Here is a 55,865-nt window from a genome sequence, read left to right as displayed (position 1 = left end):
CGCCCAGCTCGGCGTCAGCCGCACCACCATCCGTACGGCGCTGCAGACGCTCGGACGGCTCGGCGTCGTCAGCAGGGCACCGGCCAGGGGTACCCAGATCCGCCCCCACGTCGGGCGCGAGAGCATCCTGCTGCACCGCCTGGTCGGCTTCCGCGGCCTGCTTGAGGCCAACCACGACGAGGTGCGCGTCGAACAGCGCTTCGAGGTGCGCGAACACCCGACCCCCGCGGGCATGGCGGCCCTAGGAATCGGCGAGGACACCCCGATGGTGGCGCACGACAAGGTCATCTTCGCCGACGGGCGCCCGGCGGTGCACCTGTCGCAGGAGGTGCCGCTCGGCTTCGTCGCCGAGGAGGTACGGCGCAGGCTGGTCGCGGGGCGCCGCTTCGACCCCCCGGACACCATCTTCGAGTTCAGCCGGTCGTGGCCGGGCCGGGAGATCGACCACTCCCTCGTCGAACTGGTTCCCGCCGTGGTACCGCAGGCCGCCGGGTTCCGCCTCGACATGGCGCCGGGCACGCCGTACATCGTGATGCGGGAGGTCCACTACGCGGCGAGCAACGAGGCCGTCGCCTACTCGGAGGAGACCGTCGACGACTCCCTCATCCGGTTCAGGATGGTCCGTACCCGCTGATCCGGTATGAAAGGGTGATCCGCAGACCACCCCGGGGAGGAAGCCATGAGCGTCCGCCGTGTCGTGCCGGACATCCGTACGGAGTCCATGGAGCAGAGCCGTGACTTCTACGGCCTGCTCGGCCTCGTCGAGGTCATGGACCTGGGGTGGGTCGTGACGATGGCCTCACCGGCCAACCCGACGGCGCAGGTCATCCTGATGGAACAGGAGGCGACCGCCACGGTGCACCCCGACGTCAGCGTCGAGGTGGACGACGTGGACGCGGTCCACGAGGCGCTGGTCGCGCGGGGCGCGAAGATCGTGCACTCCCTGCGGGACGAACCGTGGGGGGTGCGCCGGTTCTTCGTGCTCGACCCGAGCGGCAAGGTCGTCAACGTCGTCAGCCACCGGTGACCGGCTGGGCCAGCAGCAGGCCCGCGCATCGGGCGACGAGGTCCTCGGCGTGGGCGGGAATGGAACCGCCCGCCTGGTGGTGACGGCGCACCGTGGCGTAGGGAAGATCGACGGTCGCCAGCACCAGCCGCTCGATCTCCGGCGGCGTGCCCGGCCCGAGGCGCCTGGCCAGGGCGACGAGGGCCTCCTCGATCCGGCGGTTGCCGGTCCTCAGTCGTTCGCGGGCGTCCTGCGGCCAGTCGGACTCGCCGAAGTCCGCAGGGCCGTACAACAGGACGCGGGCCTGGAGCGGGTTGGCCCGGCTCCACGCGACGACGTGACCGGCCGCCGCCATGACGGCCCGCTCCGGCGGCTCCTCGTGCGTCGCGGCCAGGAAACCCTCCTGGAAACGGTCGACGGTGCGCAGCCACAGCGCGGCGAGCAGAGCCGCCCTGCTGGGGAAGCGGTGGTAGACCGAACCGCTCGGCGCGCCCGCCTCACGGGCGACCGCCGCCATGGTGACGCTCCCCGGCCCCGACTGCGCGGCCAGCCGCACCGCGGCGTCGAGGAGCCGGTCGACATCGTGCTGTGACGGTCTTCCCACGGCCCAAGAATACGGGTGGGGAAACATGGCGCCCACGGTGCGTCGCGGTGCGTGGCGGAAGAGTCACTGGCCCCTTACCGGAAGCCCAAGAATCGGCTCGCTATCTGTACTTTCCGTATTACATTAGTCACTCTCTGCATAGACGTCGTGCACGGCACGCCCTAGGAAAGGAAAGCCGATGTCGACCGGACCACGCTCCGTCTCCTTCTGGAGCGGCCCCCGGGGACGGCACTGACGTGATGCGCCGGCTCATTCACCGATTCGACCGCCGGGTCGGCTTCCGCGGATCGGTGTTGCTGTTCCTGGCGCTGTGGAGCGGCAGTCAGGCGATCCGACTCGCCTGGCCCGACCCCCTGGTCACCAGAACCCCCACCTACGTCTACCTCGCCAGCGTCGCCCCACTCGGGATGCTGGCCGTTCCCTGGGCCGCCTGCGCGATCATGTGCGGCATCCAGGCCTTCACCGTGACCGACTGGGTGGCCTTCGCCCTCGCCGCAGGCGTCCTGGTCGCCTGGGCCGTGATCCACCTGGTGGGCGGCCTCAGGGGGGCGATCCCCCAGGCGTACTGGGCCTGCGTCGTGCAGGTGGCGGTCGCGAGTCTCATCCTGCGCCTGTCGCGCTGGCCCGAGCCAATAGAACGGGGGCACTGAATGGACCCTGGCGTCATCGTCGGCGCTGCGGGCGCGCTGGCCGGCCTGCTTTCCACCGTCTACACCGCCCGACAGGCCAGAAGAGCCGCGGAGGACCAGGAGGCCGCCGCCGAACGCGCGGCGCTCCGCCAGGTCGAACAGGGTGCCTACCAACGGGCGAGCGCCTTCGACGTGGACACCCAGATGCGCATGCAGGCCGAGATCGCACGCCAGGCGGAGCAGATCCGCACCCTGCAACGGCAGGTCGCCAGGCTGACCCGGCAGCTCACCCATGTGGGCCTGGTCCCCGACATCGACGACGAGGAAGAACACGCGTGACCCGGCCCACCATCACGTACGGCCCGCACGGCGTCACGAGCCTGTTCGGGGCGGCGCCTCGGAGCAAGGCCGTGACCTGGAACGAAACCGTGAGCTCGTGCGGGGTGCCACCCCAGAACAAGGCCACGATCCGGAACGACACCGTGAGTCCGAACACCGACAGAGGAGATGCCCATGAGCATGCTCAGCCGCCGTGACTGGGGGGCCAGGCCTCCCAAGGACGCCTACACCACGCTCACCCACACCAAGGGTGTCAAGATCCACTACACCGGCGACCACGTCGATCCCGCCCTGGCCAGGGAGCACGCCAGGTGCGTGGCCACGGTCAAGGCGATCCAGGACCACCACATGGACGGCAACGGCTGGATCGACATCGGCTACTCGCTGGTGGTCTGCCCGCACCGCACGATCTTCCAGGGCCGGGGCGCCGGGCACCTCCCCGCCGCCAACGGCGCCGGACTCAACTCCGACCACTACGCCGTCCTGGGACTCATCGGCACCTCCGGCCTGACCCAGCCGCCCGGCGACATGCTGCTGGGCATCCTCGACGCGATCGACTACCTCCGCGAACACGGCGGCGCGGGCAACGAGATCAAGGGCCACCGCGACGGCTACTCGACCGACTGCCCCGGCGAAGCCCTCTACAACTGGCTCAAAGCCGGCGCCCCCCGCCCCGAGACCGACGAGTCCCGCTGACCGACGTGCTCCCCGCACGTGCGGGGAGCACGTCCCAGCACCCTCGCGCGGGCAGGGATCCCATGGCCTGTATCGCCAGGCGGGGTGGGCGCCGATGAGCAGGTCGGTCAACCGTCGTTCTTCGTCGGTCGTGGTCGTCCCGACTCGGAGGGCGGACAGGGACACACGTTGTTCGATCCGTGAAGTCGGGACTCCTCACCCGGGCCGGAATTCCCGGGAACTTTCGTCCGGGCCGGAATTTCCCGAGGTCCTTCATGCGGGCCGTGAGTCCCGGGGTTTCGGAGCGACCGCGGGCCTTCACATAAGCCTGCACAAGGCCGTGTAAGGCCCGGAGCTCGGAGAGGCCGGGCATTTTGCGTAGGGCGGGCGCCCGGGTAGAGCGGGTGCCCGGCCCGAGCCGGGGAGCCGGTGACCGGGCACCCCGGAGGAGAACCTGCCTCCCTCCCGGGGCGGAAGGCCGGTGCGCCAGACGACTCCCTCCTTGCCCGACACGCCCTGCGTGCGTGGGAGCCCGTCTGCGAGGGGCGTGTGGCCCAGGCCCCTCCACCCGAGCCGCACGCTCATGAGGTACGGCGGGGCGACGGGTGGGATGACGTTCCGCCGCCCGCCGTACCGGCCTCAAGAGGGATGACCGAAGCTCAGGGGGCGAGGGTGAGGGTCGTGGGGATGCCCTGGCGGGTCATTTTGGTGTAGGGGCACAGGGCGGTCGCCTGGATGAGGAGGGGGTTGGCCCTGTCGGGGGTGACTCCGGGCCAGGTGACGACGAGGTCGGCGCGGAGCTGGTAGCCGCCGTCCGCCGGGTCGCGGCCGAAGGCGACGGTCGCCTCGACCGTGATCGCCGCGGGGTCGAGGTGGTGCCGGCGGGCCAGCAGGCTGAGGGCGCCGTGGAAGCAGGCGGCGTAGCCCGCGGCGAAGAGCTGTTCGGGGTTCGGCCCCGTGGCGTCGCCGCCCAGTTCCTCGGGCATCCGCAGCTCCAGGTCAAGGGCGCCGTCCGCGGAGCGGGCCCGGCCGGTGGCCCGGCCGTGGGCGGAGCTGCCGCCGCTCACCTCGACACTCGTGACGTAGAGCGGTTTGAACGCCGAGCCGTCGTAGTCGTGGTCCGTGGACAGGATCGGGTCGTTCACCGGTACGCCTCCCGTGGCGGCGGACGATGCCACGGCCGCAGTTTGTCGGGGTTCAGCACGATCCACACGGCGGTGACCCGGGCCCCGGCGACGCTCATGCCGACCACCGCCACGGCCTGACCAGCCTGGCGCAGCACCAGGCCCGTCCGGCCGTTCACCGACCCGGCGGTCACCTCGGTGCCGGACTGGCCGGTCAGCAAGGCGACGACGAAGCAGGCGACCGCGTCCGCCCCGTGAACGGGATGTACGGCGGCGCGCAGGTTGCCGCCTCCGTCGCTCACGGCTGTCACGTCCACGGCCAGGATCTCCCGCAGTGCCGTCACGTCCCCCAGGTCCCAAAGTTGGGCGAACCGCCGTACGACACGGTCGTGCTCGGCGAGAGCCTGCGGACGCGCGGAACCGACGGGGAGGGTCCGCCGACTCCCGGGATCCATGGAGAGGGCGGGCGGACGTGCGGGGTTGACGGGTTCCGGCCGGTGCTCCGGGTCGGCGGCGGACTCGGACCGGCGTGCCGGAACGACGATGTCGGATTGTGGCGCGTGGCCAGAAACAGGAATGGGGGCAGGGCCGGGAACAGGGATGTGAACGGGAGCAGGAATGGGGGCAGGGCCGGGAACAGGCATACGGCCAGGAGCAGAGGTGGAGGCGTGACAGGGAGCAGGCATCTGGCCGGAAACAGGAATGGGGGCAGGGCCGGGAACAGGCCCATAGCCAAGGGCAGGAGCAGGGGCGCCGGGAAGGGCCACGTGCTCAGGAAGGACGGGAGCCGGAGCCGGGGTGGCGAGGAGTTCGAGGCAGATGCCTCCAGCCACCTTCGTCAGCCAGGCGCGGGGCACCGTGATGGCGCCGCGTTCCGCGTCGTCGAGGGTGTACCAGCGGCGGTAGGTCTCCTGGACGATCCGGTCGGCCATGGGTTCCGAGCCCAGCATCCACAGGGCGATCTCGATCAGGTGCCGGCGTTCGTTGAGCATCTCCGCCAGCGTCCCGGCACTCACCTCAGCCATGTCCCACCGCCCCGGCCGTGCGAGGCCGCGAGCGTTCGAACGCGTCGAGTTTGGCCGGGTTGACGACCCACATGACGTGGTGGATGCCCTGTGGGGAGGCGTCGATGGTGAGGAAGGTGGTGCCGTGGTTGCGGGGGACGATCACCCCGGCCCGGCCGTTCGCCTCGACCCAGGTGATGTCGGCGCCCGGCCAGAACCGTGGCGCGTAGGTGGCGACGAACTTCGCCACCCGGGTGCCGCCCGTGATGGGGAAGCGCGCCGAACCTCTCATGCCGTCCCCGTCGGAGGAGCTGATGACGTCCGCCGCGAAGAGATCTTCGAGGGCGGCGACGTTCCCCGTCTCGGCGGCGGCGAGGAAGACCTTCAGCAGGCGCCGGTGCTCCGTCTTGTCGATGGGTTCGCGGCGCTCGGTGGTCAGGCGTTTGCGGGCGCGGCTCACGAGCTGGCGGACGTTGACCTGGCTGAGCTGGAGGATCTCCGCGATCTGCGGATAGGGGTAGACGAAGGCCTCACGGAGCACGTAGGCGGCCCGTTCCGTCGGGGTGAGCCGTTCCAGCAACAGCAGGAAGGCGAATTCGAGTGCCTCCCCGCGTTCGGCGCCCAGGGTGGGGTCGAGGCTGGTGTCGACGGGTTCGGGGAGCCACGGCCCTATGTAGGCCTCGCGGCGCGAACGGGCGGACTGGATGACGTTGATGGACAGGCGGGTGGTGATCAACGCCAGGAAGGCCGAGGGGTTCTCGACGGTCGCGCGGTCGGTGTTCTGCCAGCGCATCCAGACCTCCTGGAGGATGTCCTCGGCCTCCGTCACGCTGCCGAGCATCCGGTAGGCGATGCCGAACAGGCGCGGACGCAGCTCGACGAACGCGGAGGCGACCTGTTCCAGGGATTCCGTACGCATGTTCACCCGTGCCTTCGACGCGTCGGCGATAGCTTGTCCACATTGATTCCCCGGCCGACCGGTGATCCGTCACATGACCGGCCGGAACGGCCTACGCCCCACCATCGCACAGCGACCCCGGCTCCTCCCGGAAGTCGATCTTCCGGTGGGTGCCGTCGCACAGCGGTTTGTTGCCGGAGTGTCCGCAGCGGCACAGCGTCATCCTGTTGCGGGTCTCCAGCGGCTGCCCGTCGGAGCGGGTGACCGGCACCCCGCCGGTGACCCACAGCGCGCTGGCCAGGCCGTTCTCCTCCTCAAGGACCGAGACGGCCTGCGGGAGATCGGGTTCGATCGTCTCGCCGCCACGGCTCAGGGCGTAGCTGTAGGAGCCGGAGGGACAGTGGTCGATGCGGCCCATGATGTCGGAGCGCACGTCGCTGTCGTCGGTGTCGGCGAGCATCTCGGCGATCGGCCTGGTCCGCCCGACGCAGAAGGCCGCGTGGACGCACAGCTCCCCCACCCGCTGAGCCGAGATGCCCACCCCGTCGTGCACGTGCTGCGTCTCCCTGTACGGCGGAGCGGCGGCGGCCTCCGTGCCGTCGAACCCGACCACCGCGTGGGTCCCGTCGCAGAACGGCTTCGACGAGGAATGCCCGCAGCGGCACAGCGCGTAGGTGTCCTCGGTCTCCAGGTGCTCGTGGGTCTGCCAGGTCAGCGCGCCGTTCCCGGCGGAGACGATCTTCCGCTTGCGTCTGAGGGGCACGCCGCCGTACACCACGTAGGGGCCGTCGCGCAGGACGACGATCCGCCGCCGGTCACCCACGCTCCACCGGCGCAGTTCGGGCTCCACGTACTCGAAGGTGGGACCGGCGTCGGGCATCTCCATCAGGGCCTGGGCCTGCGCCCTGAGCGCGTACATGGTGCCGGTGGCGACCGAGAGCATCTTCGGGCTGCCGTTGAACGCCTGTTCCAGCAGGTGCAGAAGGGCGCAGTAGGTGTGGTTGAACTCCTCCTGCGCGACGCGGGCGGCGCTGCCGGGCGGCGCGGGCCTGGGGTCGCGCCGCATCGGACGCACCCCGGCCAGGTCGACGGAGACGGCCTCACCGGTCGGTCCGGACCGCGGGGTGTCGCCACGTCGGTAGCGGCGGCCCGCCTTCAGCTCCTGGAACCGGTAGTAGTGCGCGACCTCGTCCCGTTCCGGGTGGAAGACGTTCCGGTCGCCGTCCCAGACCTCGCCGTGGTCCATGCCCTCGCCCTGTTCGACGATCTCCGCCAGCGCCGCCAGCGCGGACTTCAGACCGTCGACGACGACCAGCCGTCCGGCGGTGTGCCGGAAGTGGCCCGCGTGCACCTGGCGTGCGGGGTCTCCGCGGAAGACCTCCTGTTCGCCGAGCCGGTCGCACAGCAGCCGCAGCCCCTGTTCGACGGCGGCGTAGAACTGCCCGATCGTCTCGTAACCGTCGCTCTCCGCCACGGCGCCGGCGGGCGCGGGCCGTTCGATCCGCAGGAACATCTCCAGTGCCTCCGGCCCGAAGGGGACCAGGGACAGTTCGATGTCGCTGTGGGGCAGTCGCCGGGGATGCGGCGGCAGCATCTCCGGGGTGTCAAGGCGCGGCCTGCCGCCGACGGCGTTGAGCAGGTTCGCCGCCAGCGTCAGGTGCAGCATCTCCTCGGCGAAGACGCTGCCCACCACCTCGACGGCCTCCCGGTTGCGCTCCGGGTCCAGCGAGTACAGCGCGCACAGGTACGGCGGCAGCGTCGCGTGTTCCAGCTCGATCGCCCACTGCAGGTGTTCCCTGAGGCTGTCGAGTGTCTCGATGCCCCTGTCGACGCCCTGGCCGTCGCGGACCGGGTGTTCAGGCACCGTGACCGCCGGGCCGGGAGTCGTCCTCCAGCACCTCGACCGCTTCGAGCAGGCCCCGCAGACCGATCTCCTCGCGCTCGGCGTCGGTGGGGTCGAACAGCCAGTCGGTGACCGGCAGTCCGGCCACCTCCTCGGGGTGGCTCGCCTCGACCTGGGTCAGTTCGATCTCGACCTCGGCCTGGAGTTCGTACAGGAACTCGTTCTCGGCGTTCGGGGTGCTCATCTTTCCTCCGCGTGTGGTTCGAGCGCTCCGCCGTACGGCGTGCGGGCGGGGTGGGGCGGGGTCAGGCCGGGCGTGGGGCGCGGCGATCCCCGCGCTGGGCGAGTTCTTCCTCGTCGACGAGGGTGAGCATCGGCTTGCCCGGCTCGCACAGCATCGTGACGGTGAACCGCAGCGGGACGTCGTCGCGGTTGTTGCCGTCCTGGTAGTGAATGACGTCGCCGCCCGGCTCCCAGAAGACCTCCCCGGCGCGGACGACGCGCTCGGGCTCACCTTCCACCTCGAACAGCATCTCGCCCTCCAGGACGTAGCCGAACGCCGGTCCCGAGTGGCGGTGTGGCGGAGTGCCCGGGTCACCGGGCGGGAACTCGATCACCACGGTCATCGCGTGCGCGCCCTGCGGGATGAACGGCGGTTCTGCTTCCTGCAGCACGGTCAACGCCGTTCGCCATGCGTTCGATCTTGGTTTCCGTGTGCTGTCGGACATGGTTCACCTGCCCTGGGCCTGTGCCGTACGGCCCGGCCAGTCGCGGTAGCGGATCCGGCCGAGGGTGGCGCCCTCGCCCGGCACCAGGGTCCGCTCCTCCAGCTCGCTGCCGAAGTAGCGCGCGTGCGGGTCGGTGACCACCTCGCGGGGGTCGCCCCATTCGGCCAGTACGCCGCGGAAGAACTCGTCCATCTGGAACTGTTCTGGACCGGCGATCTCGATCCTGCCGTTGATCGGCGAGCCGACCGCGACCTTGCCGACCTCCTGCGCGACCTCGTCGCCCGCCATGGGCTGGAAGCGCACGGGCGCCACCCGTACCTTGTCGCCGTCCGTGGCCTCGTCGGCGATGTGCCGGACGAACTCGAAGAACTGGGTCGCGTGGACGAGGGAGAACGGGATCGACGACTTCTCGATCAGCTGTTCCTGGGCGATCTTCGCCCGGAAGTAGCCGTTCTCGGGCAGCCGTTCCGTGCCGACCACCGAGACCGCGACGTGGTGACCGACGCCCGCCGCCGCCTCCGCGGCCAGCAGGTTGCCCGTGGAGGTCGTGAAGAACTCCATCACCGCGGTGGCCTCGAACGAGGGGGAGTTCGACACGTCGACCACGACCTGGGTGTCGGCCAACACCTCCGCAAGCCCTTCACCGGTGAGGGTGTTGACCCCGGTGCTCGGCGCCGCCGCCACCGCCTGGTGACCGTGTTCGTTCAGTTTCGCCACAAGCTTCGACCCGATCAGGCCGGTTCCACCGACTACGACGATCTTCATGGCAGACCCTTTCCGCTTGTCCTCTGTCCGCCGGAGCACTCGTGTGCCAACCGGTCGCCAGCTAAGACAGGGCAGCCCCCGAGCCTGTGACAGCCGTCGTGAAAATCTTTTCGACGGCTACGCCGCCTCCTGCCGGGACGCCCTCCTCGCGGTGATGATCGTCACCGCGACCAGCAGGACGCAGACGGCCGTGATCGCCCCGACCACGGCGGCCACCCCGATCGCGGGAGCCGCGAGGGGCAGCGCCAGGACGACGACGACACCGCCCAGGGCCGGGACGGGACGGACGACGGGCTCCGCCGCGACGAGGGCGTGCATGGCCCAGAGCATGGCGAGATACACCCCGGTCGGGATGGCGACGGCGTAGCCGAGGGCCGACGGCGACGCCGCCACCACGTGCCCGCTCTGTTCGACCGCCACTTCGAGCCCGGCGCCGAGAGCCGCCAGGGCCGCGAAGATGGCGTAGTGGCCGTATCCCCACAGATACGACCGATGACGGCGGTCACTGAGACCCTCCCCCGCCTCGATGAGGAAGTAGAGCCACCACAGGGCGAACAGCAGGACGAGGGCGCACACGGCGATGACCACGAAGGACGGCCTGATCTCCGCCGCTTCGAGCGCCCCCGCGACTCCCCTGCTCGCGGCCAGCACGCTCTCCCCGAGCAGGATGATCGTGAACAGGCCGTAGCGTTCGGCGATGTGGTGCGGGTGCCAGTTGGTGGCCCTGACCCGTTCCGCCCACCTCGGCACCGCGAGTTCCAGGACGACCAGGCAGACGAAGGCCGGCAGCCAGGCCGACTCCGGCAGGACACCCGTGTCCGCGAGGACGAGCCGGAGCACCCATCCGACCTGCAGGACGGTGATGCCGGCGGCGTAGCGCAGCGCGGTGCGACGACCGGCCGGATCTTCGAGACCGGCCCGCACCCACTGGGCGACGAGTCCGATCCTCATGATGATGTAGCCCAGCGTGACGATCCCGTAGTCGGAGTGGTCGGCCGCCGCGGGCACCCCGGCGGCGAGGGTCAGCACCCCGCCCATCTGGACCATGGTCAGCAGCCGGTAGAGAACGTCGTCGGTGTCGTAGGACGAGGCGAACCACGTGAAGTTCATCCACGCCCACCAGATCGCGAAGAACACCTGCAGGAACGGCACCAGCCCGGTGAGGCCGTGACCGGCGGCGACGGCGTGCGCGAGCTGGGCGGTGACGGCCGCGACCGCGACCACGAAGGTGAGGTCGAACAGCAGCTCCAGCTGGCTGGAAACGCGGTGCGGCTCGTCGATGGCACGAGCGGTCATCCGGACCCGGATCCGGACGGACGTGCTGGCTGGTGGCACGGTCTTGCTCCTGTCGTTCGCACCTGACTGGTTCGCCATAGTTTGACCTGCCTGAAAGACAGGGCGGCGTCCCGGTCTGTGACACCTCACCGTCTCTGGCTACGGTGACGGCCCATGAGAATCTGCATCGTAGGCGCCAGCGGCTTTCTCGGCGGCGAACTCGTACGGCGGGCCGCCACCGGCCATGTCGTCGCCGCGACCTATCTGAACCGCCCGGGAACGACGGCCGGGGCCGACTGGCTACCGCTCGACGTCCGTGACCGTACGGCCATGGCCGACCTGATCAGGGCCTTCGCCCCCGACGTCGTCGTCAACGCGGCCTACAACCAGGCCGACTGGACGACCACGGCGCTCGGCGCCGCCCACGTGGCCGCCGCCACCCGTGAGAACGGCGGGCGCCTGGTGCACGTGTCCAGTGACGCCGTGTTCTCCGGCAGGGCGATCACCTACACCGAGGACAACGTCCCCGACCCGATCACCCCGTACGGAGCGGCGAAGGCGGCCGCCGAGGTGGCCGTGCAGGTGATCGACCCCTCAGCCCTGATCGCCAGGACGTCCCTGATCGTCGGGGACGGCGGCTCCTCCCACGAGGCCATGGTCCACTCCCTGGCCGCGGGCCGTGCGCCCGGAGCGCTGTTCACCGACGAGGTGCGCTGCCCCGTGCACGTCTCCGACCTGGCCTCGGCCCTGCTGGAGCTCGCCGCCTCCGGCCGCTCGGGGGTCCACCATGTGGCCGGAGCCGACGCGGTGAGCCGCTACGACCTCGGCCTCCTGATCGCGGAACGCGACGGCCTGAACCCGGCCCGCCTGCCCTCGGGCCGCAGCGCCTCGGGCCGTCCCCTGGACGTCCGCCTGGACTGTTCCCAGACCCGGCGACACCTGCGGACCAGGTTGCGCGGCGCACGGGAGTTCCTGCGGAAGGGTGCCTGACCTGGCACACCGTGCCCTCTGACGTCGGCCGAGCTGTGAGAAGTGTAGTTATGATAACTGTACTTCTCACAGCTGGAGGCATGGTGCAGAAGCCCGCTGACATGTTCGATCGCGACCGTGAGTGGTCGATGCTGGTCAGGTTCGCGACGGACAAGCAGCCAGGTGCCACGCTCGGCGTCGTGTCAGGCCGCCGCCGTCAGGGCAAGAGCTTCCTACTGGAGTCCCTCTGTCAGGAAATGGGCGGTTTCTACTTCTCCGCCCAGGAGGCGACCGACTCCGAGTCTTTGTCCCTCATCGGAGACGCGCTGACCCGCTATCTCGACTCGGCGATCCCCTTCACTCCGAAAAACTGGCCCGCCGTGATCGAGGTCCTGCTACGGATCGGCCGGGACCGCCCTGTTCCTGTGGTGATCGACGAGTTTCCCTATCTCGCTCAGGCCAACCCCGCACTGCCCTCGATCATTCAGGCGGCCTACACACCACGCGGCAGTGAACGTGTGAACTCGCGAACCAGGCTGCTGCTGTGCGGCTCCGCCATGTCGTTCATGGGGAGGTTGCTTTCCGGCAACGCCCCACTGCGTGGCCGAGCCTCACTCGACCTGCCGGTGAACACCCTTGACTATCGGCTCGCAGCCCGGTTCTGGGAGTTGAACGACCCCCGGCTCGCCCTGCTGGTTCACGCTGTTGTGGGCGGCACTCCCGCCTACCGAACTGAGATGATCCGTTACGACGCCCCTCGGGATCTGGGCGACTTCGATGACTGGGTGGTGCGGGCCATTCTGTCTCCGGGAAGCCCGATGTTCCTGGAGGCGAGATATCTCCTGGCGGAAGAACCCGTCCTGCGAGATGGGGCTCTCTACCATTCAGTGCTCAGCGCCATCGCTGAGGGAAACAACTCCCGTGGTGGCATCGCGGGATACGTCGGCCGCAAGAGCAACGAACTGTCTCATCCTCTGACGGTCCTGGAGGATGCCGGGCTCATAGCCAGGGAAGCCGACGCCTTCCGTAGCAACAGGACCGACTTCCGGATCAAGGAGCCGTTGCTCACCTTCTACCACGCGATGATGCGTCCCTTCTGGCCACAGCTCATGCGCGCGACCGCGACCGACCGGATCTGGCAGCGTTCCAAGCGAAGGTTCGCTGCAAACGTCATCGGGCCGCACTTCGAACAGGTGTGCCGAGACTGGACGCTCCACTTCGCGCAGGAACGTTTCGGCGGCTGGCCTGTTCAGGTGACCGCCGGGACCGTCAACGACCCGGCGAACCGGACCACCCATGAGGTCGACGTCGCGGTTATCGGACACGCCGACGGCGGCAAACCGCCTTTGCTGGCGATCGGCGAGGTCAAGTGGAACGAGACGATGGGGAACAGTCATCTCGTACGGCTGCGGCGCATCCGTGATCTCATCAGTCAGGGTGATCGATACGACACCTCTCACACCCGCCTGGTGTGTTATTCGGGGTCGGGCTTCACCGGCGAGCTCCTCCAGGCAGCCCAACAGGAGTCCGCCGACCTCATCTCCCTCAATCATTTGTATGTCTGAGAACATTCGGAACCCCATCTGTGGGGTTCCATCGCCTTTCCTCTGGCCCCCTGGACCAGGCGTTCATGGGACATTGGGGAGGGGGAAAGTCGTCACATCGCCCAGATTCTCTGGTGTTGTCCTGGAAAGGGTCGGGGCCGATGTGGGTTCCCGGGGCGGTCGTGGTCGTCGGCGGGTTGCTGGTCGAACAAGGCGTCTGGTTGTGGTCGCGGACCGGATCGTGACCGTGGAGAACGTCCACAGAAAGGGACACCGGATATGACGGAGTCAGGCGTGAAGACGGATCTTCACCGTTACCTTCAGCGCGCCCGTGACGCCATGGTGTGGAAGCTCGACGGACTGTCGGAGTACGACGCCCGCCGGCCGCTCACCCCGACGGGCACCAACCTGCTCGGCCTGGTGAAACACCTGGCCGGGGTCGAGGCCGCCTACTTCGGCGACACCTTCGGAAGGCCGTACGGCGAGGCGCTGCCGTGGATGTCCGAGGAGGCCGAACCCAACGCGGACATGTGGGCCGACGAGAGCGAGACCCGCGAGGGGATCGTCGCGCTCTACCGCCGGGCGTGCGCGCACGCGGACACCACGATCGGCACGCTCGCGCTGGACTCCGTCGGACGGGTGTCGTGGTGGCCGCCGGAGCGCAGCGAGGTCACACTGCACCTGATCCTGATCCACATGATCGCCGAGACCAACCGGCACGCCGGGCACGCCGACATCGTCCGGGAGCTGATCGACGGGGCCGTCGGCCTGCGGGCGGACATGGACAACATGGCTCCGGGCGACGAGGCGTCGTGGGCGCACTACCACGACCGGCTTGAGAAGGTGGCCCGCGAGGCCGGCCGGTCCTGACCGCGACCGGCGTTCGAACCCGCAGGACCCGCGACCATGGGGAATCCCTGTGGTCTGACGCGCTTCCGCGAGGCGGTCGTCAGGCGAGCAGCTGGTTGTGGGCGAGTTCGCGGTAGAGAGGGGAGATCCTCAGGAGTTCCTCGTGCCTGCCCTGGGCCACGACCCGGCCGTTCTCCATGACGATGATCGAGTCGGCCGCGACCACGGTCGAGAGCCGGTGCGCGATCACGATGATCGACTGGGTGCCGTCCTTGGCGCGCAGGACGTCCTGGACGACCTTCTCGTTGTTGCTGTCCAGGTTCGAGGTGACCTCGTCCAGCAGCAGGATCGGCGCGTCGGCGAGGAACGCCCGCGCGATCGCCAGCCGCTGCCGTTCGCCACCGCTGAGCAGCACCCCGACCTCACCGACCTGGGCGTCGAGGAAATCGTCCGTCGCGGGCAGGTTGACCCGGCACAGGGCCTCAAGGCACCGTTCCCGGCTCGCGGTGTGCGCGCCGAGCAGCAGGTTGTCCCGTACGGTGCCGGACAGCGCGGGCGCGTCCTGCTCGACGTAGGAGATCTGCCCGCGCAGTTCGTCGCGTGACAGCCGCCGCACGTCCTCACCGAGGAAGCCGATCTCCCCCTCGGTGACGTCGTGGAACCGTTCGAGCAGGGCGAAGAGCGTCGACTTGCCCGCGCCGGACGGGCCGACCACGGCCGTCGTCCTGCCGCCGGGGAAGTCCAGGGTGACGTTCCGCAGGGCCCACGCCTCGTCGTCGGAGCCGTTCTCCGTACGCCTCGGGTAGCGGAAGGAGACGTCCCTGAGCGTGAAGACCGGCTCGCCGGGGGCCGTCCGTACGGGCAGGGCCGTCAGCGGGGTGTCGGTCTCCGGCTCCATCGCCTGGATCTCCATGATCCGGGTGAGCGAGCCGAAGGCCTCGCCGAGCAGCGAGACCAGGCCGCCGAACACCGTGATCGGGGTGGCCATGAGCAGCAGATACATGATGAAGGCGCTGAGCTGGCCGATGGTGAGCGAGCCCGCGGCGACCCGGATCGCCCCGGCGGCGACGACCGCGACGAGCAGCAGCTGTACGGCGACGCCGGAGAAGGTCTGCACGACGGCCCGCAGCCGGGCGACGGCGAAACCGGCGTCGAGGGCCTCGCGGGCCCGTTCCACGGCGGAGTCGGCCTCGCGGGTGGTCGAGACGGTGGCGCGGATGGTCCGTATCGCGCCGAGGGCCCGGGTGACGACGGTGGCCAGGTCGCCGACGGCGTTCTGCGCGCGCAACCCGGCCGGGCGGGTACGCCGTCCGATCAGGTAGATCGCCACGATGACCACGAAGATGGCCAGCGCCGCGAGCGCCAGCAGCACCCAGTCGATCAGCGCCATCATGACGATGGAGACCAGCACCGTGATCAGGCTGGTGGCCAGCTCGACCAGTCCCGAACTGAGGATGGACCGGGTCTGGGACACGTCGGTGGTGATCCTGGAGACGAGGTCGCCGCGCTCACGCCGTTCGAGCACGCCGATCGGCAGCCGGTAGACGTGCCTGATCAGCCGTTTCCTGGTGTCGAAGGCGAAGCGTTCGCCCGAGCGCTGCAGGACGTACTGTTCGAGCCCGTTGAGGGTGGCACTGGCCACCAGCAGCGCGAACATGAGCCCCAGCGCCCCGTACGGCACGCCCCCGGCGAACCCGTCGACCGTCGAGGAGACCAGCAGCGGCTGCAGCGCCGCGAGCACGGTCGAGGCGGCGCCGAACGCGAACGCCACGACCATGCTCGGACGGTACGGCCTCAGCAGGGCCAGCGCCTGGCGGAACCCGGCGACCTGGGGTGCCGCCTGCCCGGACCCGGGGGTGGCGTCCGGTGCCACGGTCTCCTGCGCGACTACGGTGGTCACGGTATACGACCTCGTTTCCGGAAATTTCAGGAAGTTGTGGGGGTCAGCGGTGGGGGACCGACATGACGGCGTGGAAGTGCGCCACCACCTCGGGCTCTCCGATCGGCACTCCGTCCACCTCGACCCAGGCGTGCGCGACGAAGGGGTCGGGCCGGAAGCCGGTCTTCCACGCGGGCGGCGCGCCGTACAGGCGGCCGAGCAGCATGACCGCGACCGAGCGTTGCAGGCAGCCCTCGCCCGCGCAGCGGCGGCTGACGCTGTTGACCGCGTCACGCCAGGCCAGCACGTCCACCGCCACGGGGGGCCGGGTGCCCTTGACCAGCAGGTTCAGCACGCGGCGCAGCAGGTGCGGGGAGAGCCTGGACAGCGGCAGGGCGAGCGCGGCAGCGGTCCTGGCGGCGACGGCGGGCCTGCGGCGCAGCCGTACCCGGCGCTGCGGCATGATCGGCGCGCTCACGACGACCACCCCGCCGGCGGAGCGTCCACGGCGAGCGATCCCGTCAGCGGACCCGCGAAGGGCTCCTTCGGCAGGCCGTTCACGACAGTTTCCCCTCGATGAGCTTGGCGCGGCGCAGTTCGTCGACCAGGGCCAGGTGGTCGGAGCGGACCCGCTCCGCGTCGGCCCCGGTCTCCCGGGCGATCTGGCCGACCAGGTCGTCGAGGGCGCGGCCCCGGCCGAGTTCCTCGACCATCGTGATCGCCGTCTGGTTGAGGTGCCAGTAGACGCCGCGTCTGGTGTCGAGGATGACCTTGCCGTCCTCGACCTCGACGATCGACAGGCCCTGCCTGAGGTGAACCACGGTCGTCACTCCCCCTGTCCCACGGAGCGCAGCCAGCGCTCGGCGATCACGATGTTGTCCAGGTCGGTGTAGGCGGTTCCGCTCGTGGTGTACCGCTCGGCCAGGCGCAGGACGCGTTCGGCGGAGACCAGGCCCAGGTCCTCAAGGGCGGAGCCGTCGGCGAAGAGCCGTCGCAGCACCGGTTTGACCGCCTGGTGCTGGGCGAACACCTCGGCGGTGTAGTCGCCCTTGTCCGGCCTGGTGAAGTAGTCGAGCGCCATCGCCGGGGGTCTCGCCGCCGCGAGCAGCGGTTTGGCCGGGTACTGGTGACTGCGCGCGCCGACACCGAGCGCCAGGGCGGCCTCGACGACGCGCCGGTCGAGATACGGGCTGTCGAAGGTGATCCCGCCGGGGGTCGCGGCCTGGTTCATCCGTCGTACGACGTTGCCGTGCACCACGAGGTAGTCGAGGATCTGGTTGACCGTACGGTCCTCGGAGAAGGCTCCCCGTTCCCCGGCGACCGCGTCGGCGGCCAGTCGTCGCAGGTGCTCGCGGGCGGTCTCGGTCAGCGCCGGGTGCACCTTCGGCAGCGGCACCCAGCGGGAGTAGGCGGCCACCCCCTCGTCACGGACGCCGAAGTCGTGCCGGGCGATCCGGCGCAGGTCGTCCAGGTAGGAGCCCCGCTCGGCGAGCATCCGGACGGTCTGGCCGAGCGGGTGCCGGTTGAGCACCCTGAACCGCCACGTACGGCGGTAGCGCCCCTTCTCCCGCGAGTGGAACAGCGACCAGAGCATCGTGGAGACCGAGCCGAACAGGGCGTCGCCCGCGTGACCGTTGAGGTGCAGCGTGGTCCCGGTCTCCTTCATGACCTCCTCGATCATGGAGACCGAGGCCAGCGCGGCGTTGGCGATGCCCGGCCCCTCCGGCGCCGTGGCCACCGTGCCCGTCCGCTCGTCCAGCAGGTGCGGGATGACCGAGCCGTACGGCACGCTGTGGTGGTCGACGCCCAGCTCCGCGGCGGCGCGGCCCGCCCATCGGTGGTCGTTGTTGGCGACGTTGGCCGAGGCGAGGAAGAGCGTGTGCGGCTTGAGGCCGAGGTCGGCGAGGAAGAAGCAGAGGGTCGTGGAGTCGAGGCCGCCGGACAGGTCGGCGCTGATCTCCTGGTGTCCCGCCGTTCTGAGGCGCAGCGCCTCGGTGACGGCCCCGCGCAGTTCCTCCGCGAGGTCGTCCACGGAGCGGCCGGGGTGGGGCGGTCGCCACCACACCGTGCGGGCGGGGGCGCGGTCGTTCCAGGAGTCGAGCCACTCGCCGGGGCCGGTGACGTGCACGCCCTCCCAGACGCTCCTGAGCCCGTAGGCGTGCGCGATCTCCGCGTCGGTGAGCCTGCTCGCCAGGACGGCCGGGTCGGGGCGTAGCCGGGCCAGGGACCTGAGCGTGTGCTGGTCGTCGGAGATCAGGGGCACCCCGTCGACCATGGCCCAGCACAGGGCGCGGGTGAGCAGGAGCGGGCCCTGCGAGCGCATGCGCGTGTTCTCTCTGGCGAAGAGCAGGAGGTCGCCCTCGACGAGCCGCTCGGCGACCGAATCGAGTTCCCTGACCGTTTTCCTGTCGCCGACGAGCCGGGCAAGATCGCTTTCTGTGAATGCCGCTCCGCTGTTTCCCAGGAGAATGACGTCGATATCCCTGTTTCCCGCCCGCACGATCCCACGGCCGTCGCCGCCGATGATCCACGGGAATCCCGATGGATGTCGGAACAGGATCTCTCCCGCGTGCTCGACGATCTCGTTCACGAGTGCGGGACGCAAAGGGATGTCTGGCAGGACTACCACGGGCATGGCGAAATTCCCGGCCTTTTCATCGTGTTCCGCGTCGATGGGAATTGGGTAGGGTTGGACGGGCACGGAGCAGGTGTCTGCTGCTCCGTGCCCGCGCTCAGCCGTCCCTCGCGGGTCAGGCCGGCGGGTGGATCACGATCAGCGCGCGGAAGCCGAGGATGTCGTGCTCACGGGCGCTGCCGAGGCTCTTGGTGACGTCCTCGAACGATCCGATCCGGGTCAGCGTGGGTGCGGTGTAGTCACTCACGGTGTACTCCTCTCTCATGTGGGTCGTTGGTGCGTCGGCACCGGCCGGTGCCCACACAGAAAGCTAAGCCGCCCGTCCGCCCGGGGTAATCTCGGCGATCCGAGAAGTCGTCCGGTTGCCGCTGGGGAAAATCATTGATAGACGCGCGCGTGGCGATCGATTAGTGATCCGGTTCACTGCCTCCGTGACCCCACTGACTCTCCGTAGTCAATGTGAACGTATATGGAGTTCTCCCAGCGTCCGGCGCGTCCTTGAACACCAATTAACAGTGCGTCCCGATCAGCCGCTTCGCCCCTGCGGCCACCCTTGTAGCCACGAGCGCACATGTCTTACATTAAGGGTGATTTTCGGCTGCCTGATGGTGAATTCTCCGGCGGTTCGTCTGTTTTCAGGCTGGCATAAAACTGCAAAAAGGACGTTGTGACCTGTCCAGACCGGACGACATCCTCGGGAGGTGACGATTCTCGCTTCGCACAGCAGCCGACCGGTCGGCGTCGCCGCCGCGGCGGCTCCTCCGTAGGCCTCCCAAGGACGCCGACAAGACGATCCGAGGAGCGGCATACGGCCCACCCCAGAGTTTCTTGATCAGCACGGGGAGCCATGAAGAACAACGGGGAAGCGATGAACAAGAAGATCACGATCCAGGGCCCCGCCGAGATCGGTGAGACGGCCACCCAGATCAGTCTGACCGCCGGGCAGTCCGCCACGATCGGGGCTTGTCGTTGCGGGCACTGCAGAGTCGACCTGCGCATCGACACCGACGAGCTGCCACCGGCGATCGGCCGCGTCACCGCCCACACCGGATTCTGGTCGCTGAGCAACCTGTCCGGCGAGGCACCGATGACCGTGACGAACATGGACGACTGGTACCAGTATCTTGTGGTCGAACCCGGACGCCGCGACGTGCCCGTCCCGTTCGAGCTGGCGCAGATCGAGCTGGCCCCCTCACCCAACGCCCCCAAGGTGGCCGTCTTCGGCTACGAGCCGCAGTACACCTCCCAGGACCGCCTGGTGATGTGCCAGTCGCCGCCGCCGCGTCCGCTGCTCGACCGCCGTTCGACCTATTTCTCCGTCCTGTCCGAACTCTGTCGCGACAGGCTGAACGGCACCATGGACGCGAGCCTGCCCACCTCCGTGGAGATCGCCGACAAGCTGCGCACCCGCCACCGGTCCATCAGCCCGCGTGCCGTCGACGCCCACATCAAGTACGTCAGCGAGAAGCTGAGACTCCCCAAGGGAGCGGGCCGGGACGCGCTCGTCGCCGTGGTCATCCGGGCGAACCTGCTGCACCAGTCTTGACGCCCCTCAGCTGTCCCGCCGTACGGTGACCACCCAGGCGGCGCCGACGAACACCACGGCCCAGGCCAGGAGCACCCCGAAACCGGCGGGACGGCTGAGCGCCAGCACCGGGCTCGTGGGGGTGCCGAGGAAGCTCAGCGTCGCCTCGTGTGGCAGCAGCCGCACGAGGCCGGGCAGCAGGCCCGCGAGCATCGGGGAGACCAGGATCGGCAGGATGAACAGGACGGCCAGCGGGGTGACGACCGTCCTGGCCAGGACCGCGAAGCCACACCCGAGAAGGCCGAGCAGCAGATAGGCCGTCACCTCGGCGGGCAGGCCGTCCACCGCGTGCCGTACGAGAAGACCGGGGAGCAGCACGGCCGTCGCCGCCACGACGGCCGTCCCCGCGCCGGCCAGGAGCTTGGCCAGGAAGAACCGGTTGCGGTCGGGCGTCGCGATGAGGCTGACCCGCAGCTGCCCGCCGTACTCCCTGCCCGCGGCGAAGACCGGGACGGCGACGAAGGCGTAGACCGGGGCCAGCATCACGGTGCCGAGCTGGGCGATGGCGACCGGTCCGCCCTGGGAGGCGACGCGCACGGTGTCGGAGGCCGCGAGCAGGCCCAGCAGCGTGTTGGCGACCAGGGTGACGGCCAGCGCGATCCAGGTCGCGGGCAGGGTGCGGATCTTGGTGAACTCGGCGCGCGCCAGATCGGCCAGCCCGATCGCCTCCCGCCGTTCGGAGAAGCCGGTCATCGCGCGTTCTCCTCGTCGCGTGGGAGCCGCGTTTCCTCTCCGGCGCGCGGGGGTCGCGCGGGGACGTCGCCCCGTGGGGGTCGCCCGTTTCCCTCGCCGCGTGGGAGCCGCGCGTGTTCCCCGTCGCGTGGCAGGTTCGTCATCGCGCGTCCCTCCTGGCGAGCAGGAAGGCGGCCACGACCGTGGTCACCAGCGGCCAGGCGACCAGCACCACCATGGCGTGCCCCGGCCCCGCGGAGAGCGTGTTCTCCACCGGGTTGAGCAGCAGGTTGCGGCCCGCGCTGAGCGGGAACAGCGCGTCGAGGGCCGGGGAGAACACGGCCAGGAGCTGCGTCATGGTGACCGCGATCAACCCGACGGTGACCGCGACGCCCGTGAGGGTGCTGCGGGCGATCACCGTGATCGCGAAGCTGATCAGGCCGGTCAGCACCGCGAAGGCGACGAACTTCCCCTGCCCGATCCACGCTCCGGAGCTCACCAGCAGGCCCGGATTCCAGTCCCTGACCGCGGCGTACATGAACGCCGTGCTGACTCCGGCGACGACGACGGCCACGAACAGCAGGTAGACGGTGGCCGCGACGGTCTTGGCGACGATCAGACGTCCCCGGCGCGGCACCGCGAGCAGGGTCTGCCCGAGCTGCGGGGTACGGAACTCCTGCCCGGCGATGACCGCCCCGAGACCGGGCAGGAACAGCCCCATCTGGAACGACGACGCCACCAGGAAGTCGACGATCGCCCGGTTGGCGGGCTGCGGGTCGTCGGCGAACAGCTCGATCATGCCGTCCGGGGTGATGGCGCGCACCGCCTCGGTGTTGATCCCCACGTTCGCGTAGGAGACCAGCAGGTGCAGGGCGAGGATCACACCGGTGACGATCCACACCGTGCGCAGGGTGACGATCTTCGTCAGTTCGGCTCTAGTCGCTGCGAACACGGCGCTCACCACCCCACCTGGCCGCCGGTGAGCGCGAAGAAGGCCGTCTCCAGCGACGCGTGCCCCTTGGTGATCTCCTCGATCGAGCCGCGCGCGACGATCCTGCCCTGGGCGATGACGACCGCCTCGTCCGCGGTCTCGGCCATCTCCGCCATCAGGTGGCTGGACAACAGCACGGTACGGCCGGAGGCCGCGAACTCCCGCAGGAAGGTGCGCACCCAGCGGATGCCGTCCGGATCGAGCCCGTTGACCGGTTCGTCGAGCACCAGGATCTCCGGGTCGCCGAGCAGCGCCGCGGCGATGCCCAGGCGCTGTCCCATGCCGAGGGAGTACTTCTTGACCCGCTGCTTGGCCGCGTCACCGAGGCCGACCAGGTCGAGCACCTCCCGTACCCGGCTCCGGGGAATGCGGTTGCTCTGCGCGATCCACGTGAGGTGGTCGATCGCGCGACGCTCGGGCACCGGCCCCGCCCCGTCGAGCAGCGCCCCGACCTTGCGCAACGGATGGCTCAGGTCGCGGTACGGCTTGCCGTCGATCAGCGCGGTGCCGCTCGTCGGATGGTCGAGACCGAGCAGCACACGCAACGTGGTGGACTTGCCCGCGCCGTTCGGGCCGAGGAAACCGGTCACCGTGCCCGGCCGTACGGTGAAGCTGACGTCGTCGACCGCCGTCTTCGCGCCGTAGCGCTTACTGAGCCGTGAAACCTCGATCATCGCCCGCCTCGCGTCGCCTGGGATCCGGACGTCCAGCGTGCTCCCTGTCGCCCCGGCCCCGCGTCACCCGAAAGTGGACATCCACCGACGCACGGCCCGATCCCTCGGCCCCACAGCGCCCGAGAGCGAACGGCCACCGACGCGCAGGTCAATCGCCCGGCTCACGACACCCGAAAGCGAACGGCCACCGGCACGCGACCCGGCATCGGAGTCGATCCCCCGGCTCCACGGCGTCCGAAAGGGGACGGCTACCGGGGTTCGCGCAGCAGCCCCGCCTCGTGGGCGAGCACCGCCAGGTGCGTACGGTCGTTGACCCCCAGCTTGGCGAACATCCGGCGAAGGTAAGTGCGGACCGTCTCCAGGCTCAGGAACAGCTCGTCGGCGATCTGCTGGTTGGAACGGCCCCTGGCGACCAGCCGGATGACCTGCAGTTCCCGTTCGGACAGGACGTGCTCGGCGAAGGGGTGCCGTTCGACGGGCCGCTCGGGCGCGAACCGGTCGAGCAACCGTGCCGTCACCTCGGGGGCGAGCATGGCGTTTCCCTCGTGAACCGTACGGACGGCCCGCAGGATCTCCGCCGGGGAGGCGTTCTTCAGCAGGAAGCCCGAGGCCCCGACCGTCAGGGCCCGGTGCACGTACTCGTCCAGGTCGAAGGTGGTCAGCATGACGACCCTGGTGGTCGTGTCGGCCACGATGCGCCGCGCGGCCTCGATCCCGTCGGTCCCCGGCATCTGCACGTCGAGCAGCGCCACATCCGGTCGCAGCGCGGTGACCAGTCTGGCCGCCTCAAGCCCGTCGGCCGCCTCCCCGGCGAACCGGAAGCCCGCCGTACGCTCGAACAGCTTCCGGTAGGCCCCACGCATGCCCGCGTCATCGTCGGCCAGAAAGACCGACACCACCTCAGCGGACATCATCACCTCCCTCGAAACCACGCCCCTGAGCGTCGGTCCGACCTTGCCCCTGAACATCGTCCTGGCCTCGCTCCTGGGAATCGGTCTGGCCTTGCCCCTGAACACCGTCCTCGCCTCGCCCTTGGACTGCGGCTCGGCCTCGCCCCGAAGCCACGACCTGAACGCCGGTCCGGCCTTGTCCCTGAACGTCGGCCTGGCCTCGTCTCTGAGCCGTGGTCCGGTCCTGGTCGTTGAGGGGCAGTCTGGCCTCGACCGCGAATCCGCCCTCCGGCCGGGCGCCCCAGGTCACCGTCCCACCGACCAGGCGGACCCGTTCACGCATACCCCGTAGCCCGACCCCCGCGCCGGCGGACCGGGCCGCGTCCCGGCCCGCGAGCGCCCCGCCGTCGGCGACCCCGACCACCAGGGCGTCGCCCTCCCGGTGCAGGTCAACGACGCATGTCGCGCCGGGGGCATGCCGTACCACGTTGCCCAACGCCTCCTGTACGACCCTGAACGCCACCGCCCCCACCACGTCCCCGACCTTCCCGGCCGTCTCCAGACCGAGCCCCGCGTCGCCCTTCGGACCGCCCTCCCGGTCGAGCCCCGCACCAAGCTTGGTGCCGGTCTCCCGGTTGGTCCTCGTGCCGATCCGCAGGCCGAGTTCCGGGCCGATCCGGGTCTCGACGTCGACTCCGGCGGCGCGGGTCGCGGTGATGACCGCCGCGATCCCGTCGAGGCCCGGCCCCGGGCCGCCGTCCGGGTCGCGGAGCGTCCGCACCAGCGCCTGCACGTCCTCAAGCGCCTGGCGCGTGTGGGTCTCCACCTCCGCCAGGGTCTCGCGCAGTTCGGCCTCCCCTACGTCGGGGAGACTCAGGACGACCCCGGACTGCGCCAGCGTCACCCCCAGCGCGTGCCCGACCACGTCGTGGACGTCACGCGCCACCTCAAGTTGCACGCGCATCCGCTCCGTCTCCCGCGCGGACTCGATCTGCCTGCCGGTGGTCGTGCCGAACAGCCACGACGCGCTGAGCGCGGCCACCGCGATGACCACCCGTTCCCCGAGGCCGCGAGCGGCCCCCTCGGGAACGGCGACGACCAGCGCCAGCGCCGCGAACATGGCCGCCAGCACCACGACCGCCACCCGCGTACGGCGCGCCCGCTCGACCGCGAGCGGATACAGGCACCAGGCCGCGGCCAGCATCGGATCCTGGCAGACCCCCAGAGCACCGCCCACGACGGTCGCGGCCCCCGCGGTGACCGTCGCGGCGAACGGCAGCCGCCCGCGCAGGACCATCGTCCCCGCGGTCACCGCCGCCAGCACCACTCCCACGGCGACGTACGGCCAGGCGGCGGCCTGAGTCATCGGCAACGCCCAGAACATCCCGACAACGGCGACCGCCGCGACGACGTCCGCCCCGATCCCCCACCCCCGACTCCGCACCCCAGCACCGTAGGCGACGGACTCCCGGGACGGCCACTACGCTGAAGATCACTAAGCCCGTTGACGCCGAGAGGACGACGTACTGGTGCCGGAACTCGCGGTGGCATCGCGCCTCTACGCCGTCCTGGCCGTCTCGGGTCCGGTGATCCTGACGGCCTTCGGCATCGGCACAGGCGACCTCCCCTGGTTCTGCTCCTCGGAGAGCCCCTACCTGCCGGAGGGTCCGTACGCGCTGGAGAGCGTCCCCGCGGAGGCGCTGTTCCTCGGGATCCTCCTGCTGCCGGTCGTCGTGGCCGGTCTCGTCTCGTACGGCTCGCGCAGGACCGTGCTCGCCGCCGCCTTCGTGACCGGCGCCGTCCTCGTCCTCGGCCTTCTCGTCTCCGTCCCCGACCCGTGCACCGGCCAGGTCCGTACGGCCTCCTTCCCCTGGCCTCTGCTCGTCTGTTACCCGGTGGCCGTCGGGGCACTGCTCCTGGCGGCCCGGCATCCCCTGTCCAGCGGGCGGTACGGCTTCGCCCCGTGGGCGGCCGTCCTCCCCGCCGCGTGGGGCGCACTGTGCGATCGGCCCGTCTCCGAGTTCGACGAGCGCTCGTTCACCGTCTTCTTCGTGATGGCGCCGGAGTCCTCGGACGACGTCCCCCGGTGGCTGTGCGCCGCTCTCCAGTGGTTCTCCCAGGCCGACAGGATCGGCCTGCCGGTCGCCCTCGTCGCCCTGGCGGCGGTCGCGCATGCCACCGGCCTGTCACGGTGGATCGGCGCCACGGTCGCGGCGGTCCTTCTTCTCTTCCCGGTCCTCGACGTCTTCCCGGTGCTCGACGATCTTCTCCTCGTACGGTCGCACCTGCTGCTCGCCGCCCTCCTCGTCGTCTGGACCGCCCGGCCCACCCGGTTGAAGGTCAGACCCGGGTCCCTCGCCAGGGTGCGGACCGTCGCCGCGACGGCCGTGGTCGTTCTCTGCGCCCTCTGGCTGGCCGTCTCCTCCTACGTTCCGCCCCGATGACCTCGAAGGATCAGCCGGGAAGGGTCTCGCCGCCGACCGGGGCCAGGATCTCTCCGGTGTAGTAGGACGACAGGCGGTCGGCGGCGAAGAAGACGTAGGACGGGGCGATCTCGTCGGGGTCGGCGGCCCGTTCCATGGGCGCCTGCTCGCCGAACTTCTCCACCTTCTCCGGTGGCATGGTGGCCGGGATGAGCGGTGTCCACACCGGCCCCGGGGCCACCGCGTTAACCCGGATGCGGCGTTCGAGCAGGTTCTGTGCCATCGAGTAGGTGAAGGCGTTGATCGCGCCCTTGGTCGCGGCGTAGTCGATCAGGGTCTTGTTGCCGCGCAGCCCGTTGATCGAGGAGGTGTTGACGATGGCCGACCCCTCGCCCATGTGCCGCAGCGCCGCCCTGGTGACCCGGAAGTAGCTGTGGATGTTGACGGCGAAGGTGTACTCCCACTGTTCGTCGTCCAGTTCGTCGAGCGAGTCGACCGGTTGCTGGTAGGCGACGTTGTTGACGAGCACGTCGAGCCCGCCGAGTTCGCTCACCGTACGGTCCACCACGTCGGCGCAGTGGGCGGCCTGGGAGAGGTCTCCCGGCAGCAGTACGCACCGCCGCCCGGCCTCCTCGACCAGCTTGCGGGTGTGCTCGGCGTCCTCGTGCTCGGACAGGTAGGCGATCGCGACGTCCGCTCCCTCCTTCGCGAACGCCACGGCGACGGCCCTGCCGATTCCCGAGTCACCCCCGGTGATCAGTGTCCGCCGGCCCCTGAGCAGGCCGCGGCCCTCGTAGTCGCGCATCTCGTCCCGGGGAGCGGGGGTCATGTCGCCGCTGCTGCCCGGGTACGGCTGCTGCTGTTCCGGTGGTGTCTGGCGTGGTTCATCAGGCATTTCCCCCACGTGCCCCACCCCCTGATCGGCTAACAGGACGTAACCGCTGATTTCACAATTGAATGATGTTTCGGGATGCAATGAGGGGTATGGCCCGAATGAGGCCAACATCCGACCTGGAGAAGAGGTGACGATCATGCCCGTCCGTCAGGAACTACCCGAGACGCTCAAACGCTCTCCCAAGAAGGCCCAGGAGACGTGGATCAAGGCCCACGACTCCGCGGTCAAGGAGTACGGCGAGGGGGAACGCGCCCATCGGACGGCCAACGCCGCCCTCAAGCACTCCTTCGAGAAGATCGGCGACCACTGGGAGCCCAAGAGCAGGAAGGGTCCCTCCGACAAGCAGGCGGCCCGGCACACTCCCAAACGCGGGAAGACCGCCGAAGGCGTCGACGCCAACTCCTCCAAGCAGCATCTGTACGACGTGGCCAAGCGGCTGGACGTGCCGGGAAGGTCGTCCATGACCAAGACCGAACTCGTCGACGCGATCAAGAAGGCCAACCGCAGGGCGTCCGCCAAGGCGCGCTCCTGACATACGGGGCATCGGGAGGGGTGACCGGCCTTCCACAAGGGACGGCCCGACCGTGAAGGGCGCTTCCGTGAGGGTCGGCTCCCGTGAGGGTCAGCTCACCCCTCCCACGACCGCCCCGCCCTCCCGCGCCGCCGCCGTGTAGAACGGGCCGAGGCCCTCGAACCCGTCCTGCCTGGCGGCGGCGAAACCCCATCCCTCACCGGCCAGGCCCCGCGCGATCTCCGCCACCCGCTCCGGATCGAGGGCGAACGGCGGGCCGTACCCGAACGCGTGGCCCGGCAGGTCGTGTTCACCGTCCGCGCCGGTCGCCGCCGCGAGCCAGGGGTAGTGCCGCCCCCACCGCGCGTCCCCGTGCTCGACCTCGGCCCTGCCCTCCGCGATGTCGCCGAGGGCCAGGTAGTCGTCCGTGAACACGTCCTCCTCCTGGGAGGGCCCGGCGAGGATCTCCCCCGCCAGATCAGGCTTCGCCCGTACGGCCCGCAGCGCCTCGGGGTCGATCCTCACCAGCGTCAACCGCATGGACACCGCGTCCGCCTTCCGCCGTACCGGACCAGACGACCATGATCGCAGGCCCGATTTCTTCCGCGTCCGTCCTTTAAGGTGCCGGATATGACGGGTTGCGACTGGTCGGATGTGCGTGAACGGCTCTCGCGGCTGGCCGCGAAACGGCGCGCCAAGGCGGTGTTCGGCTCCGAAGGACATCGCTGGAACCTCGAAGCGCCGCTGAGCGCCGGGGAGCTGGCCGAACTGGAGGGGCAGCTCCGGGTTGAACTGCCCGAGGAGTACCGTTCCTTCCTGCTGGAGGCGGGACGCGGCGGAGCGGGGCCCTCCTACGGGCTCTTCCCCGTGCGGCGCGTGGCCGGGCGGTGGCGGTGGGAGGGCAGCGAGGCCGACCGCACCGACCTGGACATCCTGGACCAGCCGTTTCCCCACGTCGAGGCGTTCAACCCGGCGAGCCCGCCCGGCGAGGCGGACTTCGGCTCCCCCGAAGAGTTCAAGGCAGCCCTGGAGGAGTACTGGGGGTGGTACGAGACGACCGTCGACGACCCCCGGCACTCGATCGGGATGTTGCACCTGTGCCATCTCGGCTGCTCCCATCTGGAGGGCCTGGTGGTCACGGGTCCGGCGCGGGGCCAGATGTGGGCCAACAGCATCATGAGCGACGAAGGGTTCCAGCCGTTGTTCGACGACGACGGCGCGCCCCTCGGGTTCGCCCGCTGGTATCTCCGCTGGCTTGACGAGGTCGAGGCCCAGGTACTGCCGGGCGCCCGCTGATACGCCCATATTTCTGGATATATGGATTACCTGATCGATCCGAAAGGAGGCGGTGTGCGCTAATCGCCGATGTGATCGGCCGTCACCGGTGTACCGTCCTGCTGGCTCCATATGCGCGTACCACTACCGTTACGGCGAGGAGATCAGGTGAGCGGCACGCGAATGCGACTGGCCGATGTCGCACAGCTCGACCCCGACATCACTCCCGAAGGGTTACGGGGCCAGTACGGCGACGATCCTGACACCATCAGCCTCCTGGCGGTGGCCGAGGCCACCCTCAACCGGGTTCCCTCCGGGCTGAGCCGCTGGCTGTCCTCCGCCGAGACCTGCGATGTCTGGGAGGACGTGCTGATCCGGCAGGAGGGGCTCCACCAGCTGTCGTGGTGGAACAGCGTGCTCGGCTCAGGTTTCGACGATCCGGTGACCCGGCGCGCCGAACGGCGGCTGGCCCGCATCCGCCAGCGCGGCGTCGAGGCGCGCCTCACCGCCGAGGCGCACGCCGGGCTGACGACCGACCGGGCGACGGCGTCGGCGGTCGCGGCGCTGGTCGCGGCCCATCGGGAGGAGGCCGACTCGCTGCTCTGGCCCGACGGGGCCGGCGACGGCCATCCTCCGGAGGTGGCCAGGATGCTGGCGATGGGCACGACCGCCTTCCGTGAGCTGGTCGGCAACGACATCAAGGACAGTGGGGTGTGCCACCCGCTACGCCATCCGGCGCTGCTGTCCCGCTGGTACGAGGCCCTGGTGGCGATCGGCACGATGGCGTTCACCGAGATCGGCCTTGAGGTGACGCCCGTGCGGGTGCGCAACCTCTTCGCCGTCCCGGACCCGCACCTCATCCAGGCCCGTCACGACGCGTCCCGCGAGAAGTGGGCGTCCAAGCTCACCTTCCTCACCCATGTCCGGGCCGCGCTGGTCGAACAGGACCGGCGAAGCCGCCGGGCCGAGGCGCCGGTCCACCGCCACCTCGTCGAGCGGTATCCCGTCCAGTACGCCGAACTCGTCCAGCAGGCGCGGCAGGACCCACGAAACCACCGTCCTTCGCACCGGCCTCCCCACCCGACCGTGTTCGACGACCACGCCGACATCCTGCGGGAACACGGCTGGGACGTGCGCTGGATCTTCGACGGGCACCGTGTGTGGCTCGACGCCTGGCCGATCGGCGAGCGGACCGGGAGGCCGTCGCTGCCCGCCTGGCGGACCGGGGGCCGGTTGATCGCCACCGCCGTCCGCAACCGCAACACCGGCAGGTCGGCCTGGCGCTGGAGCGCCCCGACCTACGTCTTCTACGGCCGGGGCCAGGGCCGTTACACGCTGCTGACCGGGGCCGACGCCCTGTGCCACCTCGCCGAGACCAACCCGCGTGCCACGCCACGGCGCTTCTTCAAGGCCATGGTGCCGCCGGTGCGCGAGCATCTTGAGGCGCACGTGCCCCCGGACGGGCACCGCTGGCGGCGGCCGTTCCCCGAGTGCTTCCCGGCGCTCCACTACCGCTGAACACCGCGCGCCTCCGCCGGATGCCGCGCACCACCCCTGGGTGCCGCGTACTACCGCCGGGTGCCGCGCGACGCGCCTTCTCCTCGCGCCGCGCGGCCGTACCCGAACCGCCTGGTCCTACCGGCCGCGGCCGCAGCCGTCGCGGGTGCACCAGACCTCGTGGACGACGTCACCGTCCACGATCAGGTCGGCGTAGACGCGCCGTACACCGCCGGCGACGGTTGGACGAGGCCCCGGGGTCATCCCGTCATGGCACGGCGGCAGCGGGCCAGTTCCGCGCGTAGGTCACGGCGCAGCGCCCGGTCGAGACCCGGCTGGGTGAGGGCGTCGGCGAAGTCCCGCGCGGCCTCTGTAAGCCTGCCGAGCCGTACCAGCGCCTTCCCCCGGTTGTAGCGGGGCACCGGTGCCGCCGACAGCGCGACCGCCCGGTCCAGGTCGGCCACCGCGGCGGCCACGTCACCGCGTTCGAACCGTACGGCGGCCCGGTTCGTCCACGCCTCGACGAGTTCGGAGTCCCCGGCCAGGGCCCGGGTGAGGAGGTCGTCGGCCTCGGTGAGGTCGCCGCGCTCCGAGCGGATCAGCCCGAGGGTGCACAGCAGCGCGGGGTCCTCGGGAGCCGGTTCGAGCCCGGCCCGCGCCTCGGCCTCGGCCTCGGCGAGCGCGCCGCGCTCCACCAGCAGGTTGACCAGGGCGATCCTGGCGTCCAGGTGTCCTGGTTCGATGGCGAGCACGCGTTCCAGGTCGGCGCGGGCCCGTGCCGTACGGCCCCGTTCCTGCTGGAGAACGGCCCGGTTGTAGTACGCCTCGGGCAGGTGTGGCCCCAGGCGGATCGCGGTGCCGTAGTCCTCGATCGCGGCCCTGGACCGTCCCGCCGCGCGGTACAGGGCGGCCCGGTCCACGTAGTACTCGCAGTTGTCCGGGTCGTGGGCGATCACGGTGTCGAGGTCGGCCAGGGCCCGGTCCCGGTCTCCCATGGCCAGGTGCACCTGGGCCCGGTTGTGGCGCAGCCTGGCCAGGTCCTGCGGACGCTCTCCCGGACCGAGCACCGCCGCCAGCCGGGCCAGCCCGTCGTCGATCAGCCGCAGCGCGCGGGCGTGCTCACCGTCCCTGGCGTCCAGCAGGGCGATCCCCTGCTCGTAGAAGACGGTGGACAGTGTCCGCTGACGTGGGTCGTCCAGCTCGGCGGCGAGGTCGAGTGCCCGTTCCAGCCAGTGCCGGGCCCGCCCCGGGTCCTGCTCGGCCGTGGACAGGTGCCTGGCGTACAGCATGGCGGTGGAGTAGGCGGCCGATGTGGTGATCTTCGGGTCGTCGGTGGCTGCGCGCGCCTCGTGGTAGAGGTCGAGCGCCTCCTCGGCCTGCTCAAGCGCGGCCAGGGCGGTGGCCAGGCCGGTGGTGAACGCCCACCAGTGCCGCAGGTCGCCGTCCGGGGTCACCGTCGCGCGCCCGCGCCGGGCGGTCCTGGCCGCGTGGTGGTAGAAACCGCGGGCCAGGCTGTCGCCGAGGGCCTTGCGCGTCTCCTCGGGTGTCGGCTCGGCCGCCGCCAGCCGGGGGGCGCCGCCGTCCCGGAGGTCCAGGCGCAGCGTGGACGGTTCCACGCGGACCAGCGCGTCCAGTAGTTCACGGGTGGTCTCGTCGGCGTCGCCGACGTGGTCGAACCGTACGGTGACCGGGTTCTTGAGCGTGCCCGCCCAGGCCGTGACGAACTCCGCCGCGCCGTAGGCCAGGCAGGCGGTGCGCCGGGCGGGGTGGAAGCGGATCGGCTCCTCCTCGGCGGCGGGGCGCGCCGTACGGTCGAGCCAGGGGGCGATCGCGTGCAACTCGACCCGGTGGCGGGCCGCCAGGCGGGGCCGTTCCGCGGCGACCCGGGTGAGGAAGGAGGCGACCCCGGCGTACGGCCCGCCGTCGCGGTGGCAGTCGTAGCCGTCCTCGTGGGTCCCAGCCGAGCCGGTCACAACCGGGCCGGTCACAACCGGGCCGGTCACAACCGGGCCGGTCGCCGCAGGGGCGGGCACCCTGGGGTGCCCGCCGTACCGGCAACTACCAGCACCACTCGAACCAGAGACGGCGAGCGCCGGACAGCAGGCGCAGCGCGCCCTTGCGACGGACGGTCATCTTCCTCATGGACACCTCCGGAGATCCACTTCGAACTGCCCAGAGCATAATCCGGCCCAACCGAAATATGTGGACCACTCATGATTGGTCGCTTATCGTCAGATCTGGGCGTTATATGACAATTAGCGCTACCGCAGGCTGAGGCGAGGCCGTTGAGGTCGGCGATGGCGACTGCGGCCCTGGTGATGATCTCGTGTCGATCGGGCGTTCACGGGCACGCTGCGGTGCCGAGACGCGTGCCCAGATCGCCGATGGCGAAGGCGAATCCATGCGACCGTCGGCCTGTCGGTCCGTCCGGAGACCGCGGACGCGTTCATCCCGATGATCTTTCCGATCTCGGCGCTGTCCAACGGTTTCGTGCCCACCGACGGCATGCCCGGGTGGCTGCGGCTCGTCGCGGAGTGGAACCCGGTCAGCGCGCTCGTCGCCGCCTGTCGCGACCTGTTCGGCGATCCGGGCGCCGCCGTACCGCAGGACGCCTGGCCTCCACAGCATCCGGTCGCGGCCGTCCTGTTGTGGTCGGTCGCGATCCTTGTGGTCTTCGTCCCCCTGGCGACCCGCCAGTATCAGCGGATCGGGAGGTAGGCGCCAACGGCTCCGGGGTTCGCCGCTCGATGACGGCGAACCCCCGAAGAGCCACGGCGACGGGTCTTTCTGGACGGTTTTCCCAGACAGTGTCCTCAGACAGCGTCCCCGGACGGTGCTCCCAGACGGTGTTCCTAGACGTGGGCCGCCTGGTGCTCCGTCGTGGTGGCGGCCCTGGCCGGCAGCATCAGGGCGGTGATGACCACGATCACGGACAGCGCCGCGCTGACGATGAAGGCCGTGCGCATGCCGCCGAGGTTGGCGAGCGCGTCGCTGGCGCCCGTCGCCTTCAGGCTCTCGGCCCGCACGCTCATCAGAGTGACCACGAGCGCGGTGCCGATGGCGGCCGAGACCTGCTGCAGCGTGCTCAGGATCGAGCTGCCGTGGGAGTAGAGCGAGGCCGGAACCGACCCGAGCCCGAGGGTGAACACCGGGGTGAAGGTCGCGGCCAGGCTCACCATCAGCAGCGCGTGCAGGCCGAGCAGCAGCCAGAACGGCATGGTCATCGTGACCTGGGTGAACCCGACGAGCGCGACAGCGATGCCGATCGCGCCGGGGACGATCAGCACCCGGGCGCCGAAACGGTCGAACAGACGGCCGACGGTCGGGCCGAGCAGCCCCATCGCGAGACCACCCGGCATCACGAGAAGCCCGGTCTGCAGGGCGGTGAGCCCGCGGACGTTCTGCAGGTACAGCGGAAGCAGGATCATCGAGCCGATCATCGCCAGGAAGGCCACCGCCATCATGATCAACGCGATCGTGTAGGTGCGGTGGCGCAGGGTGCGCAGGTCCATCAGCGGCGTGCCGCGCTTCTGCAGGCGCAGCTGACGCCAGACGAAGATGGAGATGGCCACCAGACCGGCCACCACGAACCCGACGGCGGCCCGGGTGTTGCCGCCCTCGAACCCGCTGAGCCCGTAGACCAGGCTGCCGAAGCCCGCCGCGGCGGTCAGCACGCTCAGCCAGTCGACGGTGCTGAACTTGGGCTCGCCGACGTTCTGGAGCTGCCTCAGCCCGCCCCACATGATCAGTGCGGCGATGGGGAACACCACGGCGAACAGCAGCCGCCAGGAGCCGAACTGGAGGATCACCCCGGAGACCGTGGGACCCATCGCGGGCGCGACCGAGATGGCCAGGGTGACGTTGCCCATCACCCGGCCCCGGTTGCCCTCGGGCACGACCTGCATCAGCGTGGTCATCAGCAGCGGCATCATCACCGCCGTTCCGGATGCCTGGATGATGCGGGCACCCAGCAGCACCTCGAAGGTCGGTGCGACGGTGGCCAGGGCCGTACCGATCAGGAACAGGCCCATCGCGGCGGTGTAGGCCGTGCGGGTGGACACCCGCTGCAGGAACCAGCCGGTGATCGGGATGACGGCGGCCATGGTCAACATGAAGGCCGTCGAGAGCCACTGCGCGGTCTGCGCGCTGATGTGCATCGCGCTCATCAGCCTCGGGATCGCGTTGATCATGATCGTCTCGTTGAGGATGACCACGAACGTGGCGAGCACCAGCAGCCGGATCACGGCAGGGGTGCGCACCTTGGTGACGGTCACGGGCTTGACTGGTGAGTCGAGCTGTGTGCTGGGCACGGAACCTCAATCGGGTTGTCGGACAGGACGTCGTTGCTGGCGTTCCAGCCGTGAGACACACGAAAGTGTGTTCGTACAAAGACTGACGGGTGCCACCGACAAAACTCATCGCTCACGCTCAACATTCCGCCATCTGACGCGAAATGTCACCCGATTTTCACCACCGACGAGGGCTCCCGGCGCCCCGCACAACTCCCCGAAACCACCTATGAGCTGGGCGAATGCCACTCAGTGACCAAGTTCGGACATCACAGGCCGGAACATCCTTCTATCCCCCGAATGACACTCCCCCAAACGGCGCTCCCCGAGTGATCGTCAGGTGCCAGGACGCGCCACCCCGGTACGGCGAAGCCGGAGGCCCTTCGACAGAGGCCCCCGCGTGGCCGAACTCGTGGAGGCGGTGGGACTGAGGCCCCCACGCGTCTCCACGTGCCCCGACGTGGCCGAACTCGTGAAAGGCGGTGGCGACGGGCCCCGCCTGTCTCCATGCGCCCTGTGTGTTCCCGCGTGTCCGTGACGGCTCCACGGCGGAAACCGGAAGCCACGGCGTCCGGTCCGACCGGATCACGCCGCCACGGCCCTTTCAGGGTCACCTTCCGGTACCGGTTCGTCCCTCGGCGTCAACGACGACGGGTGGGGAGATCGTCCGGTGGCCGTCTCAGGGGGTGAGTCAGGTGGCCTTCTCAGGGGGTGACGAACCGGGTGGCGATCCAGGTGGTGAGGCGTTCGAGGAGGGGGCCTGCCTCGGTCATGCATCGTCGTACGTCGGGTTCGATGTCGGTCAGCGCGTAGACGGCCTCGATACCGGCCGCCCGCAGCTCCGCTTCGCTCACCGAACGCCGGCCGCAGACCGCCACGACCGGCACGCCGTGCCTGGCGGCCGCCGCCGCGACGCCCACGGGGGCCTTGCCGCGCAGGGTCTGCTCGTCGATCGAGCCCTCGCCGGTGATCACCAGCCGGGCGCCCCTCACGTGCCGGTCGAAGTCCACCAGGTCAAGCAGGTAGCCGATACCGGGCCGGATCTCCGCGTCGAGGAAGGCCAGCGCGCCGAACCCCACCCCACCCGCCGCCCCCGCCCCGGGCCTGCTCGCCACACCCGTCGTGTGTATGGCGCCGCCGGGGATGGCCGTGTCCGGCGCGTGTACGGCACCGCCTGACCCGGCCGTGTCGTCCGGCGTGAACGCGACGCCGCTGGACTCGGTGACGGCTACCAGCCGGGTCAGGCCGGCCTCAAGGACGGCCACGTCCTCGGGGGTCGCGCCCTTCTGCGGGCCGTACACGGTCGCGGCGCCGTACGGTCCGAGCAGTGGGTTGTCCACGTCACTCGCCACGACGACCTCGAAGCCGCGCAGTCTGCCCGAGGTGTCGATCGTGCACAGGTCGCGCAGCGCGGCACCGCCCGGCGGCAGGTCGTTCCCGGCCGCGTCCAGCAGTCGCACGCCGAGCGCCTGGAGCATGCCCGCGCCGCCGTCGGTGCAGGCGCTGCCGCCGAGGCCGAGCACGATCCGCCGTGCGCCGTGCCGTACGGCGTGGGCGATGAGTTCGCCGACTCCCCGGCTCGTGGCGGTCAGCGGCGCCGGGTCACCGGTCAGTTTCCGCAGGCCGGAGGCCTCGGCCAGCTCGACGACCGCGACCCGGCCGTCCCGCTCGTCACGTACGGCGTAGGCAGCCGGGATCCGCGCGCCGACCGGTCCGGTCACCTCCGTCTCGACCCGGGTGAACCCGCTCGCGACCACCGCTTCCACGGTGCCGTCACCACCGTCGGCGACCGGGAGCCGGACCACGGCCACCCGCCCCTGAGCGGCGGCGCGCAGTCCGGCGGCCACGTGGGCGGCCACCTCGGGAGAGGTCAGCGACCCACGGAACTTGTCCGGCGCGACGATGATCCGTCCCGCCGTGAGTCCCGCTGTGAGCCCTGTCATGCCGTGTCCCTCCCCGATGTCCCTCCCGATGCTCCGTCCCGACCGGCCCGGCTCCGGCGAACCGACGGCGGGTCGACCAGCCCAGTTCCGGCGAACCGACGACGGACCGGCCAGCCCGGCTCTGGTGAACCGGTCAAGGGTCGGCCGCCCCGACTTCGGCGAACCGATGATGGGCCGACCGGCCCGGCTCCGGTGAACCGGTGACAGGCCGGCCGCCCTTCGTGGAGGGCGGCCGGTCGGTCATCTCATATGACGCGTACCCGGTTGGCGACCTCGCCGACGCCCTCCACGGTCACCGTCACCACGTCGCCGTCCCCGACCACCAGCGGGGGCGTGCGCGCGAAGCCCACACCGGGCGGGGTACCCGTCAGGATCAGGTCCCCCGGTTCGAGCGTCAGGTAGCGGGAGGCGTAGGAGACGATCTCCGCGACGGAGAAGATCATCTTCTCCGTCGAGCCGTCCTGGACGACCTGGTCGTTGAGCCGGGTGACGATGCGCAGCGCCTGGGGGTCCTCGACGTCCTCGGCGAGCGTCACGACCGGCCCGACCGGGCAGAACCCGTCGGCGGACTTGCCGCGCAGCCACTGGCCGTCGGAGAACTGGGCGTCCCTGGCCGACAGGTCGTTGGCCGCGACATAGCCGAGGACGTGGTCGAGCGCCTCGTCCAGGGCGACGTCCCTGGCCCGGCGCCCGATCACGACGCCCAGTTCGCCCTCGTAGTCGAGCTGACCGGACAGGTCCCGCGGCACCTCGACGACGGCACCGGAGGCGCGCAGCGCGTTGGGGAACTTCGCGAACAGCAGCGGCCTGGCCGGAGGCTCGACGCCCGACTCCTCCGCGTGGTCACGGTAGTTGAGCCCGACGCACACGATCTTCGAGGGGTTCACGACCGGGGCGAGGAGTTCGAGGTCACCGGCGGGAACCGGCTCGCCGTCGGCCCGCCACGCGCCGGTGTGCAGCGCCTCCCTCAGCACGTCGGCCGCCGGGTGGTCGGACTCGGTCGCGAGGACCGTCGCCTTCTCCGACTCGATCCTGACGAGCACGACCCGGCCGTCGCCGAGCCGGGCACGCGCCAGGCCCCGTACGGCACGCACCGGATCCGGTGCGGTACCACCGCGCACCGGGTCCTGTGCAGTACGGTCTCGCACCGGGTCCTGTGCGGTGCTCACCTGCTCACCCCGGCGATGCGCCTGGCCTCTTCGACGTTCGCGATCGGGCGGCCGATCTGCTGGGCCATGGTGACCGCGACCTCGACCAGTTCGGCGTTGCTGCGCGAGGCCTCACCGTTGGGCAGGTAGGGGTTGTCCTCCCAGCCGACGCGGACGTGGCCGCCCAGCGCGATGGCCAGCGGCAGCAGCTGCCACTGCGCGACCGGGTCCATGACGCTGATGTTCCAGTTCGTGTTCGGGGGGAGGTGGTTGACCATGTACATGAGCGCGTCCGGGGTCGGCGGCGTCCACGCGCCACCCTGCCAGCCGAAGAACAGGGTCGCCCAGGCCTTCTCCTTCAGCAGGCCCTGCCGCCGGACGTACTCCAGGTTCCAGAACGCGCCGGTGTAGAAGCACTCGATCTCCGGCTTCACGCCGTTGGCCTCGGCCGCGGTGACGAACTCGACGAGCTCGTCCCTCGGGTGCAGGGAGTACATCTCGTTGGCGGGGTAGGCCGGGTCGGGCTGGAAGTACTCGTCGTGCACGTTGAACGCGTAGGACATCATGTCGGGCTTGAGCGACATGAGTTCCACCTTCTCGGGCAGCCGGGCGCTGGCGATGCCGAACTGCATGATCGGATCGGTGCCCACGGTCCGGATCTTCTCGGTGAGATCCCGCCAACCGTTGAAGTCGATCTTGGAAAGCTTCTTGCCGTCTTCCTGGATGGCGTCCTCCAGGTAGTGGACACCGTGGTGGTGGCACAGTGTCGCGCCCGCGTTCACCGAGTCGATGTACTCCTGGCCGACCTTGTCGGTGTCCTCGATGGCCGGCATGCCCTTGTAGCCGGGATAGGACATCGTGCTGTCGACCGTGACGGTGATGACGAGCGGGTCCATGGGGGTTTCTCCTCTATCTGTGAAACGGGGTGACAAATCTCAGAGCGAGACGGAACGGCCGGTGGCCACCGACTCGTAGGCGAGTTCGATGATCCGCACCGCGTAGGCGCCGTCCTCGGGGGCGACGGCGGTCGGCTCGTCCTTCGCGATCGAACGGGCGAAGCTCTCGATCCCGGCCGCGATCGAGTTGTACTTCCAGGTGGTGGGCTCGTAGGCCGTACCGGGCAGGGGCGATCCCGTGTGGTCGCGCTTACCGTGGAAGATCATGGCCGGGGGGTTCTGGTGCTGGTCGACGACGATGAGGCCCTTGGTGCCGTGCACTTCGAGGCGCTCGTTCCACGGTCCTCCCGAGGTGAAGGTGGACTCGACGGAGAAGAGCGCGCCGGAGCGCGTCCGGCCGCACACCAGCGACCAGTCCTCGACCTGGCTGACGTCCACGAGCCGGTCGGACATGGCCCGCAGTGAGGCGACCTCGCCGAACATCCACTTCAGCAGGTAGAAGGAGTGGGCGCCGGCGTCGATGATGGTGCCGCCGCCCGAGCCGTCCTGGCGGCCCTTCCACAGCTTCGGGTTGCCGAGCCGTTCGAACTCGTTGCCGCTGATCAGGGTGCGGACGAGGGTCACGTCCCCGATCTCGTCGCCGTTGATGGCGTCGAGGGCGGCCTGGTAGGCGGGGATGAACCGGGTGTTCTCGTTGACGGTGAACTTGAGGCCCTTGCTCGCGGCGAGGGCGACGAGTTCACGCGCGTGCCCGGCGTCCACGGTCATGGGCTTCTCAATCAGGACGTGTTTGCCCGCTTCGAGGAACTCACGCGCGATCTCGTAGTGCACGTTGTGCGGAAGCACGAGGTCGACGGCGTCGATCCGGTCGTCGTCGAGCAGTTCACGGTAGTCGGTGGACGCCCGCGCCCCGAGCGACCCCGCCGTCCGCTCGGCGACGGCCGGGTCCAGGTCGCAGACGACCGCGGCCTCCAGGCCGTCGGCCCGCTGGTAGGCGAGGTGGTGGGCGAGCTGGTAGATCTCTCCGAGGCCGACGACCCCGAAGCGTATCGATCCGGTCACTGGGCAACGCCCCCTTCGAGACGTTCGCGAATGATGCGAAGGTTGTGGGTGAGGGAATCCATCACCCGTGACTCGTGCCGGAAGACGGCCACCGACAGGACGCCGTCGAAGGCGACCTCACGCAGGGCGTCGAACACCTCGTCCCAGTCGATGTCGCCGTGCCCGATGTCGAGGTGCTGGTGGTTGCGCACCCCGGGGCTTCCCGGGTTGAGGAAGGTACGGCCGGGCAGCAGGGTGTCGGCCAGGTGGACGTGGTCCATGGTCTCGCCCGCGTAGGTGATGATGTCGCGGTTGACGTTCTTGAGGTGGCCGCGTTCGTCCTCCACACCGGTGAGGTAGAAGGTGTGCGGCACGCAGTGCAGGTAGGTGACGTGGTCGCTCTGCAGGCCCCTGATGAAGTCGACGGCCCCGATGCCGGACTCAAGCCAGTCGCCGGGGTGCGGTTCGAGCGCGATCGTGATGCCCTCGGACTCCGCGAGCGGCAGCACCTCCTCCAGGGAGCGGCGCATCGCGGCCTCACCGGCCTGCGGGGCGCTCGGCCGTCCGGTGAACTCGGAGTTGATGCGGTCGCAGCCCAGGTCGACGGCCAGCTGGACGGTCTGCTTCCAGTAGCCGACCGCCGCCTGCCGGATGTCCTCCTCCGAGCTTCCCCAGGCCTGCTCGATGAAGATGGACGCGATCCCGACGCCGTGGGTCTTCGACGCCGTCGCGATCTCGGCGATCTTCGCCTTCGAGGCGCGCCTGCCGCCGTAGCTCGGCATCACGTCGGGCCTGGGCGAGAGCTCCAGGTGTTCGAAGCCCGCCTGCCGTACGGTCGAGAACACCGTGTCGATGGGGTGTGGACGCAGCATCCACGTGTCGGTCGCGATCTTCATCTCGTTCCTCGCTGGTCGTTGTGCGTGATGAGGACCCGGCCCCGTGCCTGGCCGCTTCGCAGCCGGGCGAGTGCCTCGTTGGCGTGGTCGAGGGGGTACTCCTCGTCCAGTGCCGGGGTGATGGCGCCCTCGGCGAGCAGCCGCAGCGCGTCGTGCTGGTCTTTCCTGTCGCCGTTGCGCGAACCGACGATCTCCAGCTCGCGCTGGGCGAGAACCGTCGAGCTGACGCCGGGGAGGTCGGGCTCCTCGCCGACCACGACGATTCGGCCCCTGCGGCGTACGTACCGCGCGGCGTCGGCCATGGACTCCGACGTTCCGACCAGGTCGATCACCAGGTCGGCGCCGTCGGCGGGGCCCTCGTCACCGGCCCGGGATCCGGCCCAGGCGCACAGGGCGGACACCCGGTCCGCCGACGACGCGGGCACGACGTACTCGGCCCCGTTGTGTACGGCGAGCGCCAGGTTCTCCTGCCGCACGTCGACGGCCGCGGCCGCGATCCCGGCGCCGGCCAGGAGCTGGAGGATGATCTGCCCGATGCCGCCCGCGCCGATCACGACCGCGGTCCGCACCGGCGTCACGGTGCCGCGCCGGTAGGCGTGCACCGCCGTGACGACCGCGCAGCTCGACAGCCCGGCGATCCTGGGGTCGAGGCCTTCGGGAACCCTCAGCAGGTTCCTCGCGGGGGCGGCGAAGTACTCCGCGAAGCCTCCCGGCAGCGTCACGCCGATGATCCCCCGCAGGTGCAGCGCCTGCGCGTCGGCCCCGGCCCTGGTGAAGCGGCACTCCCGCTCGGCGACGAACAGGTGGGGCACGACCACCTCGCCGATCTCGACCTCGGAGACGTCCCGGCCGCGTTCGACCACGACGCCCGCGGGTTCGTGGCCCATGATGTGCGGCAGTCCGGGCACGTAGGCCAGGCCGTCCTGGATGTGCAGGTCGGTACGGCACACGCCGCTGGACAGAGTCCGTACCAGGACCTCGTCCGGACCGATCGCGGGGACGGGGACCTCGCGGATCTCCAGCGGCCCGCCGATGCGGGTCAGGAGCGCGGCGCGCATGGTGGCACTCACCGCCACTCCTCGGCCCACCCTCCGAAGAAGGCGTCGGCGGCCTCGGCGGTCGAGTCGTAGTAGCCGTAGCACCCCTCGGTGGTCACCAGCGTCGGCAGGCGCAGCCCGGCGACGCGGCGGCCGAGGACGCCGAAGTCCGCGACGTCCAGGCGCAGCAGCCCGAACCCCTGCTCCCGGTGGGCGTCGTAGCCCAGGGCCAGGACGAGATAGTCGGGGCCGAAGCGGGTGATCGCCTCAAGCGCCGTCTCGAACGCGGGCAGGTAGGCGTCGAAGCCCGAGCCGGTCGGCAGCGGCAGGTTGAGGTTGCCGCCGGGGGCGCCGGGGCCGCCGGTCTCCTCGGCGAACCCGGCGACGTGCGGCCAGCCCTCGGCGTGGATGGAGACGGTCAGGACCGATGGGTCGTCGTAGAACACGGCCTGGGTGCCGTTGCCGTGGTCCTGGTCGATGTCGAGCACGGCGACCCGGCCGCTTCGGGAGAGTTCACGGGCCGCGATGGCGGCGTTGGCGAACACGCACAGTCCGCCGCCCACGGTGGGCAGGGCGTGGTGGCCCGGGGGCCGGGACGGCACGAGCACCAGCCCCGGGGAGGACCGGTCGGCCCGCGCGAGTCTGCGGGCGCCCTGCTGGGCGGCCGCCGCGCTGTGCAGCGCCCCCTGGCAGACCGAGGGGGTGGCCTGGGTGATCTCGTCGAAGAAGTACTGGATGTGCCGCCCCACGAAGGTGCGCGGCTCGGAGACCTTCAGGGCGGGGACCGCGATGACGTTCAGCGGGAACTTCGTGGACCCCTCCTGCCGTCCGCCGCCCTCCTTGACGAAGTCGACGTATTCGGGGCTGTGCACGGTCAGCGCCGCGGCGCCGCCGTCCTCCTCGGGCGCGAGCCGTTCGGCGCCGGGGAACGACCGGCGGAAGGCCGCCAGCGTCGCCGTGACCGAGGTCGGGTAGACGATGCCGGGAAACTCCTGGTTCTCGACATAGGGGGAGGTCATCTCCGCGACGACCGAGGGGGTGTTCATGAGGCTCCCATCCGGCTCAGCGCCACCCGTACGGCGCGCACGAGCCAGGCCATGACGAACCGGAGGAGGACCGCGGCCACCCCTGCTCCGAGCAGGACGACGGCGACGACGGCTGTCCTCGGGCTCACTTCGAGTTTGATGTCCTGGAACATCCGCAGCGGCAGCGTCACCGCGGTCGGCCCGGACATGAAGGTCGCGACGACGACGTCGTCGAACGCGGCGAGGAAGGCGAACACGAAGCCGCTGACCAGCGCCGGGCGCAGCGCGGGCAGCAGGACGTGTCTGAGCACCGACAGGGGTCCGGCGCCGAGGCTGCGCGCGGCGTTCTCCAGCCGCACGTCGAGGTTGCGCAGCGCCGCCGCCGTGATCGACACCGCGAAGGGCAGCCCCAGCACCACGTACGGCAGGATCAGGCCCAGCGGGGTGCCGACGAGGCCGTGCGGCGCCACGAGCACGAAGAACCCGAGGCTGTAGATCATCGGGGGGACGATCATCGGCATCGCGACCAGGACCGCGACCGGCACCCGCGAGCGTCGTGGACCCCGTACGAGACCGAAGGCGCCGAGACCGCCGATGACCACGCCGATCGCCGCGGAGAGCGAGGCGATGCCCAGGCTGAGGAAGGTCGAGCCGATCCACGACTCGTCGGCGAGGTAGTCGGCGAACCACCGGGTGGAGTACTCCTCCGGCGGGAAGATCAGATAGGTCGCGTCGCTGAAGGACCAGATGGCCACCACGACCAGCGGCGTGACCAGCAGGGCGGCGCCCACGAGCCAGCCGCCGACCAGGATGGGCAGGCGCAGCCGTCCGACGACGCCGAGGACGGTGTCGAGCGCCCGGGCACGCAGGTCACGCAGCCGCTCATACCGTTCGTCCTGTTTCGCGGGGTCACGGCGGGGGCTCGCGGAGGTGTTCCCGATGGAGAGCGACGGCGCGAGGTAGCGGAAGAGGACGACGAACAGCACCAGGACGACCAGCAGGAGCAGTACGGCCTGCGCCGCGGCCCCGGCGGGATCGACGAGGTTGGAGAACTGGACGAGGATGGACTGGGCGATGAGCGTGTCGCCGGGGCCGCCGAGCAGCGCGGGCGTCACGTAGAAGCCGAGGGTGCTGATGAAGACCAGGGCGGCGGCGGCCAGGACCGCGGAGGAGGTCGCGGGCCGGTACACATGCCAGTGCGCGACCGCCGGTGAGGCCCCCAGACTCTGCGCGGCCCGTACGGCGGCGCGGTCGATGCCGCTCATCACGCTGTAGATCGGCAGCAACGCCAGCGGCAGCAGGATCTGCACGGTGCCGATCAGCATGCCGGTCTGGTTGAACACCAGGTCAGGAGGGTTGTCGATGCCGACAAGCGCGAGCGTCCTGGCGACGAGCCCGCTGGGGGCGAGGATCGCGATCCACGCGTAGGAGCGGATCAGGATGCTCGTGAAGTACGGCACGAGCACCACGACCATCAGCGCGCCGCGCAGCCGTTTGGGCATCCGGGTGAGCGCGTAGGCCATGCAGTACCCGAGGGCGACGCAGATGCCGGTCGAGAGCGCGGCGATGACCAGGGTGCGGCGCATCGCCCGCCAGAAGACCGGCGAGGTCACCTGCTCGTGGTAGTTCTCCAGGGTGAGTCCCTGCCCGCCGCGGAAACTGTCGACCAGCAGTGAGCACAGCGGGACGACGAACAGCAGGATCAGGACCGCCAGGAGCGGAACCAGGGTGAGCCACCGGCGATCCGGCCTGTGCCGTGGGGGGGCGGCCAGATCACCGGTGAACCGCTCCGGGAAGCTGTCGACCGACATGGATCTCCTAGGTCGAGGTCGTCTCGATCGCGGACGGGCGGTGGGCTACTTGGAGACCCACGCCTGCCAGCGCTCGATGGCGACTTCCTCATTGGACTTGGTCGACCCGGGGGCGGTGGCGGTCCACCAGTCGTAGTCCTGGGTCACGGCGGAGGCGACGTTCTTCGGCGACGTCGGCAACAGGGCGGCGCGGTCCTCGGAGAGCAGGTCGAAGGCCGCCGAGTTCGCCGGCGAGTAGGTGATCGCGTTCGCGAAGTCCGCCTGGGCCTGCGGCTCCATCATGAAGGCCAGGAGCTTCTGCGCGTTCTTGGCGTTCTTGGCGCCCTTGAGGATCGCCCAGTTGTCGTACTGCAGGATCGACTGGTTCCACGTGCTCGCGACCGGCACGCCCTTCTCCTTGGCGCCCGCGACACGGCCGTTCCACGCGCTGGCGACCGTGACCTGGCCGCCGGTGAGCAGCTGGATGGGTTCGGCGCCGGTCTCCCAGTACTTGACGAGGTTCGGCTTGAGCTTGTCCAGGCTCGCGAACACCCGGTCGTAGTCGATGGGGTAGAGGTCCTTCGGCGCCACGCCGTCGGCCAGCGCCGCGATCTCGAACGTCGCGCCGCCCGCGCCCCAGGCGCCCGGTGCGAGGGTCCGCTTCCCGGGGAACTTCGCGACGTCCCAGAAGTCCGCCCACGAGGTCAGCGCCTGGTCGCCGAGCTTGGCGGTGCTCCAGGCCGGGACGACGGAGATGTAGTAGGCGGGCACCGCGTCGTCGGCGGCCTTCACCGGGGAGATCTTGTCGCGGTCCCCGGCCTTCCACTGCGTGTAGTCGACCGGTTCGAGCGCGGCGCCGTCGCGGAACCGCTGGAGCACGGCGCCGTTGATGTTCACCAGGTCGAAGGCGGGGGCACCGGCCTTGACGCCCGTGAGCACCACGGCGGCGTCGAACTCGCCGGGGCTGAGCACGACGTCGATCCCCGTCTTCTTCTCGAACGGGTCGAAGAAGGCCTTCTTCATCGCCTTGCCCAGGTCGCCACCGGGGTCGGGGACGACGACCGTACCGGCGGAGGGGGCACCGCCGGTGTCGTCGCCGCTTCCACAGGCGGCGGTCGTGAGCAGGGCTCCGGCCGTCACCGCCGCCCCCAGCACGGTCTTCCGGGAGAACTTCATCAGCCGAACCTTTCTGTCTTGCACATCTCTGACGCGTCCTGGCCGACGGCTTACCGCCGGCCCTCCGCGTGGTAGCCGCGTGCGGCGTAGGGGTCCCAGTGGACGGCGACCCGGTCGCCGACGGCCCATCTGGTCTCGGTGAGGTTCCTGAACGACAGGCGCGCGTTGAGGTTCCCGATCGCGGTCTCGACGACGTGCAGCGCCGTCGCGCCCTCGTACAGCACCTCGCTCACCACACCCGGCACGGCCTGCGTGCCCGTGCCGTCGGCGCCGTCGGCGGGCAGCAGCGAGACCTGTTCCGGGCGCACCCCGACCTCGACGCCCCGGTCGGGCCTGAGCGAGGCCGCGTTGACCACCTCACGGTGGTGTTCCGATGAGTCGCCGTCGAGGACGACACGGACCTGGCCGTCGGCGTCGAGGACGGAACGGCCTCTGAAGAAGTTGGTCTCCCCGACGAAGTCGGCCACGAAGGCGCTCGCGGGTCTCTCGTACAGGTCGGTCGGCGTGCCGAGTTGTTCGACGGCGCCGTCGTTCATCACCGCGACGCGGTCGGCCATGGTGAGCGCCTCGCCCTGGTCGTGGGTCACGTAGATGACGGTCGCGCCGAGGTTGCGCTGGAGGCGTTTGATCTCGACGCGCATGTGCTCGCGCAGCCGCTTGTCGAGCGCGCCGAGCGGTTCGTCCATGAGGAGCAGCGCGGGCCGGAACACGATCGCGCGGGCGAGCGCGACCCGTTGCTGCTGACCGCCGGAGAGCTGGTCGGGGAAGCGGGTCGCGTAGTCCTCAAGTTTGACCAGCTCAAGGGCGTGCTGGATGTGGCCGCGCTGTTCCCGGAGCGGCATCCGCCGCATCCGCAGCGGGAAGCCCACGTTCTGGGCGACGGTCATGTGCTTGAACAGGGCGTAGTGCTGGAACACGACGCCGATCTCGCGTTTGTGCGGCGCCAGCCGCGCGACGTCCCGGCCGTTGATGCGGATCGCACCGCTCGTGGGCTTCTCGAAGCCGGTGAGCATGTTGAGCAGCGTCGTCTTTCCCGCACCGGAGGGACCCAGGATCGCCAGGAACTCACCGCGTCGGATGTTCAGCGAGACACCGCGCACCGCCTCGACGGTCCCGTACTTCTTCGACAGGCCGTCCAGCTCAACCTCACCGCCCGTCGCGACCTGGTCGACGACCTGGACGCCCTCCGACACCTCGGACATCCTCAACTCCTTGGTAAAGTTGCAATCAATGCAACGCGTATGGCTGACGAACTTAGGCAGCCCCGCAGGGCATGTCAAGGGGTCCACCAGGGATGAAACTGCACAGATCCGGCAACTTGGATCGGTCCAGCTACGGAATCGGGCGCTTCCTTAGCCCAACTTGAGCGTGCTATGTTGTCGGCAGCGCAACACACCTCAGTGCGCGGCGCACCCCTGCCCACACTGAGAAGATTCCGAGAAGACGGTCAGTCCAGGATCTTGGTAAGGAGAGAATTTCTCTATGCCAGACAATCCATCACGGGACAACAGCGACCTCGGGAGCATGTCGCACATCAGGCGCGGTCTCATGGTTCTTGAGCAACTGGCCACCAAGTCTGCGACGGCGGCCGAGGTAGGGCGGTTGGTCAACGTGAACCGCAGCAGTGCGCTGCGCATACTTGGCGATCTCGTGGACGCCGGCTACGTCGCCCGCGACGACGCCACCAAGGAGTTCACCATCCGCCCGGAGCGGTTCTACGGGCTGATCGTCAACCATCCCGCGCACGAACAGCTGATAGAGAAGGTCGGCCCGCTGCTCAAGCGGTTGACCGGCGGGACCGGCGAGGCCTCCCTCTTCGCCGCCCCGGCCAGCGGAAACATGGTCTACGTGCAGTACCAGCCCTCGTCCGAGGTGCTCACCCTGCGCGAACGGCTCGGCACCGTACGGCCCATCCACTGCTCGGCGGTCGGCAGGGCCTACCTGTCGACGTTCGACGACGTCGCCCTCGACGAGGTCCTCGGCACCCTGAGCTACTCGGGCGGCACGGAACGCGCCGCCAAGGGCCCGCTCGACCTGCGCCAACGGGTCGAGGAGTCCCGGCTCCTCGGCTACGCCCTCGACATCGACGAGACCCTCGTCGGCGCGTCCTGCGTCGCGGCCCCCCTGAACAACAACGGCAGGTGCATCGGTTCGATCGCCCTGTCCGGACCGACCTCCCGCATGCCCAAGGACCGCCTCGTCGAACTCGGCTCCTTCCTGATCGGCGAGATCGCGAACACGTTCTGACCTTCGGCGAGCGCCCACATCGGGGACGGCCCTCGCCGAACGTCACTCAGCGGGCACCGCACTCTCCCCGGAGAAACCAACGTCGGGGACGGCCCTCGCCGAACGTCACGGACGACACCGCCGACCCGAGATCCGGAGTCCTATGATTCCGGGATGCCCCTCAGATCCGTTCCGTTCCTTCTGCTGCTCCTTGGGCTCGTCGCCGGTTGCGGGCTTCGCGGAACCGGAGCGGAGACGTCGATCCAGGGACGCTGGTGGACCTGGGCGTCCTCGGAGCCCGAGAACACGAACCCGGTCACGGACCCGAGCGGAAGGTTCTGCCACCGGAACCAGCCGGAGGACGTGTGGTTCCTCGCCGGCACCTTCGGCGGTACGGCCCGGCGGACATGCGAGGTTCCCGAGGGGCGGCCGATCGTTTTCCCCCTGGTGAACCGGACCGCCACCAGGGCAGCGTGCCGGAGGTTCATGGCCGCCGCCAAGGGTGAGGCCGTCCTCGACGGCGCGCCGGTCACGTCCGAACGGCTGACGGAGGCCAACGTCGCCATAACCGGCGTCGCGGGCAACCCGCTGACCGGCCGGGAAGGAAAAAGGCTCTCCCCCGCGTGCGGCATCTGGGTACGGCTGCGACCGCTGAAGTCCGGCCGCCACGCCCTGACCATCCGCGGCTCCTCCGGCGACTTCCGCACGGGCGTCGACTACACGCTCATCGTCGATCCCCCCGGCCCCCAGGCCTGAGGACCTGTTCTGCGGGCCCTCGCCACGGCGAAGATCCGCGAAACAGTCCACGGCGAGGGGAACGGTGGCCTTTCCCGCCGGTCGGGGGATGTACTGAGCGGTCCTCTGTCACAGATGGCCGGGCTGCCCTGTCAACTGTGCGCAGAGAATCGATCTTCAGTGTGCTTCGCCGTCGCGACCGTTAGGAGAAGACACGTGTCCCACCCCCTCCCGTTCGTCATCGACCCCGCCGGTACCGACCGGTACACCGAGTACCGGGCCCTGCGGGACCGAGGCCCGGCCACCCCGGTCGACGTCCTCGGCCTGCGCGTCTGGGCGGTCACCGACCCCGCCCTTCTCCGGACCCTGCTCACCAGCCCCGACGTCTCCAAGGACGGCCGTGTTCACTACCCGGCCTTCCAGCGGACGATGGAGACGTGGCCGCTCGCCCTGTGGATCGGGGTGCGGAACATGTTCACCGCCTACGGCGCCGACCACCGCAGGTTACGCCGCATGATCGCCCCCGCCTTCAGCGCGCGCCGCATCGCCGAACTGAAGCCGACCGTCCAGGCCATGGTCACCGGGCTGGTCGACGACCTGGCAGCGGTTCCCCCGGGGCAGGTGGTCGACCTGCGCGAGCGGCTGGCCTACCCGTTGCCCATCGCCGTGATCGGTCACCTGATGGGCGTCCCCGAGGAACGGCGGAACGACTTCCGGCAGCTCGTCGACAACATCTTCGACAGCACCCTCACCCCCGAGCAGGCCCAGGCCAACACCGCGCTGCTCTTCGAGACCATCGAACGGCTGATCGCCGAAAAACGCGACAACCCCGGCGACGACATGACCTCTCTCCTCATCGCGGCGCGCGACGAGGAGTCGGACGGCACCGGCCTCACCGACGACGAACTGCGCGACACGATGATCCTGATGATCAGCGCCGGGTACGAGACGACCGTCAACGTCATCGACCAGGCCGTCTTCGCGATGCTGACCTCCCCCGACCAGCTTCGCCTCGTCCGCGAGGGCCGGGCCTCCTGGGAGGACGTCGTCGAGGAGACCCTCCGCGCCGAACCCGCCATCAAATACCTGCCGCTGCGGTTCGCCGTGACCGACATCGAACTGCCCGGCGGCCAGGTCATCGCCGCGGGGGATCCCATCCTCGCCGCGTACGGCGCCGCCAACCGTCACCCTGACTGGCACGGGCGGGACGCCGACACCTTCGACGTCACCCGGGCCACGAAGGACCACCTGACGTTCGGCTACGGCGTGCACTTCTGCCTCGGCGCCCCCCTCGCGCGCCTTGAGGTCGCCGAAGCCCTGCGTCAGCTCTTCGCCCGTTTCCCCGCCATGTCGCTCGCGGCGCCCGCCGACACGTTGCGTCCGGTCCCCAGCCTCATCAGCAACGGCCACCAGGAACTCCCCGTGCTCCTGAGCGCCGCCGAGTAGCCCGCCGTACGGGAGAAGAGGCCCCCGGACGACTCCGGAGGGCCTCTGCCCGCTACCTGTTGACGTACCTGTACAGGTAGTCGGCCGCCTTCCTGAGCTGGGCGGACGTTCCCTTGCCTGTACGGTGCCGTTCGGCGGCGCCGAGGGCCTTCTTCAGCGTGGTGCCGCCGTGGACCTTGGTCGAGCCGTTGTGGACGCCGTGGGCGTAGTTGAGCCAGGCGGCCAGCAGTTCACGGTCGAGCAGCGCCTTCGCGCTCCTGCCCTTGGGAGCGAGGACCGTGTGGGCCTTGCCGAGGGAGCCCGCGTCGGTCATCTCGGGGAAGACCTTGCTGGCGTTCTGCGCGAGGGTCAGATAACAGACGAGGGTCTTGTCGCTCAGCGTCCCCTTCCCCCTGAGCGTCTCGGCCGCCCACCGCTTGGCGCTGAGCGGCTTGGTGCCCCTGCCCCGCCTGCACGTGTCCGGGACCGGCAGCGGATCGGTGGCCGTGCCCGGGTCGGTGGGGCCGGTCGCCGTACCCCGCGTCGGCGTGGGCGTGTTGCTCGGCGCGGCGGACGGGCTCTTCGTCGGCGTCGCGGCCGGGGAGCCGGTCGGCGTGGGCGAGGGGGTCGGCAGCGGCGGGAGCGCGGCGACGAGGTCGATCCGCCTGGTGGTCACCGCGGTCTCACCGCTGGGGTAGGTGACGGCCTTGCCGGTGGTCCGCAGTTTCTCGACGAGCTGTTCGCCGGAGAGCTTCGGATAGGCCTGCCTGAGCAGCGCCAGGGCCCCGGCGACGTGCGGCGCGGCCATGGAGGTGCCGCCCATCTCGCCGTAGGTGTTGCCGGGCAGGGACGACCTGATGGCGACGCCGGGCGCGAAGAGGTCGAGCAGGGGGCCGCGGTTGCCGAGCGGGGCGGGGGCGTCGTGGTCGTCGGTCGCGCCGACGGTGACCGCCGCGGGAATGCATCCGGGGCTGACGACGCCGTTGTCGCTCCCGTTGTTGCCCGAGGAGATGACGGTGCTCACGCCGAAGTCCTTGAGCATGAGGATCTCCGGTTCGAGGGGGGCTCCGCCGCAGGGGACCGAGTACCTCGGGCCGCCGCCGAGGCTCATGTTGACGGCCACGACCTTCAGCCCGGCGTGCACCTCGTCGACGTACCGCAGCGCGCGCTTCTGGTCGGAGGTGAAGGAGAGGATGCAGGGCGCGGTGGTGCCGACCTCCACGCATACGGGGCCGTTGAACCGGGTGAACACCTGGATCGGCAGAAGGCCCGCCTCCGGCGCGACGCCGTTGGACGGCGCGCCCGAGACCTTCTTCCCGGCCGCGATGCCCGCGACGTGGGTGCCGTGGTAGCACATGCTCACGCCGCCCACGACGCACTGCGCGGTCATGGCGTCGGCCGCGCCCGCGCCGGTCTGGGTGGTCATGCCGCTGGGGCACAGCGAGACGGCTTGGTACTCCGGGTCGAAGTCGAGGGTGGAGAAGCAGCCCTCACCCACGATCCGTCCGGCGAAGAACGGGTGGCTCCGGTCGATACCGGTGTCGATGACCGCGACGGTGGACCCCTTGCCGGTCCAGCCCGCCTCGTTGGCCCGGTCAGAACCGATGAGCTTGGTGCTGGCGTCGAGAGCCGGCCTGCTCAGCTCGTCCTTGTAGACGGCCTTCACCCGGTCGTCGGTCCTGAGTTCGTCGAGGGTCGCCTTGTCCACGGTGGCGACGATGAACCCGTCGGAACCGGCCTTGCTGATGACCTTGGTCTCGTCCGAGGCCGCCTCGACGGTCCTCGCGACGCCCGCGAGGCTCTGACCGCCGTTGATCTCGATGATCGCGCGGACCTTCTCGCCCTTCCGTACCTCTGCCGTGAGGCTTTTGGCCACGGTGGGATCGTCGGTGACCGCCTGAGCCGGTGACCCGACGGTCAGTCCGGCCGTCGCGGTGATGGCGAGCACGACGATGCCCGCCAGTAGAGACCGTGGTCTCACTGATCCTCCGAGGGGAGCGGGCCGCCCTGAGCGGGACGGCCTGAGGAAGAGAGAAACCGTCAGCGGACGGAACATGCTGAATCATGGAGAATCCGGCTCTTAGCCGCTCCACCGCCGAAGTCCTGAAATATCCTCATGTTTGGTGAATGCGAAGATCAAGATTAACCAGTGATCTTCAGGCTGACGAGCACGAGGTAGTACCGTTACCTGATTTTTCATGACTTGTCGCCCGCCCTGCCGCCGCCGGGGCTCGGCCCGCCTCGGGCGGCGCCGGAGGCGGCCGGATCAGCCGATGGTCACCACCCGCGCCCACTCGGGCGGCCGATCCGGCACGTAGAAGGAGTCGTCCTCCTCCCACGAGCGAAGCCGCCCCCTCCTGGAGAACAGCCCGATCACCGTCCGGCACGGTGGCCGTACGTCGGGCCAGCGGGTCTGCCCGTCGGTCAGGATCACCACGACGTCCGGCGCCGGCCTCGTCCGCAGCGCCCCGGCGAAGCCGGTACGCAGATCCGTCCCGCCACCGCCGACCAGCGGGATCCCCTCCGCGCGGCACAGCCCGTGCACGGCCTGGACCGCCGCGTCGCACGACAGCACGCCGACCAGGTCACGCCGACCGCCCACGGCCCTGACGATCGCGGCGATCTCGACGAGCGCGCCGCCCAGTTCGGCGTCGCTGACCGACCCCGAGGTGTCGACGACCACGGACACCCTGGGCGGTCTGCGCCGCAGGCTCGGCAGCACGACGCCGGGCAGGCTCGTCGAGCGCCGCGACGGCCTGCCGTACACGTAGTCCTCGCCCGCGCCGGGGCCGGAGAGCGCGGAGCGGACCGCGGCGCCGAGCAGTTCGCGCCACGGCTGCGGCGGGTGGAACGCCTCCTCGGCCCATCTACGCCACCCCTGCGGGGCGTCGCCGGGACGACCGACGATGCCCTCCGCCACCCGGAAACGCACCGCGTCCCGCTCCTGCGGGCTGAGCCCGTACGCGCCGTCCGGCCCGAGCTCCCACTCCCGTTCCAGCCCGTCGGCCCCGCTGCCGCAGTCCAGCCAGACCAGCCCCTGCGTGTACGGCCCCAGCGTGAACCGGCGCAGGTAGTCCTCCATGAGCTTTCCCTCGGGCAGCCCGAGGGCCTTCGGATCGACGGCGTCCTCGGGCCTGACCAGCCCGTCCCCGTACACGTCGTCGTTGATCTCGCAGTCCGCGGCGATGTTCATCCGCAGCCGCTCCCCCGGCCCGGTCAGGCCCCGTTCCACGGCGACCCGGTCGCTGCGTCCGTGGTGGTCGCGCAGCAGGTGGGAGACCTCGTGCACCCACACACCCGCCAGCTCCTCTACGGAGGTCGCGGCGACGAACGGCGGCGAGACGTAGCAGCGCCAGTACCTGTCGACGGCCATCGTCGGCACCCGCCGTGACTCGACCGGGTGCAGCGCGAACAGCGCCGTCGCCAGGTAGGGCCTGGCCCGGACGGCGAGCAGCCGGGCGGCGAAGAGCTTCTCCAGGTCCAGCGTCCCCGTCGTGCCGGACGTCATCGGCCCCGCCCCGCGACGGCGGTGATCCGTGCCGCCGCCCTGTCCGTCCGCCCGCTCAGGGACACCACTCCGGCGAGCCTCTCGATCGACGCCGGGACCTCCCAGTCGGCGTGGCGCAACGCGGCGAGCGTGGACGCGGGCACGACCACCAGGTCAGGGGCCCCGGTCTCCAGCGCCCGGACCAGCAGGGCCCACGCCGCCTCCCACCTGGCCCGTTCAGGCCGCCTCCTGACCGCCTCGACCACCCCGTCGAGTACGGCCTGGCGCAGGTCACCCCGTTCCGGCAGGACGGCCGCCGCCGGGTCGGCCAGCAGCGTCTCCGGGTCGGGCAGGTCCATCCTGTCCGTCCAGGCCAGCAGTTCCAGCCCGGGACCGTCCCCGACCGTGCCCCTGACCAGCGTGGACAGCACCTCCCTTGAGGTGTTCGCCGCAGTGGCGAAGGCCGTGAGCCGCAGCGCCATCTCCCAGCTGCGGGGCGAGGGCCACGGCCCGCCCCTGCGGGTCTCCTCGCTCGGCAGCCGGTGCACGAGGGTGGGACGGGCGGCGAGGAGTCCGCACACCGCGCGCCTGGCGAACGCCACGGCCTGCGGCAACAGCTCCGGGTCGAGACGGGGCAGCGTCGCCCTCGGCCAGGTCCCGCCGAGGCCGCGCACCACCACGTCGTGGTCATGAGCCCACCGCAGGTGGACGAACCGGTTGGCCAGGGGCGCGCTCAGCTCCCAGCCGTCGGCCGCCGAGGAACGCGGGTTGGCCGCCGCCACGATCCGCACCCCCGGTGGAAGCCGCAGGGCGCCGACCCGGCGTTCGAGCACGAGACGGAGCAGGGCGGCCTGCACCGCGGGCGGAGCCGTGGACAGCTCGTCCAGGAAGAGCAGCCCCCTGCCCGCCGCGGCCAGCCGTACGGCCCAGTCCGGCGGGGCCATCGGGACACCCTGGTTCGCGGGGTCGTCGCCGACCACCGGCAGGCCGGAGAAGTCGGACGGTTCGTGCACGCTGGCGATGACCGTGGTCAGCGGCAGGTCGAGGGCGTCGGCGAGCTGCTGGAGGGCCGCGGTCTTGCCGATCCCCGGCTCCCCCCACAGCAGCACCGGCAGGTCGGCCGCCACGGCCAGGGTCAGCGCCTCAAGTTGCGGGTCGGCACGCGGCTCCGTGGTCGTGTCGCCGAGCAGGGCGATCAGGTCGGCGGCGACCTCCAGATCGGAGGCGTGAGCGGTACGGGATGAGAATTCGAGCATCGGATCACCTTTGGGTCTGGGAAGGTTCAGCGGGACGTCCGGTGACGCCCAGTGACATTCAGTGGGATGTTCAGCGGGACGTCGCGCGGCGCGAACGCGCACGGTTGACCTTGGAGCCTGTCTGGGGCACCTGACCGGGCCAGATGGCCGATTCCTCGCCTGGCCCGGTCAGCCCGGTCCGGAACAGCCCGTGCGCGACCCGTCGCCGTGCCGCCGCCTCCAGCTCGTCCCGCAGGGCGCCCTCGGGCAGTGCGGCGCCGGGGCCGAGGAGGTCCTCGACCGCGGCCAGGGCACCGGAGACGTCGCCGTGCTCCAGCCGCGCGCGGATGCCGAGGAGGCCCTCCGGGGCGCGGTGCGCCTCCTCGATCACCCGCAGGCAGGGCAGCGGGGTACCGGTCAGCGCGGACAGCAACCTCTCGCGGTGGATCTCGGCGGGGTCGTGGTCGAGCGGCACGAGCACCCCGTCGACGAGCCCGATCCGGTGCCGGGCGCCACGGCACTCGACCAGCCGCCACGCCTCCCGGCCACCGGTCGGCGGCGGGCCGGCCGGAGAGCGGTCCGGTGCGAGCGCCGACGCGACGAGCGGGTGCAGCCGGTCGGCCTCGATCAGCCCGGCGCGGAGCAACATCAGGTCCGGCGGCACCCACGTCGCCGCGTCCGGCAGCACGGGCAGCGCCGACCGGCCGCCCCGCGCGGGAGCCGTCGTGATCCGCATCTCGGGGAACGCCGTCAGGTCCAGCGTCAGCCGACGCCGCCCCCCGAGCCGTACGGCGACCGCGTCCCCTTTCTCCTCCTGGAGCAGGGTCCACGCCTCGTCCGCCCACCGGTCAACGGCGCAGTCGGGCTCCAGCGGCACCCCCGGGTCCTGAGAGGGAGGGTCGTCGGCCCCGGCGCGGACCCGCAGTTCACCGGCCCTGCGGACGTCCCACAGGTGGCGGTGCAGGTCGAGGCGGAAACGCCGGTGCGGCCGGGGGTGCGGATGCCGCCCGGCCCCGGACCCGTCCCACAGCGCCAGGCTGATCCGCTGCCCGGCGCCCGCCCAGGCGGGTGGGGTCCGGGCCACGAGGTGCACCGTGGTGCCGCCGCCGTACGACGCCGGGTGGTACCTGGCCAGGGAGACGGTCAGGCCCGGCCGTAGCAGACCGTCGGGGACGATCCGCGGCATGTGCCAGCGCAGCAGGTCAGGAGCCAGGTGACGAAGGTCGTCCCGGACTCGGGCCATGAGCTCCCGGCCGTGGGTGCGGGCCGTGGAGCGCAGGTTCAGGTCGATGTCGACGTGCGCCGCCGCGCACGCCCCCGCCCAGTCCCCGACGGTA

At 70.3% G+C, this 55,865-nt stretch carries 55 protein-coding genes (2 of these 55 cut by a window edge); 17 read left to right on the top strand and 38 right to left on the bottom strand.

From position 1 onward, the window contains the following. Window positions 1-634, top strand: the 3' portion of a protein-coding gene (locus tag ACFYY8_RS36940) for a GntR family transcriptional regulator (protein ID WP_390049275.1). It extends 161 nt beyond the left edge of the window; only the last 634 of its 795 coding nucleotides appear in the window; its start codon lies beyond the left edge, outside the window; it ends in the stop codon at window positions 632-634. 45 nt (window positions 635-679) lie between these two features. Next, complete coding sequence (locus ACFYY8_RS36935) at window positions 680-1,027, top strand: VOC family protein (protein WP_390049273.1); 348 nt, start codon at window positions 680-682, stop codon at window positions 1,025-1,027. Here the strand turns inward: ACFYY8_RS36935 and ACFYY8_RS36930 are convergent. After that, entirely contained in the window at window positions 1,014-1,610 is a 597-nt protein-coding gene (locus ACFYY8_RS36930; protein ID WP_390049271.1) for a TetR/AcrR family transcriptional regulator, read from the bottom strand. The two genes, ACFYY8_RS36935 and ACFYY8_RS36930, sit on opposite strands and share 14 nt — an antisense overlap. Window positions 1,611-1,849: 239 nt before the next feature. Here ACFYY8_RS36930 and ACFYY8_RS36925 point away from each other — a divergent pair, with 239 nt between their 5' ends. The 3 genes from ACFYY8_RS36925 (at window position 1,850) to ACFYY8_RS36915 (ending at window position 3,274) form a co-directional block, all read left to right on the top strand. After that, a complete protein-coding gene (locus tag ACFYY8_RS36925; RefSeq protein ID WP_390049269.1) occupies window positions 1,850-2,260 on the top strand; it encodes a hypothetical protein in 411 nt (136 codons plus the stop codon). Next, window positions 2,261-2,578, top strand: coding sequence for a hypothetical protein (locus tag ACFYY8_RS36920; protein WP_352012954.1), 318 nt, complete (start codon window positions 2,261-2,263; stop codon window positions 2,576-2,578). It begins immediately after the preceding gene. A gap of 174 nt (window positions 2,579-2,752) precedes the next feature. Then, entirely contained in the window at window positions 2,753-3,274 is a 522-nt protein-coding gene (locus ACFYY8_RS36915; protein ID WP_390049267.1) for a peptidoglycan recognition family protein, read from the top strand. Between the two features lie 638 nt (window positions 3,275-3,912). Here the strand turns inward: ACFYY8_RS36915 and ACFYY8_RS36910 are convergent. From ACFYY8_RS36910 to ACFYY8_RS36875, 8 genes are all read right to left on the bottom strand, one after another. Beyond that, window positions 3,913-4,398, bottom strand: a complete 486-nt coding sequence (locus tag ACFYY8_RS36910; protein ID WP_390049265.1) for an Ohr family peroxiredoxin — start codon at window positions 4,396-4,398, stop codon at window positions 3,913-3,915. Then, window positions 4,395-5,402, bottom strand: coding sequence for a hypothetical protein (locus ACFYY8_RS36905; RefSeq protein ID WP_390049263.1), 1,008 nt, complete (start codon window positions 5,400-5,402; stop codon window positions 4,395-4,397). Before ACFYY8_RS36905 ends, ACFYY8_RS36910 begins: the two co-directional genes overlap by 4 nt. Then, window positions 5,395-6,300 carry an RNA polymerase sigma-70 factor gene (locus ACFYY8_RS36900; protein WP_390049261.1) on the bottom strand — a complete coding sequence of 302 codons (906 nt, stop codon included), beginning with the start codon at window positions 6,298-6,300 and terminating at the stop codon, window positions 5,395-5,397. The genes ACFYY8_RS36905 and ACFYY8_RS36900 overlap by 8 nt, the downstream gene beginning before the upstream one ends. Before the next feature lie 91 nt (window positions 6,301-6,391). Beyond that, entirely contained in the window at window positions 6,392-8,143 is a 1,752-nt protein-coding gene (locus tag ACFYY8_RS36895) for a ferritin-like domain-containing protein (protein ID WP_390049259.1), read from the bottom strand. Beyond that, window positions 8,136-8,366: a hypothetical protein gene (locus tag ACFYY8_RS36890; RefSeq protein WP_352012947.1), complete on the bottom strand. Its 231-nt coding sequence runs from the start codon at window positions 8,364-8,366 to the stop codon at window positions 8,136-8,138. Before ACFYY8_RS36890 ends, ACFYY8_RS36895 begins: the two co-directional genes overlap by 8 nt. Window positions 8,367-8,427: 61 nt before the next feature. Next, entirely contained in the window at window positions 8,428-8,796 is a 369-nt protein-coding gene (locus tag ACFYY8_RS36885) for a cupin domain-containing protein (RefSeq protein WP_390049299.1), read from the bottom strand. A gap of 57 nt (window positions 8,797-8,853) precedes the next feature. Continuing rightward, window positions 8,854-9,615, bottom strand: coding sequence for an SDR family oxidoreductase (locus tag ACFYY8_RS36880; protein ID WP_390049257.1), 762 nt, complete (start codon window positions 9,613-9,615; stop codon window positions 8,854-8,856). A 117-nt stretch (window positions 9,616-9,732) separates the two neighbouring features. After that, complete coding sequence (locus tag ACFYY8_RS36875) at window positions 9,733-10,911, bottom strand: low temperature requirement protein A (RefSeq protein WP_390049255.1); 1,179 nt, start codon at window positions 10,909-10,911, stop codon at window positions 9,733-9,735. Window positions 10,912-11,064: 153 nt separating this feature from the next. Between ACFYY8_RS36875 and ACFYY8_RS36870 the strand changes: the two genes are divergently transcribed. The 3 genes from ACFYY8_RS36870 (at window position 11,065) to ACFYY8_RS36860 (ending at window position 14,273) form a co-directional block, all read left to right on the top strand. Further along, complete coding sequence (locus ACFYY8_RS36870; protein WP_390049253.1) at window positions 11,065-11,880, top strand: SDR family oxidoreductase; 816 nt, start codon at window positions 11,065-11,067, stop codon at window positions 11,878-11,880. Between the two features lie 80 nt (window positions 11,881-11,960). Continuing rightward, window positions 11,961-13,424, top strand: coding sequence for an ATP-binding protein (locus tag ACFYY8_RS36865; protein WP_390049251.1), 1,464 nt, complete (start codon window positions 11,961-11,963; stop codon window positions 13,422-13,424). A 273-nt stretch (window positions 13,425-13,697) separates the two neighbouring features. Further along, on the top strand, window positions 13,698-14,273 hold the full coding sequence (locus tag ACFYY8_RS36860; protein WP_390049249.1) for a DinB family protein: 576 nt from the start codon (window positions 13,698-13,700) through the stop codon (window positions 14,271-14,273). A gap of 79 nt (window positions 14,274-14,352) precedes the next feature. Here the strand turns inward: ACFYY8_RS36860 and ACFYY8_RS36855 are convergent, their stop codons facing one another. The 5 genes from ACFYY8_RS36855 to ACFYY8_RS36835 all read right to left on the bottom strand — a co-directional run bounded on the left by ACFYY8_RS36855 (window position 14,353) and on the right by ACFYY8_RS36835 (window position 19,013). Then, window positions 14,353-16,152, bottom strand: coding sequence for an ABC transporter ATP-binding protein (locus tag ACFYY8_RS36855; protein WP_390049247.1), 1,800 nt, complete (start codon window positions 16,150-16,152; stop codon window positions 14,353-14,355). A gap of 43 nt (window positions 16,153-16,195) precedes the next feature. Then, on the bottom strand, window positions 16,196-16,609 hold the full coding sequence (locus ACFYY8_RS36850; protein WP_390049245.1) for a lasso peptide biosynthesis B2 protein: 414 nt from the start codon (window positions 16,607-16,609) through the stop codon (window positions 16,196-16,198). A gap of 79 nt (window positions 16,610-16,688) precedes the next feature. After that, a complete protein-coding gene (locus tag ACFYY8_RS36845) occupies window positions 16,689-16,961 on the bottom strand; it encodes a PqqD family peptide modification chaperone (protein ID WP_390049243.1) in 273 nt (90 codons plus the stop codon). Next, the gene (locus ACFYY8_RS36840; RefSeq protein ID WP_390049241.1) at window positions 16,958-18,721 is read right to left on the bottom strand and encodes an asparagine synthase-related protein; all 1,764 of its coding nucleotides are present in this window, start codon (window positions 18,719-18,721) and stop codon (window positions 16,958-16,960) included. The genes ACFYY8_RS36845 and ACFYY8_RS36840 overlap by 4 nt, the downstream gene beginning before the upstream one ends. Window positions 18,722-18,881: 160 nt before the next feature. Further along, window positions 18,882-19,013 (bottom strand): lasso RiPP family leader peptide-containing protein, encoded by a 132-nt coding sequence (locus ACFYY8_RS36835; RefSeq protein ID WP_352012936.1) that lies wholly within the window; start codon window positions 19,011-19,013, stop codon window positions 18,882-18,884. A gap of 600 nt (window positions 19,014-19,613) precedes the next feature. Between ACFYY8_RS36835 and ACFYY8_RS36830 the strand changes: the two genes are divergently transcribed. Beyond that, window positions 19,614-20,312 (top strand): hypothetical protein, encoded by a 699-nt coding sequence (locus ACFYY8_RS36830; protein ID WP_390049239.1) that lies wholly within the window; start codon window positions 19,614-19,616, stop codon window positions 20,310-20,312. Between the two features lie 6 nt (window positions 20,313-20,318). Here the strand turns inward: ACFYY8_RS36830 and ACFYY8_RS36825 are convergent, their stop codons facing one another. The 5 genes from ACFYY8_RS36825 to ACFYY8_RS36805 form a co-directional block, all read right to left on the bottom strand. Next, window positions 20,319-21,044 (bottom strand): hypothetical protein, encoded by a 726-nt coding sequence (locus ACFYY8_RS36825; RefSeq protein ID WP_390049237.1) that lies wholly within the window; start codon window positions 21,042-21,044, stop codon window positions 20,319-20,321. Window positions 21,045-21,183: 139 nt separating this feature from the next. Continuing rightward, window positions 21,184-21,984 carry an ABC transporter permease gene (locus ACFYY8_RS36820; RefSeq protein WP_390049235.1) on the bottom strand — a complete coding sequence of 267 codons (801 nt, stop codon included), beginning with the start codon at window positions 21,982-21,984 and terminating at the stop codon, window positions 21,184-21,186. Continuing rightward, window positions 21,981-22,688 carry an ABC transporter ATP-binding protein gene (locus tag ACFYY8_RS36815; protein WP_390049233.1) on the bottom strand — a complete coding sequence of 236 codons (708 nt, stop codon included), beginning with the start codon at window positions 22,686-22,688 and terminating at the stop codon, window positions 21,981-21,983. The genes ACFYY8_RS36820 and ACFYY8_RS36815 overlap by 4 nt, the downstream gene beginning before the upstream one ends. Window positions 22,689-22,936: 248 nt before the next feature. After that, window positions 22,937-23,599: a response regulator transcription factor gene (locus tag ACFYY8_RS36810; protein ID WP_352012931.1), complete on the bottom strand. Its 663-nt coding sequence runs from the start codon at window positions 23,597-23,599 to the stop codon at window positions 22,937-22,939. Further along, on the bottom strand, window positions 23,589-25,022 hold the full coding sequence (locus ACFYY8_RS36805) for a sensor histidine kinase (RefSeq protein ID WP_390049231.1): 1,434 nt from the start codon (window positions 25,020-25,022) through the stop codon (window positions 23,589-23,591). The genes ACFYY8_RS36810 and ACFYY8_RS36805 overlap by 11 nt, the downstream gene beginning before the upstream one ends. A gap of 100 nt (window positions 25,023-25,122) precedes the next feature. Here ACFYY8_RS36805 and ACFYY8_RS36800 point away from each other — a divergent pair, with 100 nt between their 5' ends. After that, complete coding sequence (locus ACFYY8_RS36800) at window positions 25,123-26,022, top strand: hypothetical protein (RefSeq protein WP_390049229.1); 900 nt, start codon at window positions 25,123-25,125, stop codon at window positions 26,020-26,022. A gap of 10 nt (window positions 26,023-26,032) precedes the next feature. Here ACFYY8_RS36800 and ACFYY8_RS36795 read toward each other — a convergent pair whose 3' ends face one another. After that, window positions 26,033-26,896, bottom strand: a complete 864-nt coding sequence (locus tag ACFYY8_RS36795) for an SDR family oxidoreductase (protein ID WP_390049227.1) — start codon at window positions 26,894-26,896, stop codon at window positions 26,033-26,035. Window positions 26,897-27,032: 136 nt separating this feature from the next. On the opposite strand from ACFYY8_RS36795, the gene ACFYY8_RS36790 reads away from it, so the two are divergent. After that, window positions 27,033-27,428 (top strand): ChaB family protein, encoded by a 396-nt coding sequence (locus ACFYY8_RS36790; protein ID WP_390049225.1) that lies wholly within the window; start codon window positions 27,033-27,035, stop codon window positions 27,426-27,428. Window positions 27,429-27,518: 90 nt separating this feature from the next. On the opposite strand, the gene ACFYY8_RS36785 is transcribed toward ACFYY8_RS36790, so the two are convergent. Beyond that, window positions 27,519-27,953, bottom strand: a complete 435-nt coding sequence (locus ACFYY8_RS36785; protein ID WP_390049223.1) for a hypothetical protein — start codon at window positions 27,951-27,953, stop codon at window positions 27,519-27,521. 84 nt (window positions 27,954-28,037) lie between these two features. On the opposite strand from ACFYY8_RS36785, the gene ACFYY8_RS36780 reads away from it, so the two are divergent. Then, entirely contained in the window at window positions 28,038-28,703 is a 666-nt protein-coding gene (locus tag ACFYY8_RS36780) for an SMI1/KNR4 family protein (RefSeq protein WP_390049221.1), read from the top strand. 147 nt (window positions 28,704-28,850) lie between these two features. Then, window positions 28,851-30,200, top strand: a complete 1,350-nt coding sequence (locus ACFYY8_RS36775) for a hypothetical protein (protein ID WP_390049219.1) — start codon at window positions 28,851-28,853, stop codon at window positions 30,198-30,200. Between the two features lie 117 nt (window positions 30,201-30,317). Here the strand turns inward: ACFYY8_RS36775 and ACFYY8_RS36770 are convergent, their stop codons facing one another. Both ACFYY8_RS36770 and ACFYY8_RS36765 read right to left on the bottom strand, forming a co-directional pair. Then, on the bottom strand, window positions 30,318-30,443 hold the full coding sequence (locus ACFYY8_RS36770) for a hypothetical protein (RefSeq protein ID WP_390049217.1): 126 nt from the start codon (window positions 30,441-30,443) through the stop codon (window positions 30,318-30,320). After that, window positions 30,440-32,167, bottom strand: a complete 1,728-nt coding sequence (locus ACFYY8_RS36765; RefSeq protein ID WP_390049215.1) for a tetratricopeptide repeat protein — start codon at window positions 32,165-32,167, stop codon at window positions 30,440-30,442. The genes ACFYY8_RS36770 and ACFYY8_RS36765 overlap by 4 nt, the downstream gene beginning before the upstream one ends. Before the next feature lie 466 nt (window positions 32,168-32,633). Between ACFYY8_RS36765 and ACFYY8_RS36760 the strand changes: the two genes are divergently transcribed. Beyond that, complete coding sequence (locus tag ACFYY8_RS36760; RefSeq protein WP_390049213.1) at window positions 32,634-32,897, top strand: ABC transporter permease; 264 nt, start codon at window positions 32,634-32,636, stop codon at window positions 32,895-32,897. Window positions 32,898-33,031: 134 nt separating this feature from the next. Here the strand turns inward: ACFYY8_RS36760 and ACFYY8_RS36755 are convergent, their stop codons facing one another. The 11 genes from ACFYY8_RS36755 to ACFYY8_RS36705 form a co-directional block, all read right to left on the bottom strand. Continuing rightward, window positions 33,032-34,489, bottom strand: coding sequence for an MDR family MFS transporter (locus tag ACFYY8_RS36755; RefSeq protein ID WP_390049211.1), 1,458 nt, complete (start codon window positions 34,487-34,489; stop codon window positions 33,032-33,034). A gap of 683 nt (window positions 34,490-35,172) precedes the next feature. After that, window positions 35,173-36,411 carry a glycerate kinase gene (locus ACFYY8_RS36750; RefSeq protein WP_390049209.1) on the bottom strand — a complete coding sequence of 413 codons (1,239 nt, stop codon included), beginning with the start codon at window positions 36,409-36,411 and terminating at the stop codon, window positions 35,173-35,175. Between the two features lie 245 nt (window positions 36,412-36,656). Continuing rightward, the gene (locus tag ACFYY8_RS36745; RefSeq protein WP_390049206.1) at window positions 36,657-37,580 is read right to left on the bottom strand and encodes a fumarylacetoacetate hydrolase family protein; all 924 of its coding nucleotides are present in this window, start codon (window positions 37,578-37,580) and stop codon (window positions 36,657-36,659) included. After that, window positions 37,577-38,455 carry a 3-keto-5-aminohexanoate cleavage protein gene (locus tag ACFYY8_RS36740; protein WP_390049203.1) on the bottom strand — a complete coding sequence of 293 codons (879 nt, stop codon included), beginning with the start codon at window positions 38,453-38,455 and terminating at the stop codon, window positions 37,577-37,579. The genes ACFYY8_RS36745 and ACFYY8_RS36740 overlap by 4 nt, the downstream gene beginning before the upstream one ends. 39 nt (window positions 38,456-38,494) lie before the next feature. Continuing rightward, entirely contained in the window at window positions 38,495-39,517 is a 1,023-nt protein-coding gene (locus ACFYY8_RS36735; protein WP_390049201.1) for a Gfo/Idh/MocA family protein, read from the bottom strand. Beyond that, window positions 39,514-40,392, bottom strand: coding sequence for a sugar phosphate isomerase/epimerase family protein (locus tag ACFYY8_RS36730; RefSeq protein ID WP_362917448.1), 879 nt, complete (start codon window positions 40,390-40,392; stop codon window positions 39,514-39,516). The genes ACFYY8_RS36735 and ACFYY8_RS36730 overlap by 4 nt, the downstream gene beginning before the upstream one ends. Further along, on the bottom strand, window positions 40,389-41,462 hold the full coding sequence (locus tag ACFYY8_RS36725) for an alcohol dehydrogenase catalytic domain-containing protein (RefSeq protein WP_390049199.1): 1,074 nt from the start codon (window positions 41,460-41,462) through the stop codon (window positions 40,389-40,391). The genes ACFYY8_RS36730 and ACFYY8_RS36725 overlap by 4 nt, the downstream gene beginning before the upstream one ends. Next, window positions 41,459-42,475 carry a hypothetical protein gene (locus tag ACFYY8_RS36720; RefSeq protein WP_390049197.1) on the bottom strand — a complete coding sequence of 339 codons (1,017 nt, stop codon included), beginning with the start codon at window positions 42,473-42,475 and terminating at the stop codon, window positions 41,459-41,461. Before ACFYY8_RS36720 ends, ACFYY8_RS36725 begins: the two co-directional genes overlap by 4 nt. After that, entirely contained in the window at window positions 42,472-44,265 is a 1,794-nt protein-coding gene (locus ACFYY8_RS36715) for an ABC transporter permease subunit (RefSeq protein WP_390049195.1), read from the bottom strand. Before ACFYY8_RS36715 ends, ACFYY8_RS36720 begins: the two co-directional genes overlap by 4 nt. Before the next feature lie 45 nt (window positions 44,266-44,310). Next, entirely contained in the window at window positions 44,311-45,420 is a 1,110-nt protein-coding gene (locus ACFYY8_RS36710; RefSeq protein WP_390049193.1) for an extracellular solute-binding protein, read from the bottom strand. A 50-nt stretch (window positions 45,421-45,470) separates the two neighbouring features. Beyond that, window positions 45,471-46,622, bottom strand: a complete 1,152-nt coding sequence (locus ACFYY8_RS36705; RefSeq protein ID WP_390049191.1) for an ABC transporter ATP-binding protein — start codon at window positions 46,620-46,622, stop codon at window positions 45,471-45,473. Between the two features lie 280 nt (window positions 46,623-46,902). Between ACFYY8_RS36705 and ACFYY8_RS36700 the strand changes: the two genes are divergently transcribed. The 3 genes from ACFYY8_RS36700 (at window position 46,903) to ACFYY8_RS36690 (ending at window position 49,827) form a co-directional block, all read left to right on the top strand. Next, window positions 46,903-47,667: an IclR family transcriptional regulator gene (locus tag ACFYY8_RS36700; protein WP_390049189.1), complete on the top strand. Its 765-nt coding sequence runs from the start codon at window positions 46,903-46,905 to the stop codon at window positions 47,665-47,667. A 153-nt stretch (window positions 47,668-47,820) separates the two neighbouring features. Further along, window positions 47,821-48,402 (top strand): signal protein, encoded by a 582-nt coding sequence (locus tag ACFYY8_RS36695; RefSeq protein WP_390049187.1) that lies wholly within the window; start codon window positions 47,821-47,823, stop codon window positions 48,400-48,402. Window positions 48,403-48,597: 195 nt separating this feature from the next. Further along, window positions 48,598-49,827, top strand: coding sequence for a cytochrome P450 (locus ACFYY8_RS36690; protein WP_390049185.1), 1,230 nt, complete (start codon window positions 48,598-48,600; stop codon window positions 49,825-49,827). A 52-nt stretch (window positions 49,828-49,879) separates the two neighbouring features. Here ACFYY8_RS36690 and ACFYY8_RS36685 read toward each other — a convergent pair whose 3' ends face one another. The 4 genes from ACFYY8_RS36685 to ACFYY8_RS36670 all read right to left on the bottom strand — a co-directional run. Continuing rightward, window positions 49,880-51,787 (bottom strand): S8 family serine peptidase, encoded by a 1,908-nt coding sequence (locus ACFYY8_RS36685; RefSeq protein WP_390049183.1) that lies wholly within the window; start codon window positions 51,785-51,787, stop codon window positions 49,880-49,882. 285 nt (window positions 51,788-52,072) lie between these two features. Then, complete coding sequence (locus ACFYY8_RS36680; RefSeq protein WP_390049181.1) at window positions 52,073-53,314, bottom strand: VWA-like domain-containing protein; 1,242 nt, start codon at window positions 53,312-53,314, stop codon at window positions 52,073-52,075. Then, window positions 53,311-54,549 carry an AAA family ATPase gene (locus ACFYY8_RS36675; RefSeq protein WP_390049179.1) on the bottom strand — a complete coding sequence of 413 codons (1,239 nt, stop codon included), beginning with the start codon at window positions 54,547-54,549 and terminating at the stop codon, window positions 53,311-53,313. The genes ACFYY8_RS36680 and ACFYY8_RS36675 overlap by 4 nt, the downstream gene beginning before the upstream one ends. A 70-nt stretch (window positions 54,550-54,619) precedes the next feature. Further along, window positions 54,620-55,865 carry the 3' portion of a hypothetical protein gene (locus tag ACFYY8_RS36670; protein WP_390049177.1) on the bottom strand. Its footprint extends 104 nt past the window's final position, so only the last 1,246 of its 1,350 coding nucleotides appear in the window; its start codon lies beyond the right edge, outside the window — the gene reads right to left on this strand; its stop codon occupies window positions 54,620-54,622.

Origin of the sequence: Streptosporangium sp. NPDC001559 (genome assembly GCF_042893955.1) — a bacterium.
Taxonomy (GTDB): Bacteria; Actinomycetota; Actinomycetes; order Streptosporangiales; family Streptosporangiaceae; genus Streptosporangium.
Note: the sequence above shows the minus strand (reverse complement) of the source record. Positions and strands in the feature narration are given on the sequence as shown.

Excerpts from the sequence above, each read along its gene's own strand:
- ACFYY8_RS36935 (WP_390049273.1), top strand. The coding sequence starts at position 680 with ATGAGCGTCCGCCGTGTCGTGCCGGACATCCGTACGGAGTCCATGGAG.
- ACFYY8_RS36925 (WP_390049269.1), top strand. The coding sequence starts at position 1,850 with ATGCGCCGGCTCATTCACCGATTCGACCGCCGGGTCGGCTTCCGCGGA.
- ACFYY8_RS36920 (WP_352012954.1), top strand. The coding sequence starts at position 2,261 with ATGGACCCTGGCGTCATCGTCGGCGCTGCGGGCGCGCTGGCCGGCCTG.
- ACFYY8_RS36915 (WP_390049267.1), top strand. The coding sequence starts at position 2,753 with ATGAGCATGCTCAGCCGCCGTGACTGGGGGGCCAGGCCTCCCAAGGAC.
- ACFYY8_RS36905 (WP_390049263.1), bottom strand. The coding sequence starts at position 5,402 with ATGGCTGAGGTGAGTGCCGGGACGCTGGCGGAGATGCTCAACGAACGC.
- ACFYY8_RS36900 (WP_390049261.1), bottom strand. The coding sequence starts at position 6,300 with ATGCGTACGGAATCCCTGGAACAGGTCGCCTCCGCGTTCGTCGAGCTG.
- ACFYY8_RS36890 (WP_352012947.1), bottom strand. The coding sequence starts at position 8,366 with ATGAGCACCCCGAACGCCGAGAACGAGTTCCTGTACGAACTCCAGGCC.
- ACFYY8_RS36880 (WP_390049257.1), bottom strand. The coding sequence starts at position 9,615 with ATGAAGATCGTCGTAGTCGGTGGAACCGGCCTGATCGGGTCGAAGCTT.
- ACFYY8_RS36875 (WP_390049255.1), bottom strand. The coding sequence starts at position 10,911 with ATGACCGCTCGTGCCATCGACGAGCCGCACCGCGTTTCCAGCCAGCTG.
- ACFYY8_RS36870 (WP_390049253.1), top strand. The coding sequence starts at position 11,065 with ATGAGAATCTGCATCGTAGGCGCCAGCGGCTTTCTCGGCGGCGAACTC.
- ACFYY8_RS36865 (WP_390049251.1), top strand. The coding sequence starts at position 11,961 with ATGGTGCAGAAGCCCGCTGACATGTTCGATCGCGACCGTGAGTGGTCG.
- ACFYY8_RS36830 (WP_390049239.1), top strand. The coding sequence starts at position 19,614 with ATGAAGAACAACGGGGAAGCGATGAACAAGAAGATCACGATCCAGGGC.
- ACFYY8_RS36825 (WP_390049237.1), bottom strand. The coding sequence starts at position 21,044 with ATGACCGGCTTCTCCGAACGGCGGGAGGCGATCGGGCTGGCCGATCTG.
- ACFYY8_RS36815 (WP_390049233.1), bottom strand. The coding sequence starts at position 22,688 with ATGATCGAGGTTTCACGGCTCAGTAAGCGCTACGGCGCGAAGACGGCG.
- ACFYY8_RS36810 (WP_352012931.1), bottom strand. The coding sequence starts at position 23,599 with ATGTCCGCTGAGGTGGTGTCGGTCTTTCTGGCCGACGATGACGCGGGC.
- ACFYY8_RS36795 (WP_390049227.1), bottom strand. The coding sequence starts at position 26,896 with ATGCCTGATGAACCACGCCAGACACCACCGGAACAGCAGCAGCCGTAC.
- ACFYY8_RS36790 (WP_390049225.1), top strand. The coding sequence starts at position 27,033 with ATGCCCGTCCGTCAGGAACTACCCGAGACGCTCAAACGCTCTCCCAAG.
- ACFYY8_RS36780 (WP_390049221.1), top strand. The coding sequence starts at position 28,038 with ATGACGGGTTGCGACTGGTCGGATGTGCGTGAACGGCTCTCGCGGCTG.
- ACFYY8_RS36770 (WP_390049217.1), bottom strand. The coding sequence starts at position 30,443 with ATGACCCCGGGGCCTCGTCCAACCGTCGCCGGCGGTGTACGGCGCGTC.
- ACFYY8_RS36760 (WP_390049213.1), top strand. The coding sequence starts at position 32,634 with ATGATCTTTCCGATCTCGGCGCTGTCCAACGGTTTCGTGCCCACCGAC.
- ACFYY8_RS36750 (WP_390049209.1), bottom strand. The coding sequence starts at position 36,411 with ATGACAGGGCTCACAGCGGGACTCACGGCGGGACGGATCATCGTCGCG.
- ACFYY8_RS36740 (WP_390049203.1), bottom strand. The coding sequence starts at position 38,455 with ATGGACCCGCTCGTCATCACCGTCACGGTCGACAGCACGATGTCCTAT.
- ACFYY8_RS36730 (WP_362917448.1), bottom strand. The coding sequence starts at position 40,392 with ATGAAGATCGCGACCGACACGTGGATGCTGCGTCCACACCCCATCGAC.
- ACFYY8_RS36720 (WP_390049197.1), bottom strand. The coding sequence starts at position 42,475 with ATGAACACCCCCTCGGTCGTCGCGGAGATGACCTCCCCCTATGTCGAG.
- ACFYY8_RS36715 (WP_390049195.1), bottom strand. The coding sequence starts at position 44,265 with ATGTCGGTCGACAGCTTCCCGGAGCGGTTCACCGGTGATCTGGCCGCC.
- ACFYY8_RS36710 (WP_390049193.1), bottom strand. The coding sequence starts at position 45,420 with ATGAAGTTCTCCCGGAAGACCGTGCTGGGGGCGGCGGTGACGGCCGGA.
- ACFYY8_RS36705 (WP_390049191.1), bottom strand. The coding sequence starts at position 46,622 with ATGTCCGAGGTGTCGGAGGGCGTCCAGGTCGTCGACCAGGTCGCGACG.
- ACFYY8_RS36700 (WP_390049189.1), top strand. The coding sequence starts at position 46,903 with ATGCCAGACAATCCATCACGGGACAACAGCGACCTCGGGAGCATGTCG.
- ACFYY8_RS36695 (WP_390049187.1), top strand. The coding sequence starts at position 47,821 with ATGCCCCTCAGATCCGTTCCGTTCCTTCTGCTGCTCCTTGGGCTCGTC.
- ACFYY8_RS36680 (WP_390049181.1), bottom strand. The coding sequence starts at position 53,314 with ATGACGTCCGGCACGACGGGGACGCTGGACCTGGAGAAGCTCTTCGCC.
- ACFYY8_RS36675 (WP_390049179.1), bottom strand. The coding sequence starts at position 54,549 with ATGCTCGAATTCTCATCCCGTACCGCTCACGCCTCCGATCTGGAGGTC.